Source organism: Microcoleus sp. N9_A1 (assembly GCF_036701795.1).
Lineage (GTDB): Bacteria > Cyanobacteriota > Cyanobacteriia > Cyanobacteriales > Microcoleaceae > Microcoleus.
Map to the genome: position 1 here is coordinate 1 of NZ_JAUBRI010000037.1, position 57,671 is coordinate 57,671.

The following is a 57,671-nucleotide window of genomic DNA, read 5'->3' on the forward strand; positions in this document are numbered from 1 at the left end:
CGTCCAAAAAGGACGGGCGGGACGCCCATCCCACAAACTTGTGGAAGTTATTTAATTCTCATTCCTAGGGTGCGCGCGGAGAACTATGTATTTGAATATTGCGCGCAATTTCTAACTAACAGTAGGGCGCGCACTGCACACCGTATATTTAAATGCTGCGCGTAATTTATAACTTAGGAATGGTAGATTAGGAAATAGACACAAAAAGCCAACACCTATACTAAATATAAGAAAGACATTCAACAGCCATGAAAAATCAACTCGATCGCCTAAAAAAGTTTTTAGGTATCCTCTGTGCGATCGCCTCAGTAATTATATTATTCCAATCGGCAATACCTGGTGTTTACGCCACGGTTGTTGCACCGGAAGGCTCAACCATACCACAAACCACCATAGCTTTTGTGCCCAACATACCGGGCGGCGGATTAGATTTTCACGAAGCAGCAGGAGGACACACTTTAGAGAGACACGTTGGGAAAACAGAAGCACAACTAGCACAGCGACTCGCAAGCGAAACGAGAATTTCTGCCGCATCTTCTTTTAGTGACCGTTCCGTCGCCGAAGCGGCTATTGGGGAAGCAATGAACAGAAATCAAAGTGCGATCGACTCCTGGGTGAAAAGTCGAGACAATCGTTATACGATCGACTACAACGCCAACAGAATAATTGGCATTACTCTGCGTCGCCGCGCATCCAAAGCAAATTCAGCATCTCGCCTGAGAATCGTCCTCCAGCGCAGCGCCAAATTACCTCCCGGATACTTTATTCTCACAGCCTATCCCGAATGATAAATCAATTTCCTCATTTAACCCAATTTTTCAGTTCCTACTTTCACCAAGACTGGCCGCTAGAAGCTGACATTTCTAGTGATGTAGTGAACAACTACCGCAGCAGCGAACCTCCTGCAAATGTTGAAGCTGCATCGCAAGAACTCAGCAAACTGCTAGAAATGCCGATCGCCCCAGCCGACTTAGAAACATTCATCCTTGATGAATTAGGGTGTTACTACGACCCACAATCCGAAAATCAAACAGTCCGAGAGTGGTTAGAATTGGTGCAAAAATCTTTGAATAATCCCAGCTAAAATCTATATATTTGTAAGGACACGGCCGTGCCGTGTCCCTACAAATTGTCCGCAATTCAATAGGATTGCTAGCTCACTTGCTAACCGTCAATAAGTAGCCTTCGTGGACGTTGAAATTAGGGATAACATAAGCCAAGCTGCCACTCCCCACTGAAAAACTTTCTTCTTTAACGGTGACAAGCTGTGGCACTGCTCCTTCTTGATTGTTGGGAATTTTTTCTAATTTTAGAGTGATTTTCTGACCTCTTTGAATACCTAGCTGCTCCAAATTTCCGAGGGTTAATGTTACCGTTGTTGCTGAGGAATAATTGGGGTCGAAATAACCTAAAAGTATCTGTGCTTTACCTCCAGGATTTGACTTGCTGGCTAAAGCGACAAGGCGATTGTTATTTGACCAACTCCGCACCCGCGAATTAACTCCGTCAGCATAAGCTTTGTATGTCCACCAAGCGGCTCTCGGTTCAAAATTATTAGGCGTGACCATCCCACTCAGCGTATTGTTGAAGCAATTGCTAACTTTAGTTGTCCCTTTACTCTCCCAACAAGCTCTGCAAGCACCGTCAGCTTTTGCATACTCTAAGTTATACAAATAACCTAAGATTTCCCCCGGCTGGTACTGCGCTAAGTTCCCGACAATTTCGTTGACGTAAATTTTTTGCAATTTCAGTTCCTTGTAAGAAGGACTTTGCTGAAAATTGCGTTTAGCATCAATTACATGGTCGTCAACAAATAAGATCATGGTATCGTTGAGTTCGTGCCAAGCTAGGAAATTTACTTCCAGTTTGTTCGCTTTGCAGTAATCCATAAAAGCGGCGAGATATCCTTTGTTGTAGTTGGTAATGCTCGGGCCGCCAATCATTGCTGACGGCCCCAATTCTTCTCGTAAAATTTTGTAAGCTCTTTTGTAGGTTTCAAAGAATTGTTCTCTGCTTCCATTCCAAAACGGATTTTTTAAATCTGGTTCATTCCATACATCCCAAATAATTTTCTTGCCTTTATTTTGCTGGGCTAACTGTCGGATGAATGCTTCCCACGCAGGGTAGTTTTGATAGGGCCAGCCATTGGGATTGCTACCGTAGCCCCACAAGTCGCTAACGACTAACTGAAACTCGGCTCCGCTGGCGATTACTCGATCGTAAATATCGAGTCTCCCGGCCCGCCAAAGTTTCGGCTGCAAGGGTTTGATAGAACTATCCGGCGGTTTTGCGGTGTCGATTCCGTGCAGGATGCCGCTCATGGAAATTGTACCGGTGGCTGGGAGTCCAAAATCTACTGTAACGTTCGATCGCACTTGGGCGATCGCTCTTGGCTGTCCCAAATAGGCTATTAACAGAACAGTGACAATAGCTAAACCAATTGGCAGCAGTTTATTAATACGTGGGAACTTGAATGTAAATTGCATATTTTTTCTGTGGTTGATGTTTTGTGGAATGGCATTTTGCCCGTCCCTGAAAATCCTGCAAGAACTCAGTTTTAACGAACAGATGAAAATACTTCAAAACCCTGTATGGATTCTATCACTTGTTGCCACGATCGGGAGCTGATCAGCTCGTTGGTATCGAAATTAACTCCTTTTTCCACAGCAAAAATACCAAAATTTTTCACCCAATCAAAGATAGTTTCTGTGGTAAAATAAGGCGTGCAGGCCCAAGCCGATTGCAAATTACTCGCCATCTCGGACATATCTCCGTTATTGTAAGCATCCCAAGCTTTCCACACTAAATAATAGTATTTCAGCAGTCTATCCACTTGCTGTACCTGCTTTTTGAGTTTCGGACTAATAGAGAAACTGTCGCTCTCATCGTCACTTACAAATGCCTGTTCAATTATTTCTCCATATTCCCGAAGCATCCGTTCTTCTTTGAATAGTTCTTGGGCTCGCGCTTTGCAGGCTTGTCCTGCAAGTCGGCGCAATTCGGGATTTTCTGCCCATATTTCCACCGTTTCTACCAATTGTTTTACTGTTCCTTCTGGGTCAATTGTAGGATCGGGCAGTAACTTTCCCGTATCTCCCAATTCTTCAGGAATCCCGCTGACTGCTGTGGCAATTATGGGCAATCCTTTCGCCATTGCTTCCATAATTGCTAGCGGCATCCCCTCAGCTTCGGAAGATAAAATAAAGATGTCGCTGGCGTCTAGCCAATCGGCAATATCCCAGCGCTGTCCTAAGAATTTAACCTGTTCTTCTACTCCCAATTTGCTCACAGTTGCTCTTAATTCAGGTTCCAGATTGTCATGAGTAGTAGACCCAGGCCCGGCCCAAACAAAGTAAGTTTGGTTCCAAATTGGACGATTTTTCAATTGCGCGATCGCCTGCAATTGATACTGATATCCTTTAATTGGGGTCAATCTCGCCGCCGTAAAACAAACGACAGCATTTTCGGGGATTCCTTGTTCTTGACGCAGGCGTTGGCGAGTGGAAAGATTCTGCGGCTCAAAATAACTATTTGGTCTGCCATAATAGATTACTTTTCCTCGTTCGAGACGCGCTTTAAATAGACTTTGGAACAAGTTTAAATTCTCGTGGGAAACTGCTACTGCTGCTTTCGCTACCATGTACTGGTAGGCAACTGCATCGAAATAGGGAATTTGATCGCCGCGATCGAAGGTTTCATAATTGCGATTGATATAACCCAGACTGATTATGTATGGTATATTTTGCTCGATCGCAACTTGTTTAGCTGCAAAGTTAGCCATCGGCCAGCCGTCACTAAATATAATTAAATCCGGTTGAGCCTGGGCGTAAATCTTTTTAGCATCATCCAAATTGTAAGCAATTCGCAAAAACTCTTTCATCGTATCGAACTCTAGCCAAATATGTTCGATACCTAGCTGTTTTTGTTCGGTAATTAAAGGGTTAGAAGCTTGACTTTGAACGCTGGTAACTCGGTAGCCATCCTCCGCTAATTTACACATCAGCGAGTGGTTGAACTGAGCCAAACCGCCGACTCCTGAGTCTTCTGTGTACAGGAGTACGTGCTTTGTTTGCTGCCGATAAATCGAACTAGGAGCCGATTGAAACTGATAAGGATTGTTAGCTGCGATCGCCACTATGTCTTGCCATTCCTGTAAATTGGTTAAGGCATAGGCATCAAAGTTGTAGCCGTACTGTTCTGAAACACCCTTAAAAGTTTCCAGCCAATTAAAAACAGTTTCAGTGCCTGTCAAATGAGTGTAATACAGAGATTTTTCCAGACATTCGACCATTTCTGGCAAATATCCGTCGCGGTACATCCGCCATGCTATCCATACGAAACACTTGTAACGTTCCGCCCGTTTCAAGTCGCGGATGTGCTGAGGCAAATCTGGCCGCGCGAAAAATTGCTCCATCAAAATTTCCGTATTTTTCATTAATTTGCAGCCGTTAGACATGATATTGCTTTCGTGCTGACGATAGCAGGTTAATATCTCTTTTAACCAAACTGACTTGCAGCCTTTTAAAGCTAAACGTAGCACAAAATCTAAATCTTCGGTTGGCGGCAAGCGATGATCGAAACCTCCTAAGCGTTCCCACCACTCTCGCCGCAGCATCATGGCGCTGGGACGCACTGATTTGTAGAAAACAAAGGCTTCTAAATCTAATTTTGGTGCTTCTTCCCAAGGCTTTACTCCATAGATGCCTTTCTCGTTTTTGTCAACAATAACCCAACCTGTTTGCACCATATCTAATGTGGGGTCAGCGTCAAAGCAAGCTACTTGTTTTTCTAGTTTTTCGGGTAAGAAGAAGTCGTCAGCATCTAGAAAAGCTAAAAATTCCCCTTTGGCTAACTTGCAAGCATGATTTCGAGCAATTGCTGCTCCTTGGTTATCTTGATAGATGTATTGAATTAAATCTAGGTAAGGTGCTAAAACTTGGCGAGTGTTGTCAGTTGAGCCGTCGTCTACGACGATAATTTCCCAGTTTTGATAAGTCTGACCCAGAACACTCTCTACGGATCTGACAATGTAGCTATCGCAGTTGTAAGCCGGGATGATGACACTGACGCGCACTTTTTTGGGGGTAATAATACTAGCCATTAACTGTTTCCATTCTGGTAATTTTCTGAGAGAAATGGCATCGATACTGCAGCCGTAGGTCTTAGCAATTTCAGTGATGCGCTTTACCCAATCTGCTATAGTTGCTGTCAGGGAGTACGGGGTATAATCTAAAGATTTTTGCAAATAGTCAGTCATTTCTGCCGGATAGCCGCTGTAGTAAAGTTGCCACGCCATCCATGTCAGAGCTTCATACAACGCATGCTTTTCTAATTGGCGAATGTCCTCTGGCAAGTCGGCTCTACTGAAAAAATTTTGCTTTAATTGAATACAAAGGTTTGCCTGTTTTAGCGCTCTCTGGATGGACACATTTTGCCCGTGCTGGCGGTAGCATACTGTCACTTGAGGCAACCAAGCAGCTTCGCAACCAGATAGTGCTAAACGCAAGATTAAGTCGGCATCATCTACTGAATCATACTGAGAATCAAAGCCACCGACTCGTTCCAGCCACTGCCGTGAAAACATCATGGCGCTGGGAAGTAGGGGCATATAAACAATCCAGGTTTTTAAGTCTAGCTGAGGCAAGTATTCCCAGGGTGTTACATCGAAAATACTTTCGCCTTGCTCTTTAACCATTCGCCAGCCACTATTAACAATTCCTAGTGATGGCTGAGCGTCAAATAACGCAACTTGCCCAGCTAACTTATCGGACAAGAAAAAGTCATCTTGATCTAAAAAAGCAATTAATTCACATCGGGATTCCTGAATTCCTCGGTTGCGGGCGGCAGCTACTCCTTGGTTTTCCTGATAAACATAGCGAATTTTGTCAAAATAAGGCTGCAATGCTTGGCGGGTGTCGTCGGTTGAGCCGTCGTCTACGACGATAATTTCCCAGTTTTTATAGGTTTGGCTGATGACGCTTTCTACCGCTTGCCCGATGTAGCGATCGCCATTATATGCTGGAATAATTACACTTACTCGCGGTGTCGAATTTGCCATTGACATGAGTTTTCTCGGTGATAAGGAAGGGTTCGGCAACGGATTCTGAAACGGATGTAACGGATGTAACGGATGTCAGACAGAAGGAAGTTCGGCAACGGATTATGTAACCGATGTAACGGATGTCAGGAAGAAGGAAGAAGGAAGATGCAATTCTACTGCTGACAGGAATCCCAATTTAAAATGTTAATCTGTTATTTTAGCGTGCAGAAAATACAGATTCAACACCCTGTAAATCATAAACCAATTGTTGCCATTCTGCTGAATTAATTAGAGAATATGTATCTAAATTATGCCCTTTGGCTGACGAAAAATTTCCAAAATATTCTACCCAGTTTAATAGCGTTTCTGTACTCAAGAAAGGTGTGTACTTCAAAGATTTTTGAAGCGACTTCTGCATTCCGCTTAGATCTTCTTGACAGTAAGCCTGCCAAGCATTCCACACTAAAGAGCTGTAGTGCACCCGGTTTTCTATTTTCGCCATTGACCTCTGCACCTGTTTTTGAGTAACAAATTGATCTGTTTGACGATCGCAAAGTAAAGCTTTTTCGATCGCCTCAATCGACTCTGCCAACATCCGTTCCTCTTTAAACACTTTCTCGGCCCGCTGCTTGCAAGCTTGACCGATTTGATGGCGTAATTCTGGATTCATTGCCCAAGCTTCTACAGTTTCCGCCAATTCCCTCGAGGTTCCCTCTGGATCGGTATTCGGATCGGGCAACAATTTCCCAGTATCCCCAAGCCCTTCAGGAATGCCGCCCACAGCCGTTGCAACTATCGGCAATCCCTTAGCCATCGCTTCCATGACTGCAAGAGAAGGTGCTGCATCTGCTACAGAAGTCAAAATGAATATGTCGCTAGCATCCAGCCAATCTAGGATATCCCAGCGCTGTCCGATCGCCTTCACGCGATCGCTCACCCCTAACTCTTTAATAGTTTCCCTCAATTCTATTTCTACATTATCAGCGCTTCCCTCACCAGTTCCTGCCCACACAAAATACAGTTTAGACCACACCGGAGACTGCTGCAACTGCTTGATGGCTTCGATCTGATATCGATGCCCTTTAATCGATGCCAATCGAGCAGATGTGAAACAGACAATCGCATCTTCAGGAATGTCTATTTCTTGTCGCAGGCGTTGACGAGCCGCAGCATTAGGAGGTGCAAAATATTTGGGAGAACGCCCCAAGTAAATTACTTGTCCTCGCTCTTTTGGCAACTTGAAATGTTGGCACAATAAATTCAAATGTTCGTAAGCGCCAACAATCAAGGCCCTAGCTTGCAGGCAGTGGTGAAGCACTCCTTCTACATAAGGCACTACATCCCCGCAGGCAAAAGTTGCGTGTTCTGGCATAACTAACCCAATCACCATCATGTATGGTATTCCCATTTCAATAACTACCTGTTTAGCTGCAAAATTGGAAAATGGCCAACCATCGCTAAAAATAATCATATCGGGTTTATTACTAGCAAAAAGCTCTCGTGCATCCTGAGTATTTCTTAACACCCGCTGTAAATCTTTATGGCCGCTAAAATCCAGCCACAAGTGCTCTATACCTAACTCTCGTTCTCGCTCCAGCAAGGGGCTAGTATGTTTGGTCTGCACGCAAGTGACTCGATAGCCTAATAAGGCTAACTGACAAAGAATGGCATGATTGTACTGCGCTAATCCTCCCACGCCCGGATCGTCCGTGTTGTAGAGTAAAATGTGGGCTTGCGCTTTTGAAGGTGTGGGAATAGAACTCTGTTGAGATTGGGGTGGATTAGTCATTACCATCAAAACTATCTCTTGCCATTTCGCTAACTTACTCAGCGAATAAGCGTCAAATTTTTCACCATATTCTTCAGAAGCCATCTGAAAACTTTCCAGCCAATTCAAGACTGTTTGTGTGGGCGAAAAAGGCGTATATTGCAATGACTCTTCTAAACACTGTGCCATCTCTGCTAGATGACCGTCGCGATACATCCGCCATGCCAGCCACTTTAAGCATTGATAGCGTTCCTGGTTTTTTAACTGCCGGATTGACTGAGGCAAATCGGGTCGAGCGAAGAATTTTTTCATCACAATTTCTATATTCTTCATTACGCGAAAACCGCTTGACATGAGACTAGAATTGTGCTGGCGATAACAGGTAAGAATCTCTTCTAACCAAACTGCTTTGCACCCCTTTAAAGCTAAACGCAAGGCAAAGTCTAAATCTTCTGCTAGTGGAAAGTGAGAATCGAAACCGCCCAATTTTTCCCACCACTTTCGGCGCAGCATCATCGCACTCGGTCGCACGCATTTATATAGAATAAAGCTTTCTAAATCTAATTTAGACGCTTGCTGCCCAGGCTTGACAGCAGAAATCTCTCGCCCGGTTTCATCGACGATCAGCCAACCTGTTTGCACCATATCTAAGGTGGGATCAGCCTCAAAGCAAGCTAGTTGTTTCTCTAGCTTGGATGGTAGGAAATAGTCATCGGCATCTAAAAATGCCAAAAACTCGCCTTGCGCTAGTTGGCAAGCAATATTTCTGGCGACTGCTACTCCTTGATTTTCCTGATATATGTAGCGAATTATGTCAAAATAAGGCTGCAATACTTGCTGCGTGCGATCGCTAGAACCGTCATCTACAACAATAATCTCCAAATTAGTAAAAGTTTGACCTAGGGCGCTCTCCACCGCTTGTACGATGTAGCGATCGCCATTATATACAGGTATAATTACGCTGATTAGCGGTGTTGGATTGACTGTTGACATTATTTAGCTCGCTGTTAACCTATTACTGTCTAGTTTATATTAATCTCGCGAACATTCAGCACTATTCTGTGCTCGCTAGCTCTACTTACAGAAACTTGAAGTTTGGCCAATTGTAGCATATAATCTTACATGGAATGATTACTCAAAAGGAAAAGAAAAAATGAATTCGGAAACAGCGCAGGTGAATTTTCAGCAACAGGCAGAACTTTATTTAGCTACAGGGAACTTTGAGCGGGCGATCGCACTTTGCCAACAAGTTTTGGCATCGGAACCCAACTCTGCAGAGACTTGCAAGACCTTGGGAAAGGCGCTGCAAGCTCAGGGTAAACTAGAAGACGCAAGGTATTGGTATAAAGTTGCGATCGCCCTGCAACCCGATTTTGCCGAAGCTTTTGCTAACCTCGGCACTCTCTGCGCTACATTGGAACAGTGGCAAGAGGCGATCGCCTGTTACCAAAAAGCCATCTCCCTGCAACCAAACTTTGCAGGATTTTACCGTAATTTGAGCCGGATATTTACCCAAGTCGGTCAAGCTGAAGAAGCAGCAGACTGTTGGTATCAAGCACTGATCGTGGAACCAATAGAAATAGCAGAAGAATATCTCGATTTAGGTAATACTTTGCTAGTCCAAAATAAGCCAGAAAGAGCGCTAGTTTGTTACCACCGAACCATTTTTTTAAACCCGAGTTGTTGCGAAGCTTATTGCAAAATAGCAGAAGCTGCTAGCGACTTGAAACAGTGGGACGAAGCTATTGTTAACTATCGCAAAGCGATTAAACTCCAGCCGGATATTTCAGAATTTCATTACAAATTAGGAAATGTTTTGCAAGCTAAGGAGCTTTGGCGCGAAGCGGAGGCTGCTTACCGAAAAAGTATTGATTTAAATCCCAATTCTTTTTTGTCATACTACAACTTAGGCAGCGTGCTGCTCAATTTAGAAAAATGGCAAGAAGCTGCGATCGCCTACCGCACGGCTGTTGAAATTAACCCGGATTATTCTTGGTCTTACTACAGCATCGGTGCAGCTTGCGATCGATTAGAAGAATGGTCTGAATCCGCAGCAGCTTACCAGCGCGCTACTGAAGTAGACCCGAATTTTTTCGCAGCTTTTCACAAGTTAGGAGATGCTCTTTTTAAACTAGAAAACTGGTCGGAAGCTGAGGCTGCATACGAACGGGCGATCGCACTTAATTCAGATTTATTTTGGTCTCATTATAACTTAGCTTTGACTTTAGTTAAACTTCAAAAATTTCCCCCAGCAACACTCGCTTATCGGCGGGCGATCGCACTCAATCCAGAATTCTCTTGGACTTACCACAATTTAGGAGAAGTGCTGTTAAAAACCCAACAGTGGAAAGCTGCCGCTACCGCTTACCAACGTGCTATTGAACTTAATCCCAGTATTTCTTGGTCTTATTACAATTTAGGTGATGCTTTAAGTGAAAGTCACGCATGGAACGATGCTGTTTCCGCCTACCTTTGTGCGCTTAAAATCGAGCCGTCTCTACCGGGAATTTACATAAAATTAGGTAATGCTCTCATTAAAAGAACTCCGGTTGATTCAGATGTAGCAACTAGCTACTATCACCACCAAATGCAGCCGCTGCACGCTCCTGAATTTTACTGCGAAATAGCCCAAAACTTTGCTGAAAGCGATCGGCGTAACGAAGCCATAATGTTGTACTTGATGGCATTAGAAATTAGACCAAAAGATCCAGAAATATCCCAAAAATTAGAGGAAATTTTAGAAAAACAGCGTCAAACAGGGGAATCTACTCTATTATTAGAGTTAGAAGCTAAGGATATTCGCGATCGTTATATCGCCCGAGTCGCCAAAGGCAAGACTTTTGCAGAAGTCGGCGGCTTGTGGGGAACTGTCAGCGAAAAAGTATCTGTAGCTAGCAAATACGGTGCAGTTTCTCTGACAATGATTGATGCCATGCCGGCATCCATGCACTGGTGGCAAGATTTTCACGATCGGATGACAAGTTTAAATATTGCTAATTATCACTGTATCAATCAAGATATCACTCAGATTCAACTTACAGACATTGGCGAACCTTACGATGTAGTTCACTGTGCAGGAGTTTTGTACCACCACCCCCATCCGTTGCAGATTTTAGTTGCCTTGCGTCAGATAACTCGCGAGCATTTAGTTTTCACTTCAGCTATTACCCAAGAAGTTATAGAGAATGAGTTAGGACGCTATGAACTTCCCCCTTCTGGAGTAATGTTTATTCCCGCTTTGGACGACGCCGAACGAGCTATTTTAACAGCTTATTGGCAGCTCTACATCAACAACAACCCACTTATAGGGATAACTGAGAAAGCAGTTTTTGACATGAACAATTTTGCGGCGTGCTGGTGGCTGCCTACAGCTACTGCTTTAGAAGCTATGTGCAAAGTCGCGGGATTTAACGTTTTAGACAAAGGATTGACTTGGGACAATAATGCTCTGACTCTGCTGCTGGGGATTTGAGGATTGCTAAACGAATAATAAGAGGACTTGCTTGTGCACCAACGGCTAAACACCCGGTTTATGAGCGGATTCCTCGTTTTCTTTCCCCAATATTCCTACTAGAAACCGGGTGTTTTCCGTAAGTCCTAAATAAAATAGCTGCCAACATTTTTTGTGAAGAAAACAGGAACTGGGAAATAATCAATGAACAATCACCAACCAGAGACGCCGTTAGGAAACATTTTAGTAGTAGACGATACAGCAGAAAACCTGCGTCTGTTGTCTACGATGTTGACTCAGAGGGGGTACACCCCCCGCTGCGTGATTAACGGAAAAATGGCTCTGAGAGCCTGCAATTCTAATCCACCAGATTTGATTTTGCTCGACATAATGATGCCGGAAATGAACGGCTACGAAGTCTGTCAGCACTTGAAATTAGAGCCTAAAACTCGCGAAATTCCGGTAATTTTTATCAGCGCTAAAGATGAAATTTTCGACAAAGTAAACGCATTTGCTGTGGGAGCTGTTGACTATATCAGCAAGCCATTTCAGTTTGAAGAAGTGCTCGCCCGCATCGAAAGTCACCTCAGCCTGCGGAATTTACAAAAGCAGCTAAAAGAACAAAATATGCTGCTGCAAGAAGAAATCACGAGCCGCTTAGCAGTCGAAAAAACTCTTCAGGAAAAAAACCAAATCTTGCAACAAGAAATCAGCACTCGTCGCGCCGTTGAAAAAGCTCTGCAAGAGCAAAATTTGGTACTCCAACAAGAGATATCGCATCGCCAGCGCGCCGAATCTGCTCTATTAAAATCTAACCAAGAATTGGCGCGTTCAAATGCGGAACTAGAACAATTTGCTTATGTGGCTTCTCACGACTTGCAAGCGCCTTTAGCAACCATTGCCAGTTACGCTCAACTTTTAGAAAAACGCTACAAAGACCAACTCGACAACCAAGGTAGTAAGTTTATCGGCAATATCGTTCAGGGCTGCACCAGAATGCAAACTTTAATTGACGATTTACTCGAATATTCGCGCGTTGGCCGGAGTCGGAAACCTTTTCAACTGACAGATTGCAATCATGCAGTTGAGCAAGCACTCGCGAACCTGCAAGGGGCGATCCGCGAGACTAAAGCCGTTGTCACTTACAGCGAATTACCAGCGCTAATGGGGGATATTTCTCAACTCGTACAGCTATTTCAAAATTTAGTCAGCAATGCGATTAAATATCGCCACGATGCACCGCCTGTGGTTCATATTACCGCTTGCAAACAGGATGAAAACTGGTTAATTTCTGTCTCAGATAATGGAATTGGGATTGCTCCCCAGCATCAACAACGTATCTTTCAAATTTTCCAGCGCTTGCATACTCAAAGAGAATATTCGGGGACAGGTATTGGTTTAGCAATTTGTCAAAAGATTGTGGAACTTCACGGCGGATGTATCTGGGTGGAATCTGAACCGGAGCAAGGTTCTACGTTTCACTTTACTCTCGCTTAATTGAGACATAACTTCGGCCAAAGGTATAAGCTATAAGGTAGGTAAAATTAATTACTTTGTCTATTATAAATCCTAACCTAGAAGATATAATCTATAAATTAATACTATTGAATATGGCAGATGAAAGAATTGAAGAATTGGGAAGGACTGTGACTATCGCGGTGGGGAGATGGGCTACAGTTGCATTTTTTTTAAGTGGTATAAATTGTCAGTTAAAATAAAAATTATTTTACGTTGACAGTCTAGTTAGTACGTGATAAAATTTTAAATAAACAGAATTTTTGTAGCGCTTGCTTACTCTCTCCAATCTGACGCTCGATGTATGTGTACTGGCAATTGAATGACTGCCCTGAAAATAAAAGGTAAAATTCAAGTTAGTTTAATATTTTTTATTGGTTAACAAATATTATGAAAGCAGTTTTTGACTTAGCTTTGCCTCCTATCTGCTTGAAAGTTCTGTTAGTAGAAGACAACTCTCATGAAGCTGAGCTGATTGAAGATTTGCTGTCAGAAATTGGCGGCGCGCAGCGTATAGTGCTGACGAAAGTAGAGCGCCTCAGTGAAGCGCAGCAGCGATTGAATCAAGAAACTTTTGACATAATTTTATTAGACCTTTCACTGCCAGATAGTCTGGGAATCGAGACGGTGGCTCGCGTACAAGAGTACGGGGTAAATGTGCCGATCGTAGTTTTGACCGCCCAAAACGACGAAGAACTTGCCCTGCGGTTGATTTCGGTCGGCGTACAGGATTATTTAGTCAAAAGAAAAATCGACAGCGAACTGTTAATTCGATCGCTCCGTTACGCCATAGAACGCCAGAACAGTCAAGATGCTTTACGAAAAAGTGAAGAAAAATATCGCTCGGTGGTGGAAAATTCCCTGATCGGAATTGCTATTATCGCTCCAATTATTGACCCCGCAATGGGTGAAAATTGCAATTGGATAGAAGTTAACGATGCGCTGTGCAATTTGCTGGGCTACGAGCGCGAAGAACTTTTGCAAAAGCATTGGCTGGAGTTGGCTCATCCAGATGATTTGAGCAGTAACATAGAACAATTTTCTCAGATTTTAGATGGTACGAGCGACGGTTACATCTGTGATAAAAGATGGTTCAGAAAAGACGGCGACCTAGTTCACACGCGAATTTCCCTGCGCTGCATCCGCGGCCGAGACGGCTCGATCGACCGGATGATTAAAGTCGTGTTGGACGTGAGCGATCGCTACCGCTACGAAGCCAAACTGAAAGCGTCAGAAGAATTTTTAAACCATACCATAAATGCTACGCCAGACCCGATTTTTGTCAAAGACGAGCAGCACCGTTGGATTATATTAAATGATGCTTTTTGTCAGTTGCTCGGCAAATCGCGACAAGAACTGATCGGCAAATCAGACTATGATTGTTTTCCAAAATCAGAAGCGGATGTTTTTTGGCTCAAAGATGAAGAAGTATTGATCGGGGAAATTTGTGTGGAAAATGAAGAAAATTTCACAGACACCGCAGGCAAAAAACGCATTATTTCTACAAAAAAAACTATCTTTAAAAGAGCAGACGGCAGTAAAGTAATAGTTGGTACAATTAGAGATTTTACCGAGTACAGACGGCAGCAAAGAGCCTTGGAACAAAGCGAATATCGATTTCAAAAACTGGTAGCTAACCTGCCGGGAGTAATTTATCAATTCCGAAGCTCAGCAACTGGAGAAAGGTCTTTCCCCTACGTCTCTTCAGGTAGTCGCGAACTGTACGAATTAGAGGCAGAAGTAATAGAGCAAAATGCAGAAATAATTTTCTCCGGCTTTCACCCACAGGATCGCTTAGATTTAGAATCATCTATAGCAGTTTCAGCCGCTACGCTGGAACCTTGGCAGCAGCAGTGGCGGCAGATTGTGCCATCGGGAAAAGTTAAGTGGCTGCAAGGAGCGGCGAGACCGGAAAGGCTCAATAATCAGAGCACATCTGGGAGCGAAGGCGATATTCTCTGGGACGGTTTAGTGATCGATATTACTGAGTTAAAGCAGGCACAAACAGAGCGCGATCGCTTTTTTACCATCTCCTTAGACTTGCTTTGCATTGTAGGTTTCGACGGCTATTTTAAACGTTTAAACCCTGCTTGGTCAACGGTCTTAGGCTACAGTAGTGCTGAACTTTTTGCCAAGCCAATGATCGAATTTGTTCATCCAGATGATCGAGAAGCCACTGCCGCCGAAGGGGCAAAACTAATAACCGGTAAGTCCAGTATCTCCTTTGAAAACCGCTATATCTGCAAAGATGGTTCTTACAAATGCCTGCTGTGGACGGCATCGCCATTTAGTGAAGAAGGTTTAATCTACTCAGCCGGTCGCGACATTACTTCTCGCAAACAAGCTGAGTCGGAACTTCAGCGGCAAGCCGTAGCAATGGCCGCTGCTAACGACGGTATCGCCATCCTCAACGCTAATGAAGAATATATTTATTCAAATCAGGCTTATCTCAAAATGTACGGTTTTTCTAATCCCTCCGAGTTATTGAAAAAAAGTTGGAGATTTCTGTATAAAGAAGACAAAATTCAACAGATTGAACGAGAAATAATGCCTAATTTTTATCGAGAAGGATACTGTAATATTGAAGTAACAGGTCAGCGGCCAGACGGTACTCTTTTTCCTCAAGAACTTTCGCTAACCCTGCTTGCAGGTGGTGAGATAATTTCGATCGTCCGTGATATCACCAAAAGAAAACAGGTAGAATCAGCACTGCGATCGAGCCAGCGCCGCTACCAGACTTTAGCAGAAGCATCACCAGTTTGTATATTCCACACCGACACTTTGGGAAATTGCCTTTATGTGAATCAGCGGTGGAGCGAAATTACGGGATTAAACGCAGGAGTAGCAGCAGAAATAGGCTGGATGAATGCCATACATCCCGATGATGTCGAGCGAGTAAAAAATGAATGGCATCGAGCAATTTTTGAGAAAATTCCTTTTAAATCAGAATACCGCTTTCAGCGTCCAGACGGTCGTGTAATCTGGGTAATCGGTCAGGCAATTGCAGAAATCGGAGACAAGCAGGAAATTAAAGGCTATATCGGTACTATTACAGATATTACCGATCGCAAACAAGCCGAATTAAACCTGCTGCGGGTGACTCAAGCCGTAGAAAGCACCAGCGATGCGATCGGCATTGCTGACTTGACAGGGCGATCGATTTACCACAATCAAGCCTTTGTTCAGCGGTACGGCTACACAGCAGAAGAACTGAACACAGCAGGCGGAGCAACGGCAATATACCCCAAAACTAAAGTGCTACTAGAAATGTTTAAGACGATCCGTAAAGGCAAATCTTGGCAAGGCGAACTCAAAATCAAAACTAAAAGCAACGAACTGGTAACAACTTTATTTCGCGCCGACGGCATTAAAGATGAAACTGGCAATTTAATCGGGCTAGTGGGAGTAATTACCGACATCACCGATCGCAAACAAGCCGAGATGGCGCTGCTGCTGCAATTAAGGCGAGAACGGCTGGTAGTTGCCATGCTCGATCGCATTCGCTCCTCCCTCAATTTAGAAGAAGTCCTCACCGCTGCTGTCGAACAAGTGCGGCAATTTTTGCAAACAGACCGCACAGTTATTTACCGTTTTAATCCCGACTGGAGCGGTTGTGTCGTTGTGGAGTCCGTGGCAAACAATAGAATTTCGCTGCAAAATTTTAACAATATTGACGGCTGTTTTAAAGAGAAATTTGTTGAGATTTATCAGCAAGGCTGTATTAGATCTATGGAAGATATTTACCGGGAAAATTTGACAGAATGCCACATGAAATTTCTCGAAGGATTTGAAGTAAAAGCTAACTTAATAGTGCCGATTTTAAAAGCACGAGAAAGCATTTCCCAGACCCAACCCACCGCTGAAAATCAGCTTTGGGGACTGCTAATCGCCCAGGATTGCAGAGGCCCCCGTCCCTGGGATTCCTCAGAAATAGAATCCCTCCGGCAATTGTGCGTGCAATTGGCGATCGCGATCCAGCAATCGACGCTATTTGAACAAGCACAAACCGAAATTGCCGATCGCAAACTTGCAGAATCTGCCCTCGAACAAGCTGCATTAGTCGCAGAAAGCGCCAACCGCGCCAAAAGCGAATTTCTTGCCAACATGAGCCACGAACTACGCACGCCTTTAAACGGCGTTTTAGGTTACGCTCAAATCCTCAAAACCGACAAAGACTTAAACTCAGATCACCAAGAAAGTCTCAGCAATATTCAACAGTGTGGCCAACACCTGCTGATGTTAATCGACGATGTTTTAGATCTTTCCAAAATTGAAGCTAGAAAAATGGAACTCTACCCGGAAGAGTTAAATTTTATAAATTTTACGAAAAACATTGCCGATCTGTTTCAGATGCGGGCCTCTCAAAAAGAAATTTTATTCCATTACGAACAAGTCTCTCCCCTACCTAGCTGCGTTCGTGTCGATCCAAAAAGATTGCGCCAAATTCTCATAAATTTACTCAGCAATGCCGTTAAATTTACTAACAGTGGCGGTGTGACTTTCAAAGTCGGCTATGTCGGCACAGGGGCCTGGAGTCGAGGGCAAGGAGAAAATTATGAGTTCTCGACTTTGAGTTCGGAACTGAAAGAAAATTATATGCGCTTCGCCCACAATCCGATCGCAGCCAAACACGCTTTAAAAATCCGCTTTCAAGTCGAGGATACCGGCACGGGAATAGAGCGAAGCAAGTTAGAAGAAATATTTTTGCCTTTCCACCAAGTAGGAGGCAATACGTTTGTTGAAGGTACAGGTCTCGGACTCTCGATCAGCCAGAAATTAGCGAAACTAATGGGTACCGAAATTCGCGTCCACAGCACTTTGGGAAAAGGCAGCACTTTTTGGGTAGATTTAGAATTGCCAGCAGCTAAACGGTACTTGGAGGTATCTCCTTTGCAGGAAAAACGCTGGTTTGTCGGTTTTATCGGCAACAAGCGCAAAGTGCTAATCGTGGATGACAATCAACTGGATCGCGATTTGTTGTGCAGGCTGCTGCGGCATTTGGGATTTGAGGTTGCAGAGGCCCAAAACGGACAAGAATGCCTCTGCCAAACAGTTGAATTTCAACCGAATGTGATTTTAATGGACTTGCGGATGCCTGTAATGGATGGCTTAGAAACTGCAAGAAAACTGCGGCAGTTGCCGGAATTAAAAGATGTCGTGTTAATCGCTATGTCAGCTAGCGTTTTCGAGGCTACGCAGCAAGATAGCATCCTCGCAGGGTGCGATGCTTTTCTTCCCAAGCCGATCGAAGCAAATCACTTTTTGGAACAGTTGCGCGTGCATTTGGGACTAGAATGGATTTATGGGGAATCTTCGGAAAACAAAAAGCGCAAACCTCCCAGTTTGTCACCCGCCTCTGATTTTCCTGCTTATTCTTCTTTGTTACCTGCGGCTTCTGAGTCAGTAGCAAAAATTTTGAAACTCGCAGCTATGGGCGACATTGAAGAAATTTTTGAGGAGAGTGCTAAGCTGGAGAGTTTAGAACCTAATTTAGTGCCGTTTGTCTCGAAGCTGCGCCAACTGGCTAAGGGATTTCAGCTCAAACAAATTCGGAATACTTTAAAGCAATATATCGAGGGAAAATAGTATGACTCTCATAGTTGAGAGCTTGGCTGCATACAGATGATTTAGAGGTGCAGCAACTTACCGCCGCGTTATTTAGCCGGATATCTGGCAATTGTCTATCGCGCAATTATCAGTGCATGCGGCCGTAACTCCCAACATTAAACAAGTTATTTTGCCGCTTCAGAAGTTGTGTCCCAGAGTCCGAGCAACTGCTGTTAAATGCCAGATATCTTTGGGCACAGTATAGATTTTGAGCAGCGCCTCCTGTGGCTCCCCATTACCGTGTTTTGTACTATTTCAAACAAGATTTTTCTGGTAAACTAAAGTGTAAAGTTGCCTTTCATCCCTAGACCGAAGTCGCAGGGTTTTCAGGCTATTTTTTGATAATAGAGTTTTTGAGAGAGTTGGGATTGAAATTACTTTGCCTCAGTAACGGCCACGGAGAAGACGCGATCGCCCTTCGCATCTTGCAGGAACTGCAACAGCACCCGCACCCGCCAGAATTAGCCGTCTTTCCGCTAGTGGGTGAAGGGCAAGCTTTCGCTCAACTAGAAAACGCCCGCATCATCGGCCCGGTGCAGCGGATGCCTTCGGGCGGCTTTATTTACATGGACGGGAGAGAATTTTTGCGCGATGTCAAAGGCGGCCTGCTTCAATTAACCATCGCTCAGTTTAAAGCCATCCGCGCTTGGGTGCGATCGCAAACAGAGTCTGGGAATCAAGACGCGGTTATCTTAGCCTGCGGCGATATTGTACCGTTGCTGTTTGCTTGGCTGGGTGGCGCGCCCTATGCCTTTGTCGGTACTGCCAAGTCCGAGTATTATTTGCGGGACGAGGACGGGCCTCTGGCTCGCAAATCCAGGGTCTTTGGTGGGTGGAGTTGGTCGCGATCGGTTTATTTGCCTTGGGAGCGCTGGTTGATGACTCGATCGCGCTGTAGAGCCGTTTTTGCCAGGGACGCTCTGACCGCCGAGACTTTACAAAAGCTGGGAATTCCCGCTTACAATCTCGGAAACCCGATGATGGACGGACTCGAACCGGAAAACCCAGCCGGTTTTTACGGCCCTGACGCAGAGTTTCGGGAAAGGGAACGATCGCTCGTCATCACCTTACTCCCCGGTTCTAGAGCGCCGGAAGCCTATGCTAATTGGCTGCTAATAGTAGAGGCTGTAGCCGGAATTTTGTCGCTGTTTGCCGATCGCAAATTGTTATTTTTTGGAGCCATTTCTCCAGAGTTAAATTTAGAAGCTTTGCGACCTAGTTTAGAATTTTTCGGCTGGCGACAAGAAGGCGAAACTCGAACGCAGCGGCGAGAAGGAAGTATTTTGCGACCTCCTATTTCTAGCGGTCAAGAAATTCAGAAAGAATCTCCTAATTTGCTATTGCCCTTAACCTTTGTCCAGAGAAACGCCACGATGATTTTAACTCAGCAAAGTTTTAACGATTGTTTGTACGAAGCAGATTTAGCAATAGCAATGGCCGGAACTGCTACAGAACAATTTGTAGGTTTAGGAAAACCGGCGATCGCCATTCCCGGAAACGGCCCGCAATTTACTCCAGCTTTTGCAGAAGCTCAAAGTCGCCTGTTAGGCCCGTCATTAATTTTAGTCAAACATCCCGCCGAAGTTGCCGGCGCCGTGCAGTCTTTGCTCCGCGACCCCGACAGGTTGCAGCTAATCGCTGAAAATGGCTGGCGGCGCATGGGAGAACCCGGTGCAGCAGCCAGAATTGCCGAGTGTTTAATTCAGCGGTTCGGCGGTGAATGCAGCAATTCTCAATTGCCTGCAATAGACTAGGAGCAAAACAATATTTTGTCCCTACCGAGTATGTTTAATTCTACTGGCTTAAAAAAAAATATTGTTCACTAACTACCACTAATTTCCGTAGGGTGCGCCTAGGCGCACCTTACTAATACTGCATTCGCAGAAAATTTCAATTCGCCGTTTTTTCTGATGATGGAACCCAGAAATCAGACTGAGGAATTTTAAAATCCGACTTAACCAAAACACCCGGTTCTCGCTGCATCGGCAGCACATCTAAAGTATCCGTTTGCGCGCAATATTTTAAATCTTCAATAACACCTAAACCGAGGAGGCGCTGACCGTGGCTGGCTCTTTCCAACAATTCGTGCAACCGATCTTGCCAGTGCAAATAAAGAGCAATAGCCCCAAATACTTCATCGTTCCCAGCAAAATCGCTGGCAGGAATACCGCTTTCTGCTAGCAGACTTTGGGCGATCGCACCAGCACAAACCGTATCTTCCAACGAATAACTCCCTTCCCAACCAGAACCCACAATCCAAATAGTTTCCGGCTGTTTATTCAACAAAAACTGCACCACAGATTTGCGGTTAATCAAAGCCGCCGTTAACACAGTTGCTGCAGCTTGCACTCTCTCCAAAGCCCGAGTACCGTTAGTTGTGCTGATAAAAATTCGCTTCTCAGTCACCTTTTCTGGCGTGCAGTCGAGGGGGGAATTCCCCATGTCAAATCCGTCAACTTTGCCGCCGCCGCGCTCTCCGGCGCGAATCCTCTTATCTGCAGGCCATTTTTCGCTCTCGGCCATTAGCTTATCTAAGTCGCTGAAAACTTGGACAGCTTCCGCCCCATTATTCAGGGCCGTTGCCATTGTCGTAGTCGCCCGCAGCACATCAACTGCGATCGCGCAAGCCGGCATTTTGTCGGTTGGCGTAAGTTCCGGGGTATGGTAAATAAAAAGCTTCACTTTTGGGGCTACCTGCAATAAATCCTCATCATTAATAATAATAATGGAAAGTGGATAATAGAAAATAGAGTCAAGTCCTCAAAAGCAGAAAATATGTCTAAACAGCTCAATTCAAACCCCGCCCACGCCGCCATTACCGCACCAATTGGACTCCTGGCAGGTTTCACCTATCCTTTGCGAGCTTTCACGCTGATTTTGCAAACTCCCAAGCTGTGGACTTATGTATTAGTTCCCGTGGTGCTAAATTTTATAATTGGTATTGGTCTTTATTTAAGCTTGCTATTTCCCAGTTTGGCAGGCATAGACGTTTTAGTTGCAGATTTGTCCGTCCGATTTAATGATTTAATTGCGAGTTTTCCAGCTTGGCTGAGCTTTCTTGGCGTGTTAACAGTCGCTTTCGGCTGGCTGCTGCGCGTCCTCCTAGTGTCAGGACTTTTGCTGATAATTGGATTTTTGTTAGTGCAGTTTGGCGTGATTTTAGGTTCGCCCTGGTACGGCAAACTTTCCGAACAATTGGAACTGCTGCGGAACGGTCAATTGCCCGCAGAAGCCCCAATGAATTTGGCGAGTATTTTTCGGGATATTCAATTGGCAATCGGCTTTGAACTGCGAAAACTACAAATTTTGTTCAGCATCGGTATACCGCTGCTGCTGCTGAATTTTATCCCTGGCGCAGGATCTATTCTGAGCAGTTTGGGTGGCGTTGCTTTAGGCGCGACTATTGTCTGTTTGGACTTTTTAAATGCACCTTTGGAGCGGCGGAAGCTGCCTTTTCAGGAGAAGTTTGAGCTAATTCGGGCGAGTTTGCCGGCCAGCGGGAGTTTTGGTTTAGTGTGTTTGGGTTTGGTGAGCATTCCGCTGTTGAATCTGTTGGCGATTCCGCTGTGCGTGACGGCGGGGACTTTGTTTTTTTGCGATCGCATTTGGCCGGCCCGCTTTGCCCCAGAAGAAACTCATAGCGATGGAGAAACTAACATTACAAATTAAAAACTAGGGAGATGCTTCTTCCTTCGGCTGAGTCTGGGAGTTAAGACCCAAAAACGGGCTTAACAAAAGCCAGCTAATGAAGAAAAAGGATGCTGTAAATAGCTGGACAATATCTATCGCCGACAAATATCCGTCAGATAATAGTGCAATAGTTCTATCTGTCAGCCCGAATATCCAAGAGAGAATCCCAAACAGCCAAATGCCTTTTTGGAGCATGGGCAAAAATGCTGAAACTTCGGAGTTTTGCTGCTTGTTCATTGATTTAGCCCTTGTTTGCGAAAAGTCTGATTAACCGGGGCACCCCAAGGGCTTAAGGATTTTTGGTGTCTCCTCGGATTCCCTTTGTTATCTATATGTTAAGAAATGTTTCCCGATATGACAACGCGCCCTGGGAGGGATTTCCGCATCTATCTCAAGAGGTAGTTGGAGCGCTGACAAAGAGTTATATTTGCTACACTTTGGCAGCGACGCTAGAGATTTTGCCGATTTTTTGAGAGATAAATTGCTGGGCACGGTAGCAGTGGGCTCTCTTGGCACCGCGCCTACAAAAAAAATCTTGTAATTTATATTGAAGTATGCAATACTACAAGTTGAGCAAGTCTGGTTAAAGAACGATCGTGAGGTTTGTACTGAGGAGGGAGAGTTATCCAAGCCCTAAAAGCCACAGGACAAACAATTTGATTATCAGTATCAACCGGACTTGATGTGAGTTCAGCATAAATAACATCGAACAATGGCACGCTTAAATCAGATTATCGCGATCGAAAAAGGCATCAAAAGCCGCTCCGCCCAAGAACTAGCAGAAGCCCAAAAAGCCCTCCAGAAGCCAGCTTTGCTTTCTGGAATCTCCCGCACTTACCGTCCCAAAGACGAAGAAGGCGAACAACTGCCCCCAGAGTCCAAAAAAGTCGAAATCAAAGCCGAAGAGATTATCCGCAAAACCACTGAAGTTTTGACCAAACTCTTCGACGTAACCGCAACTAAAGATTGGACAAATTGCAGCGCCCGCGCGGACGTAACTGTAGACGGAAACGTGCTTTTGAGCCAAGTTCCCGTCAGCTATTTGCTATTCATTGAAAAGCAGTTAGCAGATTTGCAAGCATTTATCAAAAAACTTCCAGTCTTAGATGCTTCCGAGACTTGGAACTTCGATGCTTCGGCAGACTGTTGGGCCACAGAACCGGTGCAAACTCTCAAGACTTTTAAAACTCCGCGCAATCACGTTAAAGCTGAAGCTACCGAACACCATCCGGCTCAAGTCGATGTTTATTACGAAGATATTACGATCGGCTATTGGCGGACTGTAAAATTTTCTGGAGCTTTGCCAGCACGGCGGATCAATGAGTTGCTGCAAAGGGTGGAAATATTGCAGCAAGCTGTTATGTTCGCCCGCGAAGAAGCTAACAATTCTGAAGTTGAGGAACAGAGAGTGGGAGAGCGAATTTTTCAGTTTATTTTTCGCTAATTGCTTGCTTTTTTGATAGTTATGGTTTAAGATATAAACAGAGTACAAGTTCAATCTAAAACTTCAACTTAAACCGTACAAATGTGACAGTACAGGTTCGACTCCTGTCCCTTCTACCCAAAATAGGGGGGTAGCCCAATTGGCAGAGGCAGCATTGCGTACAAATTCAACAGCAAGTTATTACTCGAAACTCAGCATTCTCCGCCGATCGCTAAAACGAATGTCAGGAAAATCACATCATCGAGGTTGCTGGCTCATATCCAGCCCCCTCTACCAAACGCAGGGGGGTAGCTCAATCGGTAGAGCGCGATGCTATTAATCTTAAATCCTTGACTTAAATGTGATAGTGTGCCCAAATGGGCGGTAAATAGAAACCCAGTAGTAAGGTCAGAACTGCTGGGTTTTATGCTAATTTATCAATCAAAGTGATACGACTTCCCAAAAAAGAATGCAAAAGCAAACTCTAAACCGATACAGCGTCAGTCATTTCCAATCTAAAATCTCAAATCTAAAATGGTATGATTTACTGCATCAATCCTCAATGTGAACAACGCGAAAATCCTGCTGCTGCTCAAAAGTGTCAGGCTTGTGGCACGGATTTGTTAATTGCCGATCGCTATCGTATCCTTAAACCAGTGCGATCGCCCAATCCCGCACGCCCCACAGACATCTTTGAAGTCGAAGATTTGGGAACAGGTGAAAACGAATGGGGAACTGTCAAAATTTTAAAAGTCTTGAAACATACCCACAATCCCGATTTAGTTCGCGTGTTCAAGCAAGAAGCGCGAGTTTTGATTTGGCTGGCGGGAAAGGACTCAGTTCCCCAAGTCGAACCTGACGGTTATTTCCAAATTAAACTCCCCCATAACTTCCAGAAATTGTCTTGTTTGGTGATGGAAAAAATTAGCGGAGAAAACTTGGCAGAATTCTTAAATAAAAACCCGCACGTTTCTCAAAAACTAGCTCTTGATTGGCTGCAACAAATGACCAATATTTTACAGGAAATCCACAAATATCATGTAGTGCATCGGGATATTAAGCCCTCCAACCTCATGCTTGCAGCGGATGGGAAATTGAGATTAATTGACTTCGACGCCGCCACAGAAGCAGATATAGATACCGCACCCATAGGTTCTGCTGGATACGCCGCACCGGAACAAATTCTAGGTAAAGCAGGCGTGCGATCGGACTTTTTTGCCCTCGGACGTACTTTTGTACATTTATTAACAGGCTTAAACCCGATCGACTTTCCCGTCAATCAAAAAACTGGTAAAATCAACTGGAGAAACCAGGCTGTAGATATTGACCCGTTACTCCTAGACTCGATCGACGAATTGATGGAACCGCTACCAGAAAACCGACCGGAAAATACCCAAGCAATCTTAGAAAAATTAAAAATCCACGGCAGAAACCCCCCAAAACAGGGGGACGAAACATCGCTTCAATAGACTTGCATTACCCGAACTCTCCTTAAAATTATCTGCGTTTATCCCTGTTTATCAGTCCCACATCTGCGGTTTCTCGATCGCTCAAAAATTGATAGCCTAGCAAGTCTAATAAATCTGTTCCAACTTGCGAAAATCTCGCTCAACTTCCGCCCACAACGCCCGATTGTGAGGGTCAGTTTTCACAGCCTTTTTCAAATAAATTCTCGCCTTATCAACCTGCTTTTCCCCGATCAAATGCCGTCCCCAGCGCTGATAGGCGATCGCCTGCCACTGACGCACCTCCAAATCTTCGGGAACCCGCTGGGCCAAACCCTCAATCAAGGCGATCGCCCGCGGGAACCTCTGATATTTCAGCAACTGCTGCAGCTCAAAATAAGCATCTTGCTTTAACTTTTGTTCTGCAGCCGACAGAAGATCCGCATTAGATTGAACCGCAGCCTGTTTTCGAGTCACTTTAACTGCCTGCGGTTGAGCTTTCACCCCCAGATCCGGCGGCGTCGAAGTAGGTGGCACAGTTGAATTGGCAACTTTCGACTCCCCAACATAGTGGGGGGCAATATTCACCAAGAACTTATAAGCCTCAGTAATAGCAATAAACTTATTCTTAGCCTGTTCGTTTCCCGGATTCACATCGGGGTGATACTGTCTCGCTAACTGCCGATAAGAGGCTTTAACTTGCGATAAACTGGCACCAGACCTCAGTCCTAACTGTCGGTAATAATCTGCAATATCCATTTAGCATGAATGAGCGTTGATAGTACCATTAAATATGGCAGAATCCTTAAATGTAAAGATTCTGCCAAAATTTACTGGGAACTAGGTCGTAGTGCGAGGGTGGCCCGCGCTACTGAAGCGAAAAAATAACTTACGGACGATCTTCGATCACTCTGTCAATCAAGCCGTATTCCTTGGCTTCCTCAGCGGACATGAAATAGTCGCGATCCATGTCCTTCTCGATTTTCTCGATCGGCTTGCCAGTATTCTTAGCATAGATATTATTCAGTTGGTGGCGCAGCCGCAAAATCTCTTTCGCCTCAATCTGAATATCCGTTGCTTGTCCCCGGGCGCCCCCAGAAGGCTGGTGAATCATGATTCGCGAGTGAGGCAAAGCTAACCGTTTCCCCTTCGCACCGGCAGCTAACAGGAAAGAACCCATCGAAGCAGCCAAGCCCACACAAATCGTCACCACGTCCGATTTAATGTGCTGCATGGTATCAAAAATAGCCATGCCTGCCGACACCATCCCGCCTGGGGAATTGATGTACAAAATGATATCCTTACCTGAATCTTCCGAATCGAGATAGAGCATCACAGCGATGATTTGATTGGCAATTTCATCGTCAACGTCCCTGCCCAAGAAAATAATCCGTTCCCGGTAGAGGCGATCGTAGATATTAATCCACTGAGTATCATAACCCCCCGGCATCTTGTAGGGAACTTTTGGCACACCGATAGGCATAATTCGGAACTCCGTTTAGTTGGTAATTGGTGATCGGGCAATTGGGCATCGGGCATTGGGCATCGGGCATTGGGCATTGGGCATCGGGCATTGTTAGTCATAAAAAGACTATTGAATAACTAATCAGGGTAGAAACTACTAGCCATTAACCCTTAATTCTTACTCATTCCCCATTCCCTATTCCCCATTCCCAGTTAGATGACTCCAGCCGGCAGCGGTTTCGGCAATTCTTCGGAACTTTCAAGAACTCGATCGATCAAACCGTATTCTTTAGCTTCCTGGGGCGTCAGGTACAGCAACCGATCCATATCTTTAGTAATCTTTTCGATCGGTTGGCCTGTACAGCTTGCAAAAATCTCAAGCATTGTTGCTTTATTTGCCAGCACTTCCTTAGCCCGAATTTGAATGTCGCTTGCTTGACCCCGCGTGTAAGCCTTGGGTTGGTGCAACACAATAGAAGCGTGGGGCAAACTCGCTCGAAAGCCTTTTGTACCAGCCGCTAACAGCATCGCAGACATCCCCATTGCCGAACCGAGGCAAATAGTGTGCACGGGCGGCTTAATGTATCTGATTGTGTCGCAGATAGCGAAGGCTTCTGTTTCAAAGCCGACGGGTTCGCCACTGTAACCAGAAGTGCCGGTCGAGTTGATGTAGATTTTGATCGGCTTCTCGGCATCTTCGTACTGCAAGAACAACAGTTCAGCGATAATCAGTTCTGTTACCGCAGGCACTAGAGGCATACCCAGATAAACGATCCGCTCCTTCAGCAACAGGGATGGCAAATCGGGAGGTGGCGTCCGAGAGTTCCCTTCCCCGTAGTATGGCGATTGCACAGCTTTAATTGGTGTGTTCATATAACCGAAATGTTGCCTGAACTGATGGAGCTATTCTTAAAGAAATAGTAACGCAATCTTTAGGTATCCCGCATGAAAGTTAGTTTGCTCCCGGTTTTAAACGACCCTAACCTTGACGCTGCTGCGCCCTCAACGCAGCGCCAGCTAGCGATTTCGGTATCTGCGACGGCAAGCTCGATCGACTCCAGCGTACCCTTAAACCTGTGCCTGATTCTCGACCACAGCGGTTCGATGGGCGGACGCCCCTTGGAAACCGTCAAACAAGCCGCCGGACGGTTGCTCGACAGGTTGAAGCCCGGGGATCGCTTTTGCGCGGTGGCTTTCGATCATAAAGCCAAAGTCCTCGTCCCCAATCAAATTGTGGGAGATCCCAGCAGCATTAAACGGCAAATTGAGCAATTGCGATCGGCCGGTGGCACAGCAATTGATGAGGGCATTAAGTTAGGTATTGAAGAGTTGGGCAAAGGCAAAAAAGAAGCTATATCTCAGGCGTTTCTGCTGACTGACGGCGAAAACGAACACGGCGACGACAGCCGCTGTTTGAAGTTGGCTAAATTGGCTGCCGACTACAACATGACTTTAAATTCTCTGGGATTTGGCGATAACTGGAACCAGGATATTTTGGAAAAAATTGCTGACGCTGGCGGCGGTGCTCTGGCTCACATTCAGCGTCCCGAAGATGCGGTTGACGAGTTTGGCAAACTATTTACTCGCATCCAAGGTGTAGGTTTGACTAATGCTTATTTGCTATTTTCACTGATGCCAAAAGTGCGGTTAGCCGAACTCAAACCGATCGCCCAAGTTGCCCCGGATACGATCGAATTACCGGTACAGCAAGAGGGCGATCGTTTTATGGTGCGCCTGGGAGATTTAATGAAGGATATAGAGCGAGTAGTTTTGGCTAATATTTATATTGGACAGTTGCCCGAAGGTACACAGACGATCGGGCAATTGCAAATTCGCTACGACGATCCGACTGTCGGTCAAAGTTTGCTTTCCGATCCTGTGGCACTTTCTGCTAATGTCCTGAAAGTTTATCAGCCGGCTCTTAACCCGATGGTACAACAGCACATTTTAGCTTTGGCTAAATACCGCCAAACTCAACTTGCAGAAACTAGGTTACAACAGGGCGATCGCGCTGGTGCGGCAACGATGCTGCAAACTGCCGCTAAAACTGCTTTGCAAATGGGCGATAAAAGTGCCGCAACTGTGCTACAAACCTCTGCTACTCGTTTGCAATCTGGTGAACAATTGAGTGAAGCCGATCGCAAGAAAACTCGGATTGCTTCTAAAACTATTTTGAAGTAATCCGGCGATTTAAAATTTTAAATAATTTTAAATTGGGCGATCGGACAATTTGGCGATGCGAAATCGCCTCTACAAAAACGAAACCCGCGCCCAGGCGGGTTTCAATATTCTGAGTTTCGCCTGCAAAAAGCGAAAGTCAGTGTATGCCTATTGTTTCAAGCCGCGGAGCGTGTATAAGCTCGATCGTTTAGAATGTTTGTATCACCTATCAAGAGTGCTTGTATGAACCAGACAATATCTGATAAAGTACGCTGGACTACCGCCGATTTAGAACTATTGCCCGATAACGGCGATCGTTACGAAATTATTGATGGAGAGTTATTTGTGACTAGAGCACCGCATTGGGGTCATCAACAAGCTATAGGCAACCTCTACCAAGAACTTAATACTTGGTCGCGAGAGACTAATTTAGGACGAGCAGGAATCAATCCAGGTATCATTTTCACGGATGCTGATAACGTTATTCCTGATGTAGTTTGGGCCAGCAATGAACGCTTGGCTATCTTGCTAGACGAAGCCGGCCATTTAACCGCCGCACCTGAGTTAGTTGTTGAAGTATTGTCCCTCGGTGCAGACAATGAAAGACGCGATCGAGATTTGAAACTCAGACTCTATTCGGTACGAGGAGTACAGGAATACTGGATTGTGAATTGGCGGTTGCAGCAAATAGAAGTTTATCGCAGGGAACAAGCAAGTTTAAGACTCATTGCTACGCTGTTGAGCGCTGATGAATTGACCTCGCCTTTGTTACCCGGTTTTAGTTGCTCTGTCGCTCGAATTTTTGCTTAGATTTATGAAACACTTTTACCCGGCGATCGGCATTTTAGGATTTGTTACCGTTTTGGGTGGCATATCCCCTGCCATTCCAGCAGAGTCAGCGCCAATACTCATCGTTCAAAATTCTGCTGAAGACTTATTTAACAGCGGTTTAGCCAAGTCCGAAGCAGGCGACATTGAAGGCGCGATCGCCGATTACACCGAAGCCATCCGCCTCAATCCAAACTACGCCAAAGCGCACAACAAACGTGGCATAATTCGCGGGCGGAACCTCCAAGACTACCCAGCAGCTAAAGCAGATTTCGATCGCGCCATTGAAATCAACCCCAACTACGGCGACGCTTACTACAACCGCGCCAGAGTCCGCGAGTTCTTAGAAGACAAACCGGGGGCGATCGCCGATTATCAAAAAGCAGCGGAACTTTATCAAAAAGACGGCAATACCAACGATTATCAAGATGCCATACAGCATCTTAAAAGTCTGCAAAAATAGAGTGCTTTTGAAAACATAGTATAATAATATCCTTCGCTCTGCGTTCATCCGCATTCATCGGCGGTTAAACATTCCAAATCCACCATTCAAAAAATGTCCGTAACTTCCACTATCACCGTTACCGTACCCGCCACCACCGCCAACCTCGGCCCCGGATTCGACTGCATCGGCGCCGCTTTAAGCCTCTACAATCATTTCCAATTCTCCCGACTAGAAGCCTCCGCAACAGAGAAACTAAAAATTACAGTTACAGGCAAAGAAGCCGCCAAAGTCAAGACAGACGAAAGCAATCTCGCCTATCAAGCATTTGTCAAGTTATACGATCGCCTGAACCAATCGCCACCGCCCGTAGCCATACATATAGATATGCAAGTGCCGCTGGCTAGAGGTTTAGGAAGTTCCGCCACAGCTATTATCGGTGGGTTAGTCGGTGCAAATGAATTAGCCGGAAAGCCTTTGAGTCAGGTGGAAGTGATGCAATTGGCGATCGAACTTGAAGGCCATCCCGACAACGTTGTCCCCGCTTTACTCGGAGGTTGTCGCCTCGCTGCTAGCAATGCACCCCCCCAATCTCCCCTGACTAAGGGGGGGCTAAGAGAACAACTCCCCCTCCGTGAAGCGGGGCTAAGAGAACAATCACCCTTAGATGCGGAAATTCAACCATCACTCCCCCTTACCGAAGCGGGGCAAGGGGGGGGTTCCTGGGAGATTTGCGATATTCCCTGGCATCCAAATATTGTGGCTGTGGTAGCCATCCCGGATTTTGAACTGTCTACAGCCGAAGCCCGCCGAGTTTTGCCAGCAGATTACAGTAAGGCTGACGCGATTTTTAATGCTGCACACCTCGGTTTGCTAGTGCGGGCTTTGGAAACTGGGAATGAAAACTGGCTGCGCTGCGCCCTCCAAGACAAAATTCACCAACCTTACCGGCAATCTCTGATTAACGGATATGAAAGGGTGCAAGAAGCCGCCGTGAATGCAGGGGCTTGTGGAATGGTAATTAGCGGTGCCGGGCCGACGCTTTTGGCTTTAACGGATGTGACATCCGCTGAGGCTGTTGAGAAAGCGATGGTGGCTGCTTGGGGGGAATTTGGGGTAAATGCTGAGGTAAGGGCGATCGGCCTCGATACTCAAGGCGCGCAAGTCTCCCTTTAGCTAAACAGGCGGGAATCCCCACACTATACCGCTTCGGTTAGTGTGGGATGAAAGACTTGCTGAAGATGAGGATTCCACCCGCTTGCGACCTCATATGCTTAAAGCATTGATCCGTGAGCGAGTGGATGACGAGACGAACGAATTCTTTATTCGGTAGGTCTATTTTGCTCGTCGATGTATTTTTTCAATTGTTCAACAGTTACTCCACCGCAAGAAGCGATAAAGTATCCATTTGTCCAAAATACTTCTTTCCAGTAAGCTTGGTTAATTTCGTCTGCGAACTCTTTCCTTAAATACCGACTAGAAACAGTTTTTAAGTTGTTAATCAACTTACTTGGTTCTGTCTGCGGGTTGTACTGCAACAACAGGTAAACATGATCGCTCTCCCCGTTGAATTCTATCAGTCTTCCCTCCCATTTTCCCATTAAGTCCCTGAAGATCGATTCAAGCCTTGTCAGCATTGGGCTTGTCAGGATTTTCTTTCGATACTTCGTAGTTAACACCAAGTGACACTTGAGCGCCGAAACTCCTCGTGCCTTGTGGATAAAATCTTGGCTCACGGTATTGACACTGAATAATTACATCTGCTACCATAACACCAAGTAAAGCTAAAATCCCAAAACAATGGTGCAAACGACGTACCAGTACAAATTTTATCCCGACACTAATCAGAAACTCAGATTAAATGAGTGGCTGAGAATTTGTCGTTATTGGTACAACCGCCAACTGGGAGACAGGTTTGATTGGTGGTCGATGAATCGTTCAAGCGTAAATGCTTGTCCGCTAATTAGTAGTATCGCCCCTGTCCGAGAAAAGCCCAACTATTATAGCCAGAAAAAACAGTTACCAATTATCAAGAAAGATTTGGTAAAAGTTTTTCATAGCGGTGAATTGCTGGACTTTTCAAGAGTGGACTCAACCGTTTTACAAGACGTATCAAAGCGTGTTGACAAGGCATTTGAGCGATTCATCGTTGGTGACAGCAGTGGCGGTAAATCGGGTAGACCACGGTTTAAATCTGAAGCTAGCTTCAGAACTATGATTTTCGCTACGGCGAGTAATAGTTGGATTAAACTAACTAGGAAAAACTGGCTGTACTTGAAACTCCCTAAGTTGGGAGTTGCCAAAGTTAGAATGCACCGTCCAACTCCAGATGGATTCATCGTCAAGCAAGTCAGTGTCACGAAAAAGGCTGATGGTTGGTTTGTTCAATTCGTCCTAGAGGACGTGAGTGTGCCAACTCAAAGTCAGGACACAATTGTATCGACTTGGGATAATTCGTTGGGATTGGATGCAGTTTTGCATGAAGACGTGTATCTGGCAACCTCTGAAGGTGAAAAACTCTCGTCTCTTAAGCCTCTAGGCAAGAATCAAGCCAAATTAGACCGAATTTCAACCAAGCGAAATCAGCGGAAACGAGGTAGTAAATCTCGTCGTAAACTGGCAAAGCGTGAAGCTAGACAGCACCAACGCATTGCACGTTGTCGTAAAGATTTTCACTACAATACAGCCCACAAGCTAGTGAAAAATGGTAAGAAAATCTTCTTTCACGAAGACTTGAATCTGAAAGGTTTGACCAAACGGAACAAACCTAAACAGGCTGAAGATGGAACTTTTCTGTCAAATAATCAATCAGCAAAGTCAGGATTAAATAAGTCTTGGTCTGACGCTGCATTTGGTAACTTCTTTACAACACTGAACTACATAGCCGCCAAAGCTGGGGCAGTTGTTATTTCTAAAAACCCTGCTTATACTTCAATGGTTCTCAGCTATCGGGATGAAATAATTTTCACCGATTGCAGCATCAGAGACTATTGGGATGAGCAGGAATCTTTGACGGTTGACCGCGACATCAATGCTGCGATCAATCTAAAAAGACTGGGGTTGGACATTTTCCCCAGTATAAAACGCCGTAGTGGGAAGCTTTCTGTAGTAGGAACTATGGATAAAAGTACCACGAAGGAAATTTTGCAAACCCTTCATCGGGCTGCAAAGAAGCCTACATCATAACCGTACTCGGTTTGATGTAGGAGTATGTCACTTATTCCACTGCTGGACACACAACATCTACATGAGCACGTTTTGTAGGGGCAGTCCCCTGTGGTTGCCCCTCTCCATAGGATTGCTGGGTAAGTCCTAATTTAGCTTAATATCAAATCTGTTAGCATCGAAATTATTCATATTTCTATTCTCGACAAGCGCGTGAATCTGCGTCAATTCTTTGTCATCTGCGGCCCGATAAATTGTCTTTTTTTTACCGCAGATCAGGGCGGATTAACACAGATTAACGCAGATTAATTATATCAATTATAACCGAAATTTCGCTCAGAGTTTCATTCACCAACGCCTATCTCACCACCGAATTAAAAATTGTTTTCGCCTCTCCTTCCAATCTCTTGGATATCAACTATCATCTCTTTTCGATAACTTCTGCTAGGAGCATCTCATATTTGTAAAAACACTTCTTCTGGCTCCTTCCTTCTGGCTCCTTCCTTCTGACTCCTGCCTCAAAACTCCAATTTCTAGCTTGGTTACAAAAGTGAGATGCTCCCCTGCTGCTATTTCCTATATAGGGCTTGCTGAATAGCACTAGAAGCTATGACTGCCAAGGGTTTCAAGATTTTTAAACACAAAAAAGTGCTCTCGTTATGACGTTTTTTGGCTCAAAATCCTTGGATTTCGGTGGAAAATTGTGGAGTAAATTTGGGAACCCATCTCCGAATCTCCCATTTTTCAAGCTGTTTGGCACCTAGATTCGATTTGTGGGCTTTTTCAGCAAGCCCTATATAAAATTTTACATTTAAAAAATGCAGTCATTGATGGGGCGGATTCACAACAATTTCCGGCTAAAACCAACAATTTCAAAAACCCGCCCCATCAACGGTAAATACTGTGAATTAACTGTGACGCAGCGGAATTTCTATCTGAATTTTAGTGCCTTTACCCGGTTCGGAAAAACACTTGAACTCTCCTTTGTGCTGCTCTACAATTATCCGATAGCTGAGAGCAAGTCCCGATGATATAGGTGGTTCCGCAGGTTGGGCAACCAAAAATGGCTCAGAAAGTTGCGCTGTGATATCTTTGCTAATTGCCATGTCGTTATCAGCAATCTCAATCGAAATTCGCTGAGCATCGACCACCTGAGTGCTAATCAAAATCACAGGCTTAAATTTGATTGATTCTAACTCTGCCAACTCTTGAGCCGACTCTTCTAAAACATCGATCGCGTGATTGATGATATTCAGAAAAGCTTGATTGAGCAGACCTGCGTAACACTCAATCTGTGGCAAATTGCCGAATTGTTTCATCACTTTGATGTCTCGCCTTCCCTCGCGAGCCGGCAAGCGGTGCTGCAACAACAACAGAGTATTTTCTAAACCGTCGGAAACATCAAATAACTGCCAGCCCGATCGATCGCTGCGGGAAAAATCCTGTAGCGACAAGATTATTTGGCGGATGCGATCGCTCCCGGTACGCATGGAACTCACAATTTTTAATAAATCGTCGAGTACGAATTCCACATCCATATCTTGTTGTTTTTGCAGAATTTCCGATCCGGGATTGACTAGCTCTTTTTGATACAATCGCAGCAGTTCAATTAAATCGGTTGTGTAGCTTTGGACGTGAGTTAGATTGCTGTAAATAAAAGTAATTGGGTTGTTAATTTCGTGGGCTATACCCGACACCAATTCGCCCAAACTAGACATTTTTTCTGTTTGCAGAATTCGATCGCGCGACAGATCCAATTCTTGCTGGGTGAACTCCAACCGCGCCCTCAACTCGTGTGATCGCTTAGACGCGCGCACCCGCGCCAATAATTCCTGCTTAACAATCGGTTTAAACAGAAAATCGTCAAAGGGCGCATCCAATTCTTGGATTTCATCCAATTGCTCCGGTGTTGTCAGCAGAATAAAATAGGCTGTTGCCAATTCTCGTGAAGCGAAGCTATCCCGTAGGGAATCGACTTTCACCAGCCGGCACACCTCCAAAAAGTTGATTTGAGGGGAAGTCCCGTCGCAAATTATCGCATCGGGGGAAAATTCCCTCGCCAAGTCTAAACCCTCCTTGTCGTCGGGAACGACTCTCACCTGATGTCCCTCTTGGCTGAGTAACTCTTGCACAACTTGAAAAGTCACAGTATCCCCGATGATCGCCAGAATCTTTGCCATACTTCTACCAACTCTACAAATTACTTTTTAGGATACAACCGCCAGAATTGCGCTGACAGATTTAAAATTCCAAAATAGTTCAATTACATCAAAAAACAACCGATGCCCGCTTCCTCAAAACCCCAAATCGCCCATACCATTTTAGATTTTATATTTTAGATCAAAAAATTGGGAATGATTTACTGTATAATAGTTGGGAGATTGCCTAAAGTTGCAAATTTTTTGGGGAATGGTATCACTAGAAGGTATAATTTTAGACGGGCAATGCAAAAATGCAAATTTTCTCCTTCGTAATTAATGGTACATCAGAGCTTTCTGCCGAAAGACTGCTGAGGGCGATCGCAGATACTTTCTCAAATTGCGCCAGGAAACAATAAAAAACTTTAAAATCAATTAATAGTATCGTTAAATTCACCTTCTCGGTCAGCGCCTGAGAATGCCAATTACCAACACCACCTCAACTTTGATTCAAGCCGAAACACTAGAACTATTAGAATGGCCGCGCCTGTGTCAGCACTTGGCTACCTTCGCGGCCACCAAACTCGGCGTTGCCGCCGCCCTCGACCTCGAAATCCCGGCAACTCAAGCTCAAACAGCAGAACTCCTAGCCCAAACTCAGGAAGCTTATCAGTTAGAGAGCCGCGCTGGCGGTGCTTTGAGTTTTGAAGGAATCCAAGACATCGGCACTTCCCTGCAGCGAGCCGAACTGCAAGGTTTGCTCAGCGGCGAAGAATTGCTGGCAATTGCTACTACCCTCGCTGGAGCAAGGCAATTGCGCCGGATAATTGACTCTCAGCCAGATGTGCCGACGCTCAAAGAACTGGCAGCTCAATTGCGGACTTATCCCGAACTAGAGCAAGAAATCCATCGCTGTATAGACGATCGCGCTCAAGTAGCAGACAGAGCCACTCCTAAATTAGCAGGAATTAGAGTTCAAATGCGACAGTTGCGCGATCGCATTTATCAAATATTGCAGGGGATTTTGCAGCGCCAATCCAACGCCGTACAAGAACAGCTAATTACCCAAAGAAGCGGACGCTTTGTCATTCCCGTCAAAGCTCCCCAAAAAGATGCCATACCGGGCATCGTTCACGACTCCTCGGCCAGCGGCGCGACACTGTACGTTGAGCCCCACAGCACAGTCAATCTTAACAACCAAATGCGGCAGTTGCTCAGGCAAGAACAAGCCGAAGAAGAAGCAGTCCGCCGCGCCCTCACGGAGCAAGTCGCAGCAGTAAAACCAGATTTAGACAGATTGGTGGTGGTAGTTACAACTTTAGATTTAGCGGCCGCTAAATCGCGTTATAGTTTTTGGTTGCAAGCAAATCCGCCGAAATTTATCGAATTGGGAGAGCCAGAATTAGCACCAAAAAATCCCGAAACAGAAGATGAGGAAAAAGAGGAAAAAGAAGATGAGGAAAACTCAGAAAACAGTCAATTATTAATTCGCAACCTGCGATCGCAAATTACCCTGCGACAGTTGCGCCATCCTTTATTAGTTTGGCAGCAACAATACGAGCAAGGCTTTCCAGTCGTGCCGGTCGATTTAACGATCGGGCCGCACATCCGCGTCGTCGCCATCACCGGCCCCAACACTGGCGGCAAAACAGTCACCCTCAAAACCTTGGGATTGGCAGCTTTAATGGCGAAAGCAGGAATGTTTGTTGCCGCCCGCGAACCCGTAGAATTGCCTTGGTTCGACAATATTTTGGCCGATATTGGTGACGAACAATCTTTGCAGCAAAGTTTGTCTACTTTCTCCGGCCATATCCGCCGCATCAGCCGCATTTTAGAAGTTTTAGATGACAATAAATCGCAGGCTGAAGGGGAAGAAAATCCCCACCTTCCAATTAGTAATTCCCAACAGCAAGACCAAGAAGTCACAGATACACAGGACACTGTTTCTGCTCTCCCAATTCTCAAACCTAAATTACAAATTCCCCAACCCCAAATCCCAAATACTAATTCCCAATTACCAATTCCCAAATCTTTAGTTTTGTTAGACGAAGTAGGAGCGGGTACAGACCCCTCAGAAGGCAGTGCATTGGCGATCGCCCTGTTGAAATACCTCGCCCAACATTCCCTATTAACAGTTGCAACTACCCACTTTGGCGAACTCAAAGCCCTCAAATATCAAGACTCCCGCTTTGAAAATGCCTCAGTAGAATTTGACGACAATTCCATGCAGCCAACCTATCGCTTGCTGTGGGGAATTCCCGGACGTTCCAACGCCCTCACCATTGCCAAAAGACTCGGTTTGCTAGCATCCATAGTCGAAGAAGCTCAAACCTATGTCGGGGGAGCCTCTCAAGATGTCAATCAAGTGATTGCTGGACTCGAAGCACAGCGCCGGAAACAGGAAACCAAGGCCAGAGAAGCAACTCAACTGCTACACCAAACCGAAAAACTGCACAGAGAAGTTTCTCAAAAAGCAGCCGCTTTGCAAGAGCGGGAGCGAGAACTAAAAATAGCTCAGGAAGTGGCAGTAAATGAGGCGATAGGGTCGGCGAAATCAGAAATTGCTCAAATCATTCGTCGCTTGCAGTCGGGCAACCAGACGGCTCAAAATGCCCAAGAAGCGACAGAAACCTTAAATCAAATTTCCCAAAAACACCTGCCCTCTCGACAGCAACCGGCTAAACCCAAACCGAGTTTTATGCCGAAAGTGGGCGATCGCATCCGCATTCCCAGCTTGGGCCAAACCGCCGAAGTCCTCAGCGGCCCCGACGCTAACGAAGAGTTGAGCGTCCGGTTTGGGATTATGAAAATGACTGTCAAACTGGCAGAAATTGAATCCCTCGACGGTCAAAAACCGGAAACTAAAGCTCAATTAGCCAAGGTTGCAGCCCAAGCACAAGCACTCGCTACCGCTAAGGCCAAGCAAGCAGCGGCGGAACCTGCAAAACCCAATCCCGAAATTGCCATTCGCACTGCTAATAATTCGATCGACTTACGGGGTGCGAGAGTCTCAGACGCAGAAATCGAAATAGACAGAGCTCTTTCCAAGGCCGTGGAATACGGAGTCCTGTGGATAATTCACGGCAAAGGTACGGGACAGTTGCGACGCGGGGTTCACGAGTTCCTCGCGAATCACCCGCAGGTTTCCCGCTTTGAACTCGCCAGTCAAAAAGAAGGAGGTGCAGGTGTGACGGTTGTTTATTTGAAATAGTGAGGATTTACGCATTTCCGGTTGACTCGTAATTATATACTTGTGTGCGGCAAAACAAGTCGCAACGAACATATCATACTGATGCAACCGGAATGGATACTATACTGCAAATGTGGAATAATTAAGAGTTGATTTTCCACTTTACTAACTGCCTGACTAATGAAAAAAACTCCCTCAAATGAAGTTTTGGTTGGCGACTGTCGTGAAGTGATGAAGACCTTGCCAGAAAATTATATTTCTGCGTGTATCACTGACCCACCTTATAATTATGAATTTATTGGTCATAAATGGGATGACTCAGAAATTCAAAGGCGTATTGAAAGAGTCAATGGCAAGGGAAATAAAACCCTTGTTAAAAACATTCCCTATGGCAGTGGTTTAGCAGGTGGAGTCAGAAACGAAAAATGGTATCAAAGGAATCGCAACAACACTCTGGATTATGAAAAGTGGTGCTTTGAGTGGGGTGAGCAGCTTTTTCGGATCTGCAAACCGGGTGCGACAGTTTTAGTTTTCAACAGCACACGGACTGTTGCTCACGTACAAGTTGCACTTGAAAGTGCTGGTTTCTATGCGAGAGATATTCTTGTTTATAAAAGATCGAGTGGTATTCCTAAAGGTGTCAATATCAAACAACAGTTAGAGAAGAAAGGATATGAAAATTCTGAACAATGGGATGGTTGGCACAGTTGTCTGAGGAACGAATGGGAAGCAATCTGCGTACTTCAAAAACCACTGGTCAATAATTACTTGGAAACTCTACAGGAGTATGGTACTGGTCTATTTTATACTAAAGATCAGTTCGGTGGTTTTCAGTCAAATATTTTAGAAGGTATACAGCGTGAGAAAACCGAGGAGTTTAACGTCCATTGCACAGTTAAACCAATCGCTCTAATGAGAAAGCTGGTCGAAATATTTGTACCGCGTTTGGAAAATTCTATTCTAATCGATCCTTTCGCAGGATCGGGAACCACATTGCTGGCGGCGCAAGAATTTGGCATTAGGTATGTGGGCATTGAAATTGTACCTGACTACATAGAGATTATCAACAAGCGCCTTGATAGTTTCAGCGGTATACAGGGAATTCTCCCACTTTTTCAATAAGAAATGACTTTAAATCAAACCCGCTTATTGTTTTTATGAACTCAAACGAATCCTCCCCAGTGTAAACTTTCCAAGTCCCTACTTGGCACGCTGTAATAGCTGCGGGCAAATTATCTTGTCTGAGAATTAAAAATACGGGTTCGTAATTATAAGTACGAAGTAGTTGGCCATAAGATTTGAACTTTTTCAGCGTTCCAGAGTCTCCTGAGCCAATACGATATTTTGTATCTATTGCGTACCCATCAACAATCAGATCGCACGGCTCATCGCTTCCAACTTTAAATGCTGGCTGAAAGCTACTGCAATATGTTTTACAGGTTTCAGTAACTAACAATTGCCAACACATACCTAACTCACGTCCCCAATATTGCCTATTTTCTTTTTTTATTATTGGAGAAATACCAAACACATCCATTAAAATATCGTGTTCTTCATTCTCTTCTGCATAAATTTTTTCGGTAAATGAGTTTTGGTATCTTGCTAAAATTTGCTCTAGTCTTCTTTCAGTCATCAGCAGTTACCAGTTCAGCTAGACTAACGGATAATGCTTTGGCTATTTTGCTGGCATTAAGTAGCGTTATATTCCTTTCACCTCGTTCAACTGAACCAATATAGGTGCGGTGTAATTCCGATAGTTCTGCAAGCTGATCTTGGGAAAGATTTCTGAGCTTTCTGAAATGTCTAACTTTTTTACCAAATTGCTCCGTAATATCCATAGATGGCGCCAGATGAAGCAATGACAACTATAATCTGACAGACTATAAGTAGCGACAGACTATAAGTAGCATTCGAGAGCGCTAGGATATTTGCATTGATATAAGTCCCGATAGTTTCAAAGCACTGATTTGATTTCGGTCACTCTGCGGGGTAGGATGGTTAGAAGTAAAAATCTATGGGTTTTGCGGATTGTGATCGATCAAACTTGAAGCCGCAACTTTTAGCCCGCAACTCCGTCCAGCAGTTATGATTGCCGGAATCAAAGCAACGAGCTATGGAGACAAATTAACAGATGTGCTGTTGCCCACAGGCCGCAAAGCTTTTATCACTGCATACTGTTTGATATCCTGCCTCAACCTGTCTTAATTTCCCGTGCTGAAGCCATGCGCTCGACCGTAAAGCCCTCCGCTCCCACAAACGAAACGGGTCAATCTCCCAACTGGGAAGAATTGACCCGAAAAGCACCAGAACCTACCCAGTTGGACAACATTAAAGCCCAACTGGATTTAGTGCTGTTAGCCCTAGAAGCACTGGCAGAAATTGGCTCAGAGGCGATGCTCAAGGTAGCAGCCGAACTGAATTTAGAGCCAATGGTAGCCGATCGGGTAGCTTTGTGGCGGCTGCGCCAATCTAACCCGCTGCGGAAAGGCCAGGGAGGGCGCAAAAAACTCGATGTGGAGGAAGCTCGATCGCTAGTTTTGATAAGCTGTCATTTGGCAAAACAGCACCAAGCTTTAATCCGCCGCGCTGTTGCTTTGCTGGAACAAATGGCTGAGCAAAACCGCGAACCTCACACAGTCGCTTTGCTGGGAGACTATATTGATAGGTTCAGCAACACTTATGCCGATCGTATGGAAGATGCAGAAAATTTATCCGCCCGAGAACTGACTAATTTGGCGCTCAAACTCCTGATCGATTTGCTATTTTACAGCAGTCCCGGCGGTCACAGGCGACTCTGGCTGGCTCTTCTAGACCGCGCTAAGAATTAAACAACAGTCATTAGTCATTAGTCATTAGTCATTAGTCATTAGTCATTAGTCATTAGTCATCAGTCAACAGCCAACAGTCATTAGTCAACAGTCAACAGACTTCCTGCTATGGTTCTCAAACGGTTCACGCCCCCCACTTGCACGCTGGAAATTACAGCCAAAAGTTCGCCTCTATCTCGCTGGGCGGGCCAACCGGTGTTTAAATCTTTAAGTTTCGAGCTGCGACTCGACGACCCCAGGCTGCCAGATACCCAACACGTTACGCTTAGGGGCGATCGAATTCAACTCGAAACCCTCCACGAAGCTGTCAGCAACTACGTCCAAAACTTGCTCAGCGAATCCCGCGATTGGGAAAGCAACCTCAACTCTCAAACCGGCCTTACCGCAGCAGGCCCAGACTCGCCAGAAGTCGCGCGTAATGCCGTTATATTCGATCGAGCCGTCAACACTTCCGAACTAGCAACTTCCAACCCCTACTCTCTCCCAACTTCCTACCTTCCGGTTCCCCCCCGCTTAGAGCCCCGCGGCTTGCTCGCCCACAACTTGTTTTTAGGATCTTTGAGCGCCGCAGAATCCGGGCCAGTAGTTCCCTTGAGCACCCTGCAACTGTTTGACTTGGCCACAGCACTAGATGACTGCGCCGCCGAAGTGATCGCGCTTCCCAACCTCAACCGCGAGTCCCAACGGCCGCTGTCCTCACCCTGGCTCAAGGTGGCAGCCATGCTTGTCGCCAGCGCAGGCCTGACGACGGGAATTGTTAAAATGCTCGATCGGGCCGCCACCTCCCCGCAAACCGCCTCAGTCCCCGCCACCGCCCCCGCCAATCCACAATTCGCCCCCGTTCCTGGAAACCCCCAGCTAGCTGCAGGCGTTTCCCCCAGTCCAGTTCCCGCCCTACCGACACCCCCAGCACCAACACCCCCAGCCACACCCGGTTTACCGCCCCTGCCGCCCCCACCCATCAACACCGCCGCCTCCCCCAGCCCCAGCTTGCCCCCCATCGCCATCGCCCCAACCTCCCCAACCAACAAACCCAGCCCCATCCAGCAGCCACCCCTGCTATTTCCCGCCAACGGCAGCGCACCCAGCGCCCCACAGAGCGCCCCAGCATTCCCTCAAGGACAAACAATCACTATTCCCGCCCCCCAAGAACCGCCCATTTCCGACCTCCAAGCACCCGCACCAGTACCCTACCTGCTGCCCCCCTTACCGCCGAGACTAGCTCCCGCCGTACCGCCCCCCCTGCCGCCCTCCCTGTCTGCTTCCCGATTTCCCGTTCCCCCGCTGCCGCCCTTCCCTCGCTCCATCGAGCCGATTGTCCCCCCCGCCAGTACCGAACTCCCACCCCTTGAGGACGCTCAACCAACCACCGAGTCCGAGGACAACAACCAGGCTGCGGCGAGCAAAAAAAACCGCACTTTATTTGATACAATTCCTCAAGTTTCAGAAGCTAGAACTTACTTTGAGGAACGCTGGAAGCCTCCAGAAGGAATGGAACAAACTTTGGAATACAGCGTGCTGATCGATGAAACTGGGTCAATTCAAAGTATTGTGCCAATGGGAAAAGCCGCAGCAGATTATATCGAGCAAATTAATATGCCATTAGCCGGCGAGCCGTTTGTTTCTGCCGTGTCTAATGGGAAAAACCCGAAAATTAGAGTTGTTTTGCGACCAAATGGTCGAGTACAAACGTTTTTGGAAGAGAGTGATTGAACGCTCTTAAACACATTGTTCAGATTGGAAATTCCGGTTAATTGCTAATGTTAAACAAGTTCAAAAAAAATCAATTTTTAACTGTGGCAGCAGCAGCCAGCGTATTGACAGTTGCTCCAGTTTGTGCTGCAAATATTTCTTTACCCGTGCGGGCAGAGTCACCATTGACAAAAGTTGCTGACACTCGTCAACCGATGCTCATTGCACACCCTACAAACTTCCTTCTTCCTTCTTCCTGACATCCGTTACATCCGTTACAGAATCCCTTGCCGAACTTCCTTCTTCCTGCTTCCTTCTCTATCATCAATGCCCTTTTGTTCTATCCCAAACTTCTCCAATCCAATAAAAAACTGCAATCCCGCAAAAACTAAATAAAAAATCTTCAATACTAGCAGTACGATTTGGTAAAATCGCTTGCAGCATTTCTTCCGCCGCAGTGAACATAGTAAAAATTGCGGGTCCGAAAGGAATAGAATAATTAAACAAATTCATCTTTTTTTTGCCAGTTGCTCTATGGCACAAAAAAGATGCTATTCCGTACAAAATGAAGTGGCCGAGTTTGTCATAAGGCGGATGAGCGAGAGGAAAGTTGACTAAATTCCCCGTATCTGCTAAAAGCATGATACTGAGAAGAATTAAAACGTACAAAACACAGGCGATAATCCACAGTTTGCGTGATGGTTTCATCTTCTTAAAAATCAATTCTCTCTGTCGAACTCTTGATTCGGTTAAAACTGACATCTTGCACCATTCTCAATTACTTGTTTAGGAACAGGCAAGATGCCTGTTCCACAAGGAAATTTATCTCTTGTGTAACAGGCATCTTGCCTGTTCTTGACAATGGTGCAACATCTCAGTTTTAACCGACTTGCAGCTCTGATGCGGGGGTTTAAACCCCTCCGGGCTGAGGAAAAACGCGCAGTTTTTAATATCTCCTATAAAAACCTAAGTCTTTCAAAAAACCGACTAATTTTTAATGTTCAATTTTCCTGAGTTTTCACTGTCAAAACTTGCGGCGGTGACGCATCGGGCGGATAAATAAAATCCACTTCTACCAGCCGCTTTTCTCCCGATTTCATCTCTAATTTTACCAAAGGTTCCCCCTGCTGTCCCCGCCGCTGCACTAAATGCACGTAGCGAGTTTGAGGCACTTTATTGTCATCAGTATACCGCACTCTGACCGTCCCCCTAAAAAAAGTTTGAGGTGCCGGAGGTTCTAAAAAACTAAGTCCTCCTGAAGTTAATTTGTCTGTCTTAATTGGAGTTTGAATTGCGACAGTTACAGTTTGGTTGTTGCGGGTAGAATTGTACAGCGGCAAGCTGAGACTGTATTGAATTCCGTAATTGCCGTGGGCGCGGTATGCTGTATCTGGGTAGCGGACTAGCATTCTCGCACTTTGCACTTGATTTGTGCCCAGCATTCCGCGCGGGAGACTGCTTAATGCGTAGGAAAATGCTGTTCCGGGTTGGGGAGTTGCTAGGTTTGATGTGGCTTGGTTGTCTGAGAGAAGTGCTCGCCATTCTGAACCTAATGCTACACCGGCAACTCGGCCGTAGATTATTTGACCTTCGGTGATTTCTGGTGGTGTGGGAGTTCGATCGCGCGGCCCAGCTATATTACCATTGTCTAATAAGTTTTGCCATTCTGTCAAATTGGGCGATCGCTCGTTTCCCTGTGCGTCAACTCGGGCAAACATCGCCAGACTGGCAACATAGACTATACCATCGCTCTGCAACCGCATCAAGGTCGATCGACCGTTTAGCGGCGGTACCAATCCCCGCACGGGTATCGGATGATTCATCAACAGTTGGCTTTTTCCCGGTGGAATAATTAACTCAGGCCCAAACTCTGACTGTCTCCTTCCTCTGAGAATATCATTCACAGCGCGGCTTCCCGGCCCCGCGTAAATATTACTGTTTGAATTATCGACTTGTGGCGGCAATTCAATAAAAGGTGCATCGGGTTGACTGAGATAACTCGCAGCTTGCAATATATCTAATTTTACTGGTTTATTACCTGGATTATAAACAATTACTCCTTGATATAAGGTTCGCAAATCTTCCGGCGAAGGTGCGCGGGCGATGTGGTGGGTAAATATGTCGAAACGTCCTTGAAACGGAAAGTTTAAATGTGCCGCCGGAAATCTTTTACCATCCGGGGCAAATGTCGAAAGCAAAATTCCTTCTTGCAGCACTAATTCTGGACTGTTGCTGTTAAATACTGGTATGTTGTCTAACTGTCCGGGGAGATGTCGCACTTCTTGGATTTGGAGGATTTCTTGAGGTGCGGGAGGGGTTTGGGCTAAGGGGATAATTGATAGAATTGGCAGCATTTTTGAGAGGAGTTTTTTTTACCGCAGAGGGCGCAGAGGGCGCAGAGGAAGAGAGGGAAGAGAAGGGCCCGCAAATATTCGCGTTAGGGTGGGTTTTGTACGGAGATTTTGCTCGCTTATAGCAGATATTGTGATTTTTACCTCGCCCACTGTTGTAATATGTATTTGTAAAATTGGGCGGTGTCTACTTGATCCATTGCTTGAATTTTTCGACCTCCCGTTTTAACTTTTGTGCGTCCTTGGCTGATGCCTTCGGTGATAATTTCTGTTTCCCATTCTCGCAGTTGGTAAAATTCTGGATGCGCTAAATAAGCAGTTGCCAAAATGTCCCAAAAATAGTAATCTTGAGATATTGCTAGGGCATAACACTGTCCTGCTAAGTCGGAAATGGGATATTTGCGCTGTTTTGCTAAGAGATTGGAAAATTCTACAGTCAGCGGTACATTATTAGTGATATCTAAAGGACACATGACAACGGGAATTTGGGTTTGCCAAATTCTCTCGATTGCTATCGGGTCCCAGTAAGCATTCCATTCCGCCGACATATCTTGTCCGGGTTCCATATCTTTGCTAACATTGCCGATAACATTGAGGGCGCCTCCCATCCAGACAATTTCTTGAATTTTGCTTTCAATTTCTGGCGCGATATCTAAAGCTTGCGCTACTGTTGTTAACGGCCCCGTTACCATTAATGTGACTGGTACGGCTGCGTCTTGCAAAACTCGCACCATAAAGTTTTGTCCGGGTTCTGATATTAACGGCGTGTCAATGGTTCCTTTTTCATTTAGAATGGGAAGTCGATCGCACGCAAAGGAATCTCGCCGAAACAACACCGGAAAAGGGTTCAGTCCCCGCACCGTACTCGCCGCCACCGGAACTTCAGAACGCCCCATCAAATCAAGGATTTTGCGCGTTGCACTCACGGCTGGTTGAATGTAGCAGTCGGCGGGAGTGACAATTACTCCCAGAGTTTCCACTTCCTCCATTGTCATCAGCAACACGACTGAGAGATAGTCGTCAACTGCACCGTCGTGATCCATTAGTACGAGTTTTTTAGACATTTTGCTTCCCCGGTGACTGAATTACTGTAAACTACAAATATTAATTTTTTTGTTCGAGAAACACAACTGCCTCAACTATATGAATACAGTATCACCTTACGGCTCTTGGAAATCACCTATTTCTTCTGATTTAATTGTTTCTGGAACTGTCGGACTCGGACAAATTGCGATTGACGGCAATGATATTTACTGGGTTGAGGGAAGACCTTCGGAAGCGGGGAGAAGCGTCCTCGTGCGGCGCACTCCCGATGGTAAAATCAGCGACGTGACACCGCCTCCTTTTAATGTTCGCACTCGCGTTCACGAATACGGCGGCGCTGCTTTTGCCGTTGCTGGCGGTGTTGTCTATTTTTCTCATTTTGCCGACCAACGTATTTATTCTCAAGCGTTAGATTCTCAACCCGAACCTCTGACACCTGCTGCTAATTCTTGCTATGCAGATGTGATAGTTGACAAGCAAAGAAATCGCCTGATTTGCGTGCGCGAAGACAATGCAGGTGAGGGCGAAGCTGTCAATAGTATTGTTAGCATTAATTTAGATAACGGCGAAGATATTCAAATCTTAACTCAGGGCAATGATTTTTATGCTTCCCCTCGTTTAAGTCCAGACAATTCTCTACTTTCCTGGATTTGTTGGAACCATCCAAATATGCCGTGGGATGGCACAGAATTGTGGGTTGCAGAAATTAATGCTGATGGTTCTTTAGGTGAAAAATACTTAGTTGCTGGCGGTGTTGAAGAGTCGATTTTTCAACCGGAATGGTCGCCCGATGGAGTTTTGTATTTTGTTTCTGACAAGTCTAACTGGTGGAATTTCTACCGCTGGCAATCTAGAACCCCCCTCAATCCCCCCTTGGTAAGGGGGGAAGCAGAGATAAAAACCAGCTTGTGCGAAATGGCGGCTGAATTCGGACTTCCTCAGTGGGTTTTTGGAATGTCTACTTATGCCGTTGTCTCGGAAAGCAAAATTATTTGCACCTACACTCAGCAAGGCCAGTGGTATTTAGCGAGTCTTGATTTAACGACAAAGCAGTTGACAACAATTGAAACGCCTTACACTGATATTTCGTCGGTCAAAGCGCGGGGAGAAACTGTTGTTTTTCTCGCAGGTTCGCCGACTGAATCTACGGCTATTGTACAACTAAATTTAGCAACAAGTCAACTACAAATTTGGCGGAAATCGAGCGATTTAAGCATCAATTCTGGTTATTTATCTGTACCGGAACCGCTCGAATTTCCCACGGAAAACGGTTTGACTGCTTTCGGTTTCTTTTATCCCCCAAAAAATCAAGATTTCGCAGCACCTGCGGGTGAAAAACCGCCGCTTGTCGTCAAAAGTCACGGCGGCCCAACTGCTGCTACTTCTAGCAGCATGAATTTGAAAATTCAATATTGGACGAGTCGCGGTTTTGCCGTGCTCGATGTTAATTACGGCGGTAGCACTGGTTACGGCCGAGAATACAGAAGAAGACTGCAAGATAGTTGGGGAATTGTCGATGTTGACGACTGCGTTAACGGTGCTAAATATTTAGCTCAAAAGAATTTAGTTGATGGCGAAAGAATGGCGATCGCCGGAGGCAGTGCAGGGGGGTACACTACTCTGTGTGCTCTTACTTTTCGCGATGTGTTTAAGGCCGGTGCAAGCTATTATGGAGTTAGCGATTTGGAAGCTTTGGCAACGGATACTCACAAGTTTGAAGCGCGCTATCTGGATGGATTGATTGGGCCTTATCCTGAACGAAAAGATTTGTATGTAGCTCGTTCTCCCATTCATTCTGCCGAACGTTTATCTTGTCCTGTTATCTTCTTTCAAGGATTAGAAGATAAAGTGGTTCCGCCCAATCAAGCGGAAATGATGGTAGAGATATTGAAAGCTAAAGGTTTGCCGGTTGCTTATGTTGCTTATGAAGGGGAACAGCACGGTTTTCGCCGCGCTGAAAATATCAAAAGAACTCTTGACGGCGAATTCTATTTCTATTCCCGGGTGTTTAAGTTTGAGTTAGCTGAACCTGTGGAGGAAGTACAGATTTACAATCTTTAGAAAAAATTAAGTTTTCAGTTGTTCTGTTTGCGCTCAAACGCAACTGCAATCCTTAACATAATTGGGAAATATAAAATGTGATTTAGTTCACAATTTTTGCTGTTGGCTATCACAAATTTTTACTGTTTATTGTCACACCTTTTAAGGGAATATACTTACAAAATATAAGAGTGCGATCGCCCTCTGTTACCGAAGAAACGCCCGATCGCGCGATCGTCAAGTTGAGACTCAATCTCTATGCAAACTCCTGTCAACCTGATTCCATCTGCTTTGGGCGAGCTGTTTGCCGAAGTGAATCATACAGGCTACATTACTTTAGCTGATAGATACGGTTTGATGGCGGCTATTTTTGACGAAACTTTAACTGAGGAAGATAAACGCTCGATCGATCGCCTCCTGCGTTCTGTGTGCCGGGGAAGGATAAAATTAGTTAACGAACTGTCTAGGATCAGGTAAATGTCGATAATTTTCCTTAACTCTAATTTTAAACATCTCAATAATCAAAAAAAAGTCCCAATTGTCTCGTAATTGAGACTTGGAGCGAGGAAACTATTTTGAATTTTTTATCGAGATAGGACTAAGGCAAAAAAATAGTCTGACGCGCTACATAAAGTCGTAGGGTGCGCACTGCGCACCTTACATAATTAGGTTCCGCGTCCAGCACTGAACAAGTTTAACGTACAGACATAGCTGTAGCGAACTGCAACTTGCTCAAACTTTCTTCAGGCCCAAAATCCATCTGATAAGTGAGTGCCGAAGGAATCCCGAGCACGCAGCAGGGAAAATTATTGCCTAGTTCCCTAACCAGCCGATGGTTGCCAGAACCACAGCCCAAAAACAGTAAATTTGCTGATTCTAATTCAACCACATTTCTCAGTTCTGTAGCAACCCGCCCAATGCGTAAATGAGCTTTGAATAAACCGCGCCACTCCTCAGCCAAACAGCGCGCTTGCCACAGCAACTTATCTGCTACCTCGTACTCATTATTTTGACCATAAATTGCTTGGAAATAATGCGGATCAATCAAAGTTTTTTGCTGGGATACCGATGGGATTTCGGTTGGTAAGGCGAGCCCAGGCGCTGCACAATTAAGGGCGAATGTTTCCTCTAAATCAGACACTTTCTGCTGTGCGGCCAAGGCATTTGCTACAGCCAATTTGCAAGTATCTTCGCGGTAACTTTTTGGCGATTCGTCGATCACGTAGACGACTTGAACCGTGACTTCTTTAGTTGTTACTAAACGAGTTTGATGCGCCATCCAAAGGGTAATATCTAGAGCTATTTGACTTTGGGGAGAACTGTTGTAACCGACAATAAAATTGATTGTTTTTGCCTGTTTTGGCGATTTTGATTTTTTAGAAACTGGTAATGTTGGCTCCGGCAGCAACACCATTTCTTCTGCTAAATTTTGATATCCCAATGCACTTTCAAAACGCGCTAACATTGTTTTGAGCTTCACAGGCTTGACCTCTCTTAAGTGAATTGTTTGGTCTGTCCGTCGGGCGTTATTCGTCTTGGGTAAAGTAGCGATCGAGAAAATTCAAAGCATAGTTGCGGAGTTCGTAATAATCCTTCGATTCCCGCAACTCCTGGCGATCGCGCGGGTGTGCAAACGGCACTGACAAAATCTCCCCTATTGTCGCAGCCGGGCCGTTTGTCATCAGCACAATACGATCGGACATATATATAGCTTCATCCACATCGTGAGTAATCATCATTGCAGCTTGTCTGTGATTTTCCCAGATGTCCAGCACCTGTTTCTGCAACTTGCCGCGAGTCAGAGCATCCAACGCTCCAAACGGTTCGTCCATTAATAACATTTTCGGTCGAATCGCCAAAGCTCGCGCAATCCCAACCCGCTGTTTCATGCCCCCTGAAATTTCGTCTGGATATTTATCGGCTGCCGATGTTAAGTTTACCATTGCTAGGTGTTCGTTGACAAGACTAATCTTCTCGGAACGGCTAAGACTTTGCAAAACTTCATCAACTGCCAGCCGAATATTTTCCCGCACCGTCAGCCAAGGCAGCAATCCGTAGTGCTGAAATACCATCATGCGATCGGCTCCCGGTTTGCGAATTTCTTTTCCTTCGAGGCGCACCATTCCCGCACTTTGTTTTTCCAAACCTGCCACTATTTTTAGCAGCGTTGATTTGCCGCACCCGGAGTGACCAATTACCGAAATATATTCGTTTTCTCCAATACTTAAATTGATATTTTCCAAGACGCTAAATTCGCTACCGTCAGCAGTTTTATACGACTTGAACAAGTTGTCAATTTCCAGGAATTCCGATTTGGTCTTGACTTGGCTGCTGGCTTCGAGAGAAGTAGAAAAGTATTGAGTCACGGTATTCTCCTAAAAAGTAGTAAAGTGTTAATTTGATTTTCTCCCGGTTGCGTAATTCCTAAAATCTAGGACTTATGCACGGGTGCGTCGAAACCTGGTTTTTCAACCCAAATACTTGTTTAAAACCCTCACTCTCGGTGAAAAAACCCGGCTTCTTTGTTCGCGTTGCGTAATTCCTAAAATATTTTAGTCGGTTTCAACCGACTTTAGCTATTAGCGAGAGACTTAAGTCCCTGGCGCCACGGTAGGAAAAGCGTAAAATCTCAAACATTAAGACTGAAAAAAAGACTGAGGGCGGTTTGCTCGAATTTCAAAACTATTCAAATAACCCACCGGATCGCTAGGATCAAATGCCTTTTTATCAATGAAAAGTTCTGCCGATTCCACTTGGTAATCCTCCTTGGGACAATCGATCGCCATTTCGGCAACAATCTTGCGGTAAAGGTCGGTTCTCCAAGCTTTTTTAGCTAGTTCCTCAGCATTTTTTGGCACTTCTTTAATCTGTCCCCAGCGAGCGGCTTGAGTCATCAACCAAATACTCTGAGACTGCCACATAAATGTTGAATGATTTCCGGGTATTTGAGGTAAATTCTTAGGAATGTCATAGAAAATAGTTGCATCTTGCGATGGTATGGTGCGGTCTTTTCCGTCAAACCCTCCATAGTTGTAGTCGCCCACTATTGCCGGTCGCGTAAATTTGTCGATCGCCCCTTTTTTCGGTTTCGCCCCCGTAAACGATCGCTCAGTCAGCAGCGCCGATATTTCACTGCGATTTTCCGGCTTGCTGCAATACTGACAAGCTTCCACCATTGCCTTAACCAGCGAGTAATAAGTCTTCGGATTTTCCTCAATGAAAGATTGCATTACTCCCAAAAGGCGATCGGGATGTCCCAGCCAAACTTCCTTGCCTTGCACGAAGGTGAAACCCACTCCCAAATTGCCTTGAATTGCCCGCGTATTCCAAGGTTCGGCCACCATGTAAGCCTGCATCGCGCCAATTCTGATATTAGTTACCATCTGCGGCGGCGGCACAATAATTACCCGAAATTCTTTGAACGGATCGACACCGGCAGCCGCCGATATGTAGCGGACAAAGTATTCGTAAATCGCAGAACTCAGAACCACTGCCCAAACTCTTTTTTCCGGTGGCTGACTGTCAAAAAAAGCGCGAAATTGTTTGCCAAATTCTTCCAAATTGCCGTTGTATTCGTGCCACGGGCGCAAACCGAAATCCCACATAGCTTTGTTCATCGTCATGGCGTTGCCGTGGCGGTGAATTGTCATTGCGGCGCACAGGGGTGCGTGCCGCGCTCCTTCTGCGCCAACTCGGGCGTTTGTGACGGCGCCGGATACAACTGGGGAGGCGTCGAGGCGGCCGAAGATTACGCCGTCGCGGGAGGTTGCCCAGCTTGCTTCGCGGTTGAGTTGGACGTTTAAACCGTATTTGCGGAAAAAGCCTTTTTTCCAGGCGATCGCAAATGGTGCACAATCGTTAACCGGCACGTATCCTACGGTTAAATTTGGTTTTTCTAAGGTTCGGGAATCGACAACCGGCTTTACGGCTAAGGCTTCTTCTGTGAGTCCTTTTGCCGATCGATCCGCGCTAATTCCACAACCAGATAAAGCCATTCCCGCCGCCACCGAGCCCATTCCTTGCAAAAACTCTCGGCGCTTCCATTCATTGGAAAACTTGTCACTCATATTTAATTTGACTAATGACTGCTAACTGTTAACTGTTGACTGTTGACTGTTAACTGTTGACTGTTGACTGTTAACTGTTGACTGTTGACTGTTGACTGTTGACAACTGACAACTGACAACTGCTTTCCTAACAACTGCAAACTGCAAACTGACTAATGATTAATGATCGGTCGATGCGTTACCCATTCCTGAACTTTGTCAACAGCAGCGTCGAGCAACAATCCAGTTAAGCCAATTACAAACACCGCTAAAAATACCGAACTCAGGTTCAAACGGCTCCATTCATCCCACACAAAAAAGCCAATTCCCACACCGCCTGTCAGCATTTCCACCGCCACAATCACCAGCCAAGCAATCCCCAAACTAATCCGCAAACCTGTAAAAATGTATGGCAAACTCGCCGGCCAAATTATTTTGGTAATCCGCCTCCAGCGCGGCATTTCCAACACTCGCGCCACATCCAGATAATCCTGGGAAACGCTAGACACTCCCAAAGCTGTGTTGATAATTGTCGGCCACAAAGACGTGATGAATATGACAAAAATTGCCGACGGCTCTGCTAAATTAAAAATCGATAAAGCTATCGGCAGCCACGCTAGCGGCGACACCGGTTTGAAGATTTGAATCAGCGGATTGAGCGCCATCATTGCCGGTTTCGACATCCCGATCAGAAATCCCACAGGAATCGCAACTGCTGCACCCAGCAAAAATCCCACCAACACCCGTCGCAAACTCGCTAGCAGCAGCCAGCCAATGCCTAAATCTCCAGGCCCGCGCTGATAAAATGGATGCAATATGTAATCTAAATTAGCTATTAACGCCTGATACGGAGTGGGAATCAAATCGCTGTTGAAGCTGGCAACAATCCACCACAAGCCAAGAATTCCCAAAAAACCTGCAGCAGGTAACAAAACAGCATCTCGGATGACAACGGGTTTTACACGCTTCCACGTTGCAACTCCTGCAAGTGCGATCGCAGATAAATTAAGCTGTATGAACATTTCAATCTCCTTCAGAGTCAGGGCAGGTACAAGAATCTTGAACAATACCAACCTGAGACACTGACGAAGCCAAACTATCTTGTTCAGAAAGTTGGCTTTTCAGTCTCTTCTCAATGCCTGCGAAGTTAGCTGACGGGCTAGGACTGAGAGATGTCCTTCTCCTTAGATTTCAAAATCAAAAACTACACTCAAATTTGGCAATTTTTAACTTTGCTTTTTAATTCTGTAGAGATTCGCCCCGAAAATTGGTTCCTCCGCTCCCGCCAAACGCTTGGTTTTATCGCGCAGTGCTGGATTAGGCTTGACTTTTTAAGCCAATTTATTAAAATAAGCTAGCACGAGCTTATAATTTTGTCAATACGTCTTTAGGAGTAGCTATTGCTGCTCAGCGAAGCCCAAAAGTTGAAAGAAAATTCAAAAAGTTAATTATTAAATTAACCTAGAGAGATAAAATGCGATTGTTGAATTGATTTATATATTAAGGGCCATGATTGATTTTAGCCAAGCGCTACAAGCTCAAATTGACATAATTACCGAAAACTGGATCGAAGCTGTTCGCGCCGACGACCAAATCGAAACCGCCAAGCAACTCACCTACACTTCCGTGCGCGACAGCCTTCCCATTGTACTGCAAGCGATCGTAACTATGCTGTCCGAATCAGAAGAAAGCGATATTCGGACACTCATAGAAGAAAGTTTAGAACACGGAACTCTCAGGGCAAAACAAGGCTACGATGCTGAAGAAATTGCGCGGGAATACCGCTTGCTGCGGAGGGTAATTTTCGATGCTTTAGAGCCAGAATTGCTAAAAGGCTCAGCCGCTGAAGTGAGCCGAGCTTACCGCTTAATTGACACTGCCCTCGATGAAGTAATTGCTAAATGTTTCAAAACCTATACTCAGGAAAGATTGCAAGGACTACAGGATTTGCAAAACCAATTGCAGCTTACAAATCAAGAGCTGATTCGCTTGCTTAGCGCCAGTCAAGAGAATTTATCTCACTTAGCTCACGAATTGAAAACTCCCCTCACCTCTATTATTGGTTACTCAGAATTGTTTTTGCGTCAACGAAACAATCCTGGACTTAAAGATTCTGCTCCCAATTTGGCACATATTGATAAAGTCCTCAGCAACGGTAGACGGTTACTTAGATTAATTAACGATACTCTCGAAATCTCGCGGTACGACGCGGGACGCATAAAATTGCAGCTAACTGCGACAAATGTGCGATCGGCGATCGGGACTGTTGTCGAAATAATCGAGCCTTTGGCTAAAGAAAAAAATTTAGAGATTGTCGTTGAGTGCGCTCCGGTTCTCGATCAAGTTATGACAGATTACTTGCGCTTGCAGCAAATTGTCACCAACTTGGCGAGCAACGCCATTCGCTACACCGAAGCTGGTACTATTACCATAAAAACCGAATTATTGTCAGACAAACATTGGAGTATCTGCATCAGGGATACAGGAATTGGCATGGCTTCAGAAGACTGCGATCGGATTTTTCTGCCATATTTTAGAGCCGACAACTCCCTGAGCTCTGGCATTCCTGACAGTACCGGCTTAGGGCTAGCAATTGTCGCTCGATTAGTCAACCTCTTGCAAGGTAAAATCGAATTAGTTTCTGAATTAGGAGTTGGCTCCTCCTTCACTGTAATTTTTCCCTTAGAATTGGATGAATTTTAGATGACTGTTAACTGTTGACTGTTGACTGTTGACTGTTAACTGCTGACTGTTAACTAATGACTAATGACCAATAACTAATGCCCAATGCCCAATGCCCAATGACTAATGACTAATGACTTCTTCAAATCAGAAACCGAATCGTTACATAAACAGCCGCACTTATTAATTGCAGCGCCATCACAGGCAGCCCGTAATGCAGAAAAGTTTGAAAAGAAATCCGGCGCCCGTGCAGTTCAGAAATTCCCGCCGCCACTATATTAGAAGAAGCTCCTACCAAAGTGCCATTTCCGCCTAAAGTTGCTCCGTACATCATCGCATAAAACAGTGGCAGCACAGCAGGTGGAAACTGCCCTGCAAAATCCGGAGCCAGAACCTCTGTCGGCGCGAGCCCGATATTGACAACATACTGTTTTAGCAGCGGCACCATCGCCACTACCAGCGGAATATTTGGCACCACGCTCGACATCAAACCCACAAAAAATAACAAAACTAAAGAACCAAGAAAAATATTTTTACCTAAAATCACTGCTAATATTCCAGATATATTGCCGATTACTCCGGTTTTTTCCAAACCGCCAATCAGCACAAAGATAGACATAAAAAATAGCAGCGTGCTCCAATCTAAATCCCGCAAAATATTATTAACAGAATCAATTTGGGAATGGTGAGCTAAAAGCATTGCCAAAGCAGCCCCCAACAAAGCAACGGCTGCCGGTGAAATAGGCACGGGCAACGACTCTCCCACTACAAAAAATGTCAGCACGAAAGCTATAATTACACCGCCCACTGCTAAGACTCGCGGGTGATTGATTTTGGGCTGTGGCAAGTGTTCCAAATCGTCTAAGTTTTTGTGCCAAATTTCGCGGAACAACCAAGGCAACATAACTACTATCACTCCTACTGAAATTGCCCCGCCCAAACTTAACTTTACCAGGTAATCTGCAAAGCTCATGTTAATAGCATCGCCGACAATGAATGTCGCCGGATCGCCCACGATTGTCAGCAGTCCCGAACTGTTAGCGACAAATACCATTAAAATTAGCAGGGGCACAAAATCTACACCGACTTCTTCGGCTATTGGCGGAATTAATGGTGCTAGCAGCATGACTGTCGTGGCATTGGGCAAAACTGCACAAATTGGGGTAGTAATCGCAACAATACCCAGCAAGAGATTTTTGCCTTTGCCTTTAGCCAAAAGCACAATTTGAGTTGCCAGGTATTCAAATACTTTGGTAGGCTCAAAGGCTCTCACCATTACCATGACTCCAAAAAATAAGCCCAGCGTGGCGTGACTCCGACTGATATATTCGATCGCGTTGTTTAACGTCATCACGTGGGTAAAAACCAGAATCACCGCTCCCAGAAATGCCGCAACTGTGAGGTGTATCCATTCTGTAACTATTAAGAAAATTACACATATAAATGTTGTTGCAGCAATCACAGCTTGCACGTTTTCCATTTAGTCCCCTGAAAAAAATAAAATTTAAAAATTAAAAACTCTCGGTTCGAGTGACTATACTACTTTCTGGCTCTTCTGTCAATAAATTTAAGTGCTGATTTTGGCAGCAACAAGCTGGGATCGACCCCTAGAGAGAGATCCGGCACAGGGAAAAAATCACCTCAAAACTACTTCTTTTGGCAGGGTCGCGATCGCCCGAAGTTTGGTATGGCGATCGAGCGATCGCTCAACTACAATGAAGCATGGGCAATATCTGCCAAACTTCACCCCCACGCCGACATCATGGACTACAGCCAAGTGCTTGCCGACAAAACCGATACTATCGTCCAAAACTGGATTGAAGCAGTACGTCAGGATCGGAAAATTGAAACCGCTGCAGCCTTACCGCAGTCAGCAATCGAAAATCACATACCTTACCTGCTGGCGGCGATGGCCACAGTGCTTTCCCAATATCAAAACAGCGAAATAAAACTAATAATTGAAGCCAGTTTAGATCACGGATTTCTCAGAGCCGAACAAGGCTACGACGCCGCAGAAATAGCCCGCGAATACCATTTATTGCGTCAAGTAATATTCTCCCATTTAGAAGCCGAATTGCTAGCAGGAAGCGTCGCAGACGTATTCAGAGCTTTTCGGCTGATAGATGCCGTACTAGACGAAGCAATTGCCCAGTGTTTCAATAGCTACGTCGCTCAGAGGCTGCGGGAACTTCAACAAATCCAAACTCAGTTACAACTCACAAATCAAGAACTCTCTCGCCTTGTCAGCGTCAATCAAGAAAACGTCTACCATTTGGCTCACGAACTCAAAACTCCTCTCAACTCAATTATTGGTTATTCCGAACTATTCCTGCGAAAAGAAAAATGGCAATCTGAAGTCAAAGATACCCTCCCCGGCATCGAACACATCGAGCGAGTATTGCGTAACGGCAGACATTTGCTCCGCATGATTAATGACACACTAGAACTTTCTCGCGCTAATGCCGGAAAAATTAAACTTAACCTGCAGCGAACTAATGTACGATCGGTAATTAACACCGTAGTAGAAATGATGCAGCCAATTGCTGATGCTAAAGGACTAAAGCTCGCTGTTACCAGCGACTGCGGCCCAACACAAGTAATCTCGGACTCTGGGCGGCTGCAACAAATTCTGATCAACCTGCTGAGCAATGCCATTCGCTAT

Annotated in this window: 42 protein-coding genes and 1 riboswitch (1 of these 43 running past the window's edge); of the genes, 22 read left to right on the top strand and 20 right to left on the bottom strand. The window is 45.4% G+C overall.

The genetic code is table 11. The features are described from left to right. Positions 1-248 precede the first annotated feature (248 nt). Positions 249-788, top strand: a complete 540-nt coding sequence (locus QUA58_RS17705) for an RNase A-like domain-containing protein (RefSeq protein WP_333395090.1) — start codon at positions 249-251, stop codon at positions 786-788. Then, on the top strand, positions 785-1,084 hold the full coding sequence (locus QUA58_RS17710; protein ID WP_333395092.1) for a contact-dependent growth inhibition system immunity protein: 300 nt from the start codon (positions 785-787) through the stop codon (positions 1,082-1,084). Before QUA58_RS17705 ends, QUA58_RS17710 begins: the two co-directional genes overlap by 4 nt. A gap of 73 nt (positions 1,085-1,157) precedes the next feature. Here QUA58_RS17710 and QUA58_RS17715 read toward each other — a convergent pair whose 3' ends face one another. The 3 genes from QUA58_RS17715 to QUA58_RS17725 all read right to left on the bottom strand — a co-directional run bounded on the left by QUA58_RS17715 (position 1,158) and on the right by QUA58_RS17725 (position 8,801). Next, complete coding sequence (locus QUA58_RS17715; protein WP_333395093.1) at positions 1,158-2,486, bottom strand: GH39 family glycosyl hydrolase; 1,329 nt, start codon at positions 2,484-2,486, stop codon at positions 1,158-1,160. Between the two features lie 71 nt (positions 2,487-2,557). Continuing rightward, on the bottom strand, positions 2,558-6,064 hold the full coding sequence (locus QUA58_RS17720; RefSeq protein ID WP_445301885.1) for a glycosyltransferase: 3,507 nt from the start codon (positions 6,062-6,064) through the stop codon (positions 2,558-2,560). A gap of 193 nt (positions 6,065-6,257) precedes the next feature. Next, on the bottom strand, positions 6,258-8,801 hold the full coding sequence (locus QUA58_RS17725) for a glycosyltransferase (RefSeq protein ID WP_333395096.1): 2,544 nt from the start codon (positions 8,799-8,801) through the stop codon (positions 6,258-6,260). Positions 8,802-8,961: 160 nt separating this feature from the next. On the opposite strand from QUA58_RS17725, the gene QUA58_RS17730 reads away from it, so the two are divergent. The 4 genes from QUA58_RS17730 (at position 8,962) to QUA58_RS17745 (ending at position 20,135) form a co-directional block, all read left to right on the top strand. Beyond that, a complete protein-coding gene (locus tag QUA58_RS17730) occupies positions 8,962-11,280 on the top strand; it encodes a tetratricopeptide repeat protein (protein ID WP_333395097.1) in 2,319 nt (772 codons plus the stop codon). A gap of 183 nt (positions 11,281-11,463) precedes the next feature. Beyond that, positions 11,464-12,756, top strand: a complete 1,293-nt coding sequence (locus QUA58_RS17735) for an ATP-binding protein (RefSeq protein WP_333255602.1) — start codon at positions 11,464-11,466, stop codon at positions 12,754-12,756. A 408-nt stretch (positions 12,757-13,164) separates the two neighbouring features. Then, positions 13,165-18,360, top strand: a complete 5,196-nt coding sequence (locus QUA58_RS17740) for a PAS domain S-box protein (protein WP_333395098.1) — start codon at positions 13,165-13,167, stop codon at positions 18,358-18,360. Between the two features lie 389 nt (positions 18,361-18,749). Then, complete coding sequence (locus QUA58_RS17745; protein WP_333395099.1) at positions 18,750-20,135, top strand: lipid-A-disaccharide synthase-related protein; 1,386 nt, start codon at positions 18,750-18,752, stop codon at positions 20,133-20,135. A 136-nt stretch (positions 20,136-20,271) separates the two neighbouring features. On the opposite strand, the gene QUA58_RS17750 is transcribed toward QUA58_RS17745, so the two are convergent. Then, complete coding sequence (locus QUA58_RS17750; RefSeq protein ID WP_333395100.1) at positions 20,272-21,063, bottom strand: 2-phosphosulfolactate phosphatase family protein; 792 nt, start codon at positions 21,061-21,063, stop codon at positions 20,272-20,274. 93 nt (positions 21,064-21,156) lie between these two features. Between QUA58_RS17750 and QUA58_RS17755 the strand changes: the two genes are divergently transcribed. Beyond that, complete coding sequence (locus QUA58_RS17755; RefSeq protein ID WP_333395101.1) at positions 21,157-22,050, top strand: EI24 domain-containing protein; 894 nt, start codon at positions 21,157-21,159, stop codon at positions 22,048-22,050. Positions 22,051-22,053: 3 nt separating this feature from the next. Here the strand turns inward: QUA58_RS17755 and QUA58_RS17760 are convergent, their stop codons facing one another. After that, positions 22,054-22,308 carry a hypothetical protein gene (locus tag QUA58_RS17760; protein ID WP_333255612.1) on the bottom strand — a complete coding sequence of 85 codons (255 nt, stop codon included), beginning with the start codon at positions 22,306-22,308 and terminating at the stop codon, positions 22,054-22,056. A gap of 475 nt (positions 22,309-22,783) precedes the next feature. Here QUA58_RS17760 and QUA58_RS17765 point away from each other — a divergent pair, with 475 nt between their 5' ends. Both QUA58_RS17765 and QUA58_RS17770 read left to right on the top strand, forming a co-directional pair. Continuing rightward, positions 22,784-23,515, top strand: coding sequence for a DUF7873 family protein (locus tag QUA58_RS17765; RefSeq protein WP_333395103.1), 732 nt, complete (start codon positions 22,784-22,786; stop codon positions 23,513-23,515). Positions 23,516-24,033: 518 nt separating this feature from the next. Then, positions 24,034-24,963 carry a serine/threonine-protein kinase gene (locus tag QUA58_RS17770; protein WP_333255614.1) on the top strand — a complete coding sequence of 310 codons (930 nt, stop codon included), beginning with the start codon at positions 24,034-24,036 and terminating at the stop codon, positions 24,961-24,963. Positions 24,964-25,068: 105 nt separating this feature from the next. Here QUA58_RS17770 and QUA58_RS17775 read toward each other — a convergent pair whose 3' ends face one another. The 3 genes from QUA58_RS17775 to QUA58_RS17785 all read right to left on the bottom strand — a co-directional run bounded on the left by QUA58_RS17775 (position 25,069) and on the right by QUA58_RS17785 (position 27,276). Then, positions 25,069-25,698 carry a J domain-containing protein gene (locus tag QUA58_RS17775; protein WP_333255616.1) on the bottom strand — a complete coding sequence of 210 codons (630 nt, stop codon included), beginning with the start codon at positions 25,696-25,698 and terminating at the stop codon, positions 25,069-25,071. Positions 25,699-25,828: 130 nt separating this feature from the next. Beyond that, entirely contained in the window at positions 25,829-26,422 is a 594-nt protein-coding gene (locus QUA58_RS17780) for an ATP-dependent Clp protease proteolytic subunit (protein ID WP_333121390.1), read from the bottom strand. A gap of 194 nt (positions 26,423-26,616) precedes the next feature. Beyond that, on the bottom strand, positions 26,617-27,276 hold the full coding sequence (locus QUA58_RS17785) for an ATP-dependent Clp protease proteolytic subunit (protein WP_333255619.1): 660 nt from the start codon (positions 27,274-27,276) through the stop codon (positions 26,617-26,619). 72 nt (positions 27,277-27,348) lie between these two features. On the opposite strand from QUA58_RS17785, the gene QUA58_RS17790 reads away from it, so the two are divergent. From QUA58_RS17790 to thrB, 4 genes are all read left to right on the top strand, one after another. Continuing rightward, a complete protein-coding gene (locus QUA58_RS17790; protein WP_333255621.1) occupies positions 27,349-28,584 on the top strand; it encodes a VWA domain-containing protein in 1,236 nt (411 codons plus the stop codon). A 222-nt stretch (positions 28,585-28,806) separates the two neighbouring features. Continuing rightward, on the top strand, positions 28,807-29,373 hold the full coding sequence (locus QUA58_RS17795; protein WP_333255622.1) for a Uma2 family endonuclease: 567 nt from the start codon (positions 28,807-28,809) through the stop codon (positions 29,371-29,373). Positions 29,374-29,377: 4 nt separating this feature from the next. Beyond that, positions 29,378-29,854: a tetratricopeptide repeat protein gene (locus tag QUA58_RS17800; RefSeq protein WP_333395104.1), complete on the top strand. Its 477-nt coding sequence runs from the start codon at positions 29,378-29,380 to the stop codon at positions 29,852-29,854. 93 nt (positions 29,855-29,947) lie between these two features. Further along, a complete protein-coding gene (gene thrB, locus QUA58_RS17805) occupies positions 29,948-31,009 on the top strand; it encodes a homoserine kinase (RefSeq protein ID WP_333395106.1) in 1,062 nt (353 codons plus the stop codon). Between the two features lie 146 nt (positions 31,010-31,155). Here thrB and tnpA read toward each other — a convergent pair whose 3' ends face one another. Further along, positions 31,156-31,569, bottom strand: a complete 414-nt coding sequence (gene tnpA, locus QUA58_RS17810; RefSeq protein ID WP_333255628.1) for an IS200/IS605 family transposase — start codon at positions 31,567-31,569, stop codon at positions 31,156-31,158. Between the two features lie 64 nt (positions 31,570-31,633). Between tnpA and QUA58_RS17815 the strand changes: the two genes are divergently transcribed. Next, positions 31,634-33,019 (top strand): transposase, encoded by a 1,386-nt coding sequence (locus QUA58_RS17815; RefSeq protein ID WP_333395107.1) that lies wholly within the window; start codon positions 31,634-31,636, stop codon positions 33,017-33,019. Positions 33,020-33,906: 887 nt separating this feature from the next. Here the strand turns inward: QUA58_RS17815 and QUA58_RS17820 are convergent. Further along, positions 33,907-35,178 (bottom strand): ATP-binding protein, encoded by a 1,272-nt coding sequence (locus tag QUA58_RS17820; protein WP_333395108.1) that lies wholly within the window; start codon positions 35,176-35,178, stop codon positions 33,907-33,909. Positions 35,179-35,641: 463 nt separating this feature from the next. On the opposite strand from QUA58_RS17820, the gene QUA58_RS17825 reads away from it, so the two are divergent. Continuing rightward, positions 35,642-38,347: an endonuclease MutS2 gene (locus QUA58_RS17825; protein ID WP_333395137.1), complete on the top strand. Its 2,706-nt coding sequence runs from the start codon at positions 35,642-35,644 to the stop codon at positions 38,345-38,347. A gap of 159 nt (positions 38,348-38,506) precedes the next feature. After that, positions 38,507-39,448 carry a site-specific DNA-methyltransferase gene (locus tag QUA58_RS17830; protein ID WP_333395110.1) on the top strand — a complete coding sequence of 314 codons (942 nt, stop codon included), beginning with the start codon at positions 38,507-38,509 and terminating at the stop codon, positions 39,446-39,448. Here QUA58_RS17830 and QUA58_RS17835 read toward each other — a convergent pair. After that, entirely contained in the window at positions 39,411-39,959 is a 549-nt protein-coding gene (locus QUA58_RS17835) for a hypothetical protein (RefSeq protein WP_333395112.1), read from the bottom strand. The two genes, QUA58_RS17830 and QUA58_RS17835, sit on opposite strands and share 38 nt — an antisense overlap. Further along, on the bottom strand, positions 39,952-40,164 hold the full coding sequence (locus tag QUA58_RS17840) for a helix-turn-helix transcriptional regulator (protein WP_333044298.1): 213 nt from the start codon (positions 40,162-40,164) through the stop codon (positions 39,952-39,954). The genes QUA58_RS17835 and QUA58_RS17840 overlap by 8 nt, the downstream gene beginning before the upstream one ends. Before the next feature lie 384 nt (positions 40,165-40,548). Between QUA58_RS17840 and QUA58_RS17845 the strand changes: the two genes are divergently transcribed. Beyond that, positions 40,549-41,154 (top strand): DUF3038 domain-containing protein, encoded by a 606-nt coding sequence (locus tag QUA58_RS17845; protein WP_333395114.1) that lies wholly within the window; start codon positions 40,549-40,551, stop codon positions 41,152-41,154. A gap of 108 nt (positions 41,155-41,262) precedes the next feature. Next, on the top strand, positions 41,263-42,867 hold the full coding sequence (locus QUA58_RS17850; RefSeq protein ID WP_333395116.1) for a DUF4335 domain-containing protein: 1,605 nt from the start codon (positions 41,263-41,265) through the stop codon (positions 42,865-42,867). Positions 42,868-43,170: 303 nt separating this feature from the next. Here the strand turns inward: QUA58_RS17850 and QUA58_RS17855 are convergent, their stop codons facing one another. The 3 genes from QUA58_RS17855 to QUA58_RS17865 form a co-directional block, all read right to left on the bottom strand. Beyond that, a complete protein-coding gene (locus QUA58_RS17855) occupies positions 43,171-43,554 on the bottom strand; it encodes a VanZ family protein (protein ID WP_333309939.1) in 384 nt (127 codons plus the stop codon). Positions 43,555-43,847: 293 nt separating this feature from the next. Then, on the bottom strand, positions 43,848-45,200 hold the full coding sequence (locus QUA58_RS17860) for a DUF3370 domain-containing protein (protein WP_333395117.1): 1,353 nt from the start codon (positions 45,198-45,200) through the stop codon (positions 43,848-43,850). A 137-nt stretch (positions 45,201-45,337) separates the two neighbouring features. Next, a complete protein-coding gene (locus tag QUA58_RS17865; protein WP_333395119.1) occupies positions 45,338-46,261 on the bottom strand; it encodes a nucleoside hydrolase in 924 nt (307 codons plus the stop codon). Between the two features lie 79 nt (positions 46,262-46,340). Between QUA58_RS17865 and QUA58_RS17870 the strand changes: the two genes are divergently transcribed. Together QUA58_RS17870 and QUA58_RS17875 are read left to right on the top strand one after the other, a co-directional pair. Beyond that, positions 46,341-48,302, top strand: coding sequence for a S9 family peptidase (locus QUA58_RS17870; RefSeq protein ID WP_333395121.1), 1,962 nt, complete (start codon positions 46,341-46,343; stop codon positions 48,300-48,302). Positions 48,303-48,539: 237 nt separating this feature from the next. Beyond that, on the top strand, positions 48,540-48,758 hold the full coding sequence (locus tag QUA58_RS17875) for a hypothetical protein (RefSeq protein WP_333254593.1): 219 nt from the start codon (positions 48,540-48,542) through the stop codon (positions 48,756-48,758). 217 nt (positions 48,759-48,975) lie between these two features. Here QUA58_RS17875 and QUA58_RS17880 read toward each other — a convergent pair whose 3' ends face one another. The 4 genes from QUA58_RS17880 to ntrB all read right to left on the bottom strand — a co-directional run bounded on the left by QUA58_RS17880 (position 48,976) and on the right by ntrB (position 53,349). Further along, positions 48,976-49,761: a universal stress protein gene (locus QUA58_RS17880; RefSeq protein ID WP_333395123.1), complete on the bottom strand. Its 786-nt coding sequence runs from the start codon at positions 49,759-49,761 to the stop codon at positions 48,976-48,978. Between the two features lie 46 nt (positions 49,762-49,807). Continuing rightward, on the bottom strand, positions 49,808-50,647 hold the full coding sequence (locus QUA58_RS17885; protein WP_333395125.1) for a nitrate ABC transporter ATP-binding protein: 840 nt from the start codon (positions 50,645-50,647) through the stop codon (positions 49,808-49,810). 270 nt (positions 50,648-50,917) lie between these two features. Beyond that, a complete protein-coding gene (locus tag QUA58_RS17890) occupies positions 50,918-52,348 on the bottom strand; it encodes an ABC transporter substrate-binding protein (protein ID WP_333395126.1) in 1,431 nt (476 codons plus the stop codon). A gap of 152 nt (positions 52,349-52,500) precedes the next feature. Next, positions 52,501-53,349, bottom strand: coding sequence for a nitrate ABC transporter permease (ntrB, locus tag QUA58_RS17895; RefSeq protein WP_333395128.1), 849 nt, complete (start codon positions 53,347-53,349; stop codon positions 52,501-52,503). 99 nt (positions 53,350-53,448) lie between these two features. Next, positions 53,449-53,661, bottom strand: a riboswitch (cyclic di-AMP (ydaO/yuaA leader). A 175-nt stretch (positions 53,662-53,836) separates the two neighbouring features. On the opposite strand from ntrB, the gene QUA58_RS17900 reads away from it, so the two are divergent. Further along, positions 53,837-55,030, top strand: coding sequence for a sensor histidine kinase (locus QUA58_RS17900; RefSeq protein ID WP_333254584.1), 1,194 nt, complete (start codon positions 53,837-53,839; stop codon positions 55,028-55,030). Positions 55,031-55,151: 121 nt separating this feature from the next. On the opposite strand, the gene QUA58_RS17905 is transcribed toward QUA58_RS17900, so the two are convergent. Further along, complete coding sequence (locus QUA58_RS17905) at positions 55,152-56,489, bottom strand: ArsB/NhaD family transporter (protein ID WP_333395130.1); 1,338 nt, start codon at positions 56,487-56,489, stop codon at positions 55,152-55,154. A gap of 207 nt (positions 56,490-56,696) precedes the next feature. Here QUA58_RS17905 and QUA58_RS17910 point away from each other — a divergent pair, with 207 nt between their 5' ends. Then, on the top strand, positions 56,697-57,671 hold the 5' portion of the coding sequence (locus QUA58_RS17910) for a HAMP domain-containing sensor histidine kinase (protein WP_333395131.1). It continues 309 nt past the right edge of the window; only the first 975 of its 1,284 coding nucleotides appear in the window; it begins with the start codon at positions 56,697-56,699; its stop codon lies off the right edge, out of view.

What these genes read in the sequence shown, in the direction of transcription:
- QUA58_RS17730 (WP_333395097.1), top strand. Translation starts at nt 8,962, where the DNA reads ATGAATTCGGAAACAGCGCAGGTGAATTTTCAGCAACAGGCAGAACTT.
- QUA58_RS17790 (WP_333255621.1), top strand. Translation starts at nt 27,349, where the DNA reads ATGAAAGTTAGTTTGCTCCCGGTTTTAAACGACCCTAACCTTGACGCT.
- ntrB (WP_333395128.1), bottom strand. Translation starts at nt 53,349, where the DNA reads ATGTTCATACAGCTTAATTTATCTGCGATCGCACTTGCAGGAGTTGCA.
- QUA58_RS17820 (WP_333395108.1), bottom strand. Translation starts at nt 35,178, where the DNA reads ATGGCAAAGATTCTGGCGATCATCGGGGATACTGTGACTTTTCAAGTT.
- QUA58_RS17720 (WP_445301885.1), bottom strand. Translation starts at nt 6,064, where the DNA reads ATGTCAATGGCAAATTCGACACCGCGAGTAAGTGTAATTATTCCAGCA.
- QUA58_RS17765 (WP_333395103.1), top strand. Translation starts at nt 22,784, where the DNA reads ATGGCACGCTTAAATCAGATTATCGCGATCGAAAAAGGCATCAAAAGC.
- QUA58_RS17855 (WP_333309939.1), bottom strand. Translation starts at nt 43,554, where the DNA reads ATGAAACCATCACGCAAACTGTGGATTATCGCCTGTGTTTTGTACGTT.
- QUA58_RS17715 (WP_333395093.1), bottom strand. Translation starts at nt 2,486, where the DNA reads ATGCAATTTACATTCAAGTTCCCACGTATTAATAAACTGCTGCCAATT.
- QUA58_RS17850 (WP_333395116.1), top strand. Translation starts at nt 41,263, where the DNA reads ATGGTTCTCAAACGGTTCACGCCCCCCACTTGCACGCTGGAAATTACA.
- QUA58_RS17870 (WP_333395121.1), top strand. Translation starts at nt 46,341, where the DNA reads ATGAATACAGTATCACCTTACGGCTCTTGGAAATCACCTATTTCTTCT.
- QUA58_RS17740 (WP_333395098.1), top strand. Translation starts at nt 13,165, where the DNA reads ATGAAAGCAGTTTTTGACTTAGCTTTGCCTCCTATCTGCTTGAAAGTT.
- QUA58_RS17860 (WP_333395117.1), bottom strand. Translation starts at nt 45,200, where the DNA reads ATGCTGCCAATTCTATCAATTATCCCCTTAGCCCAAACCCCTCCCGCA.
- QUA58_RS17755 (WP_333395101.1), top strand. Translation starts at nt 21,157, where the DNA reads ATGTCTAAACAGCTCAATTCAAACCCCGCCCACGCCGCCATTACCGCA.
- QUA58_RS17770 (WP_333255614.1), top strand. Translation starts at nt 24,034, where the DNA reads ATGATTTACTGCATCAATCCTCAATGTGAACAACGCGAAAATCCTGCT.
- QUA58_RS17710 (WP_333395092.1), top strand. Translation starts at nt 785, where the DNA reads ATGATAAATCAATTTCCTCATTTAACCCAATTTTTCAGTTCCTACTTT.
- QUA58_RS17840 (WP_333044298.1), bottom strand. Translation starts at nt 40,164, where the DNA reads ATGGATATTACGGAGCAATTTGGTAAAAAAGTTAGACATTTCAGAAAG.
- QUA58_RS17865 (WP_333395119.1), bottom strand. Translation starts at nt 46,261, where the DNA reads ATGTCTAAAAAACTCGTACTAATGGATCACGACGGTGCAGTTGACGAC.
- QUA58_RS17890 (WP_333395126.1), bottom strand. Translation starts at nt 52,348, where the DNA reads ATGAGTGACAAGTTTTCCAATGAATGGAAGCGCCGAGAGTTTTTGCAA.
- QUA58_RS17760 (WP_333255612.1), bottom strand. Translation starts at nt 22,308, where the DNA reads ATGAACAAGCAGCAAAACTCCGAAGTTTCAGCATTTTTGCCCATGCTC.
- QUA58_RS17780 (WP_333121390.1), bottom strand. Translation starts at nt 26,422, where the DNA reads ATGCCTATCGGTGTGCCAAAAGTTCCCTACAAGATGCCGGGGGGTTAT.
- QUA58_RS17800 (WP_333395104.1), top strand. Translation starts at nt 29,378, where the DNA reads ATGAAACACTTTTACCCGGCGATCGGCATTTTAGGATTTGTTACCGTT.
- thrB (WP_333395106.1), top strand. Translation starts at nt 29,948, where the DNA reads ATGTCCGTAACTTCCACTATCACCGTTACCGTACCCGCCACCACCGCC.
- QUA58_RS17775 (WP_333255616.1), bottom strand. Translation starts at nt 25,698, where the DNA reads ATGGATATTGCAGATTATTACCGACAGTTAGGACTGAGGTCTGGTGCC.
- QUA58_RS17835 (WP_333395112.1), bottom strand. Translation starts at nt 39,959, where the DNA reads ATGACTGAAAGAAGACTAGAGCAAATTTTAGCAAGATACCAAAACTCA.
- QUA58_RS17705 (WP_333395090.1), top strand. Translation starts at nt 249, where the DNA reads ATGAAAAATCAACTCGATCGCCTAAAAAAGTTTTTAGGTATCCTCTGT.
- QUA58_RS17815 (WP_333395107.1), top strand. Translation starts at nt 31,634, where the DNA reads ATGGTGCAAACGACGTACCAGTACAAATTTTATCCCGACACTAATCAG.
- QUA58_RS17795 (WP_333255622.1), top strand. Translation starts at nt 28,807, where the DNA reads ATGAACCAGACAATATCTGATAAAGTACGCTGGACTACCGCCGATTTA.
- QUA58_RS17735 (WP_333255602.1), top strand. Translation starts at nt 11,464, where the DNA reads ATGAACAATCACCAACCAGAGACGCCGTTAGGAAACATTTTAGTAGTA.
- QUA58_RS17785 (WP_333255619.1), bottom strand. Translation starts at nt 27,276, where the DNA reads ATGAACACACCAATTAAAGCTGTGCAATCGCCATACTACGGGGAAGGG.
- QUA58_RS17845 (WP_333395114.1), top strand. Translation starts at nt 40,549, where the DNA reads ATGCGCTCGACCGTAAAGCCCTCCGCTCCCACAAACGAAACGGGTCAA.
- QUA58_RS17725 (WP_333395096.1), bottom strand. Translation starts at nt 8,801, where the DNA reads ATGTCAACAGTCAATCCAACACCGCTAATCAGCGTAATTATACCTGTA.
- QUA58_RS17875 (WP_333254593.1), top strand. Translation starts at nt 48,540, where the DNA reads ATGCAAACTCCTGTCAACCTGATTCCATCTGCTTTGGGCGAGCTGTTT.
- QUA58_RS17900 (WP_333254584.1), top strand. Translation starts at nt 53,837, where the DNA reads ATGATTGATTTTAGCCAAGCGCTACAAGCTCAAATTGACATAATTACC.
- QUA58_RS17905 (WP_333395130.1), bottom strand. Translation starts at nt 56,489, where the DNA reads ATGGAAAACGTGCAAGCTGTGATTGCTGCAACAACATTTATATGTGTA.
- QUA58_RS17830 (WP_333395110.1), top strand. Translation starts at nt 38,507, where the DNA reads ATGAAAAAAACTCCCTCAAATGAAGTTTTGGTTGGCGACTGTCGTGAA.